Source organism: Bradyrhizobium sp. HKCCYLS3013, assembly GCF_051167615.1.
Taxonomy (GTDB): Bacteria; Pseudomonadota; Alphaproteobacteria; order Rhizobiales; family Xanthobacteraceae; genus Bradyrhizobium.
Genome location: NZ_JBNPTK010000006.1, coordinates 1 through 55,039, shown reverse-complemented (window position 1 = coordinate 55,039; position 55,039 = coordinate 1). Strand labels below are relative to the sequence as shown.

54 protein-coding genes (1 of these 54 cut by a window edge) are annotated in these 55,039 nt (G+C 66.1%); 18 read left to right on the top strand and 36 right to left on the bottom strand.

The window, feature by feature from the left end; all coding sequences use genetic code 11:
• A protein-coding gene (locus tag ACQR1F_RS13130) for a peptidoglycan-binding protein (protein ID WP_434913180.1) crosses the window boundary here: on the bottom strand, positions 1–219 show its beginning. The gene continues 1,134 nt to the left of window position 1, outside the view; only the first 219 of its 1,353 coding nucleotides appear in the window; the start codon lies at positions 217–219; its stop codon lies beyond the left edge, outside the window.
• A gap of 151 nt (positions 220–370) precedes the next feature.
• Between ACQR1F_RS13130 and ACQR1F_RS13125 the strand changes: the two genes are divergently transcribed.
• Positions 371–1,174 carry a HesA/MoeB/ThiF family protein gene (locus tag ACQR1F_RS13125; protein WP_315803981.1) on the top strand — a complete coding sequence of 268 codons (804 nt, stop codon included), beginning with the start codon at positions 371–373 and terminating at the stop codon, positions 1,172–1,174.
• Between the two features lie 252 nt (positions 1,175–1,426).
• Here ACQR1F_RS13125 and ACQR1F_RS13120 read toward each other — a convergent pair whose 3' ends face one another.
• On the bottom strand, positions 1,427–2,431 hold the full coding sequence (locus ACQR1F_RS13120) for an aldo/keto reductase (RefSeq protein ID WP_434913178.1): 1,005 nt from the start codon (positions 2,429–2,431) through the stop codon (positions 1,427–1,429).
• Between the two features lie 122 nt (positions 2,432–2,553).
• Between ACQR1F_RS13120 and ACQR1F_RS13115 the strand changes: the two genes are divergently transcribed.
• Positions 2,554–3,483, top strand: coding sequence for a LysR family transcriptional regulator (locus ACQR1F_RS13115; RefSeq protein ID WP_434913176.1), 930 nt, complete (start codon positions 2,554–2,556; stop codon positions 3,481–3,483).
• 127 nt (positions 3,484–3,610) lie between these two features.
• Here the strand turns inward: ACQR1F_RS13115 and ACQR1F_RS13110 are convergent, their stop codons facing one another.
• Positions 3,611–4,612, bottom strand: coding sequence for a 2-hydroxyacid dehydrogenase (locus tag ACQR1F_RS13110; RefSeq protein WP_315803944.1), 1,002 nt, complete (start codon positions 4,610–4,612; stop codon positions 3,611–3,613).
• A 413-nt stretch (positions 4,613–5,025) separates the two neighbouring features.
• Here ACQR1F_RS13110 and ACQR1F_RS13105 point away from each other — a divergent pair, with 413 nt between their 5' ends.
• Positions 5,026–5,511, top strand: a complete 486-nt coding sequence (locus tag ACQR1F_RS13105; RefSeq protein ID WP_315803980.1) for an SH3 domain-containing protein — start codon at positions 5,026–5,028, stop codon at positions 5,509–5,511.
• A 107-nt stretch (positions 5,512–5,618) separates the two neighbouring features.
• Here the strand turns inward: ACQR1F_RS13105 and irrA are convergent, their stop codons facing one another.
• On the bottom strand, positions 5,619–6,089 hold the full coding sequence (gene irrA, locus ACQR1F_RS13100; RefSeq protein WP_316215567.1) for an iron response transcriptional regulator IrrA: 471 nt from the start codon (positions 6,087–6,089) through the stop codon (positions 5,619–5,621).
• A 455-nt stretch (positions 6,090–6,544) separates the two neighbouring features.
• On the opposite strand from irrA, the gene fabA reads away from it, so the two are divergent.
• The 4 genes from fabA (at position 6,545) to ACQR1F_RS13080 (ending at position 11,525) form a co-directional block, all read left to right on the top strand.
• Complete coding sequence (gene fabA, locus ACQR1F_RS13095; protein WP_315735612.1) at positions 6,545–7,066, top strand: 3-hydroxyacyl-[acyl-carrier-protein] dehydratase FabA; 522 nt, start codon at positions 6,545–6,547, stop codon at positions 7,064–7,066.
• Positions 7,067–7,142: 76 nt separating this feature from the next.
• Complete coding sequence (gene fabB / locus ACQR1F_RS13090; protein WP_315803942.1) at positions 7,143–8,366, top strand: beta-ketoacyl-ACP synthase I; 1,224 nt, start codon at positions 7,143–7,145, stop codon at positions 8,364–8,366.
• A 146-nt stretch (positions 8,367–8,512) separates the two neighbouring features.
• Positions 8,513–9,313, top strand: a complete 801-nt coding sequence (gene fabI / locus ACQR1F_RS13085; protein WP_315803941.1) for an enoyl-ACP reductase FabI — start codon at positions 8,513–8,515, stop codon at positions 9,311–9,313.
• A gap of 226 nt (positions 9,314–9,539) precedes the next feature.
• Positions 9,540–11,525 (top strand): autotransporter outer membrane beta-barrel domain-containing protein, encoded by a 1,986-nt coding sequence (locus ACQR1F_RS13080; protein ID WP_434913175.1) that lies wholly within the window; start codon positions 9,540–9,542, stop codon positions 11,523–11,525.
• 18 nt (positions 11,526–11,543) lie between these two features.
• On the opposite strand, the gene ACQR1F_RS13075 is transcribed toward ACQR1F_RS13080, so the two are convergent.
• The 4 genes from ACQR1F_RS13075 to pnp form a co-directional block, all read right to left on the bottom strand.
• Entirely contained in the window at positions 11,544–12,359 is an 816-nt protein-coding gene (locus tag ACQR1F_RS13075; RefSeq protein ID WP_434913174.1) for a hypothetical protein, read from the bottom strand.
• 74 nt (positions 12,360–12,433) lie between these two features.
• Entirely contained in the window at positions 12,434–13,273 is an 840-nt protein-coding gene (locus tag ACQR1F_RS13070; protein ID WP_434882300.1) for a hypothetical protein, read from the bottom strand.
• 115 nt (positions 13,274–13,388) lie between these two features.
• The gene (locus tag ACQR1F_RS13065; RefSeq protein ID WP_434913172.1) at positions 13,389–13,859 is read right to left on the bottom strand and encodes a GNAT family N-acetyltransferase; all 471 of its coding nucleotides are present in this window, start codon (positions 13,857–13,859) and stop codon (positions 13,389–13,391) included.
• A gap of 146 nt (positions 13,860–14,005) precedes the next feature.
• Positions 14,006–16,162 carry a polyribonucleotide nucleotidyltransferase gene (pnp, locus tag ACQR1F_RS13060; RefSeq protein WP_434913171.1) on the bottom strand — a complete coding sequence of 719 codons (2,157 nt, stop codon included), beginning with the start codon at positions 16,160–16,162 and terminating at the stop codon, positions 14,006–14,008.
• Here pnp and ACQR1F_RS13055 point away from each other — a divergent pair.
• The gene (locus tag ACQR1F_RS13055; protein WP_315803935.1) at positions 16,161–16,313 is read left to right on the top strand and encodes a hypothetical protein; all 153 of its coding nucleotides are present in this window, start codon (positions 16,161–16,163) and stop codon (positions 16,311–16,313) included. The genes pnp and ACQR1F_RS13055 overlap by 2 nt on opposite strands.
• Before the next feature lie 208 nt (positions 16,314–16,521).
• Here ACQR1F_RS13055 and rpsO read toward each other — a convergent pair whose 3' ends face one another.
• From rpsO to rimP, 7 genes are all read right to left on the bottom strand, one after another.
• Positions 16,522–16,791 (bottom strand): 30S ribosomal protein S15, encoded by a 270-nt coding sequence (gene rpsO, locus ACQR1F_RS13050; protein WP_015663225.1) that lies wholly within the window; start codon positions 16,789–16,791, stop codon positions 16,522–16,524.
• A 2-nt stretch (positions 16,792–16,793) separates the two neighbouring features.
• Positions 16,794–17,900, bottom strand: coding sequence for a tRNA pseudouridine(55) synthase TruB (gene truB, locus ACQR1F_RS13045; RefSeq protein ID WP_434913170.1), 1,107 nt, complete (start codon positions 17,898–17,900; stop codon positions 16,794–16,796).
• Positions 17,900–18,316 carry a 30S ribosome-binding factor RbfA gene (rbfA, locus tag ACQR1F_RS13040; protein WP_315716923.1) on the bottom strand — a complete coding sequence of 139 codons (417 nt, stop codon included), beginning with the start codon at positions 18,314–18,316 and terminating at the stop codon, positions 17,900–17,902. Before rbfA ends, truB begins: the two co-directional genes overlap by 1 nt.
• A gap of 161 nt (positions 18,317–18,477) precedes the next feature.
• Positions 18,478–21,240 carry a translation initiation factor IF-2 gene (infB, locus tag ACQR1F_RS13035; RefSeq protein ID WP_315803933.1) on the bottom strand — a complete coding sequence of 921 codons (2,763 nt, stop codon included), beginning with the start codon at positions 21,238–21,240 and terminating at the stop codon, positions 18,478–18,480.
• Positions 21,241–21,317: 77 nt separating this feature from the next.
• Positions 21,318–22,031, bottom strand: coding sequence for an RNA-binding protein (locus ACQR1F_RS13030; protein WP_315803932.1), 714 nt, complete (start codon positions 22,029–22,031; stop codon positions 21,318–21,320).
• Positions 22,032–22,111: 80 nt separating this feature from the next.
• Entirely contained in the window at positions 22,112–23,734 is a 1,623-nt protein-coding gene (nusA, locus tag ACQR1F_RS13025; RefSeq protein WP_316179038.1) for a transcription termination factor NusA, read from the bottom strand.
• A gap of 14 nt (positions 23,735–23,748) precedes the next feature.
• On the bottom strand, positions 23,749–24,510 hold the full coding sequence (rimP, locus tag ACQR1F_RS13020) for a ribosome maturation factor RimP (protein WP_316179039.1): 762 nt from the start codon (positions 24,508–24,510) through the stop codon (positions 23,749–23,751).
• A 424-nt stretch (positions 24,511–24,934) separates the two neighbouring features.
• Between rimP and ACQR1F_RS13015 the strand changes: the two genes are divergently transcribed.
• Positions 24,935–26,011: a DUF2336 domain-containing protein gene (locus ACQR1F_RS13015; protein WP_434913168.1), complete on the top strand. Its 1,077-nt coding sequence runs from the start codon at positions 24,935–24,937 to the stop codon at positions 26,009–26,011.
• A gap of 18 nt (positions 26,012–26,029) precedes the next feature.
• Here ACQR1F_RS13015 and ACQR1F_RS13010 read toward each other — a convergent pair whose 3' ends face one another.
• The 12 genes from ACQR1F_RS13010 to tsaB all read right to left on the bottom strand — a co-directional run bounded on the left by ACQR1F_RS13010 (position 26,030) and on the right by tsaB (position 37,106).
• A complete protein-coding gene (locus tag ACQR1F_RS13010; protein ID WP_434884986.1) occupies positions 26,030–26,767 on the bottom strand; it encodes a tRNA (guanine(46)-N(7))-methyltransferase TrmB in 738 nt (245 codons plus the stop codon).
• The gene (locus ACQR1F_RS13005; protein ID WP_434884987.1) at positions 26,764–27,897 is read right to left on the bottom strand and encodes a M20 family metallopeptidase; all 1,134 of its coding nucleotides are present in this window, start codon (positions 27,895–27,897) and stop codon (positions 26,764–26,766) included. The genes ACQR1F_RS13010 and ACQR1F_RS13005 overlap by 4 nt, the downstream gene beginning before the upstream one ends.
• A gap of 322 nt (positions 27,898–28,219) precedes the next feature.
• Positions 28,220–28,636, bottom strand: coding sequence for a helix-turn-helix domain-containing protein (locus tag ACQR1F_RS13000; RefSeq protein ID WP_006615449.1), 417 nt, complete (start codon positions 28,634–28,636; stop codon positions 28,220–28,222).
• Positions 28,637–28,868: 232 nt separating this feature from the next.
• Entirely contained in the window at positions 28,869–30,479 is a 1,611-nt protein-coding gene (gene lnt, locus ACQR1F_RS12995) for an apolipoprotein N-acyltransferase (protein ID WP_434863681.1), read from the bottom strand.
• Positions 30,476–31,645, bottom strand: coding sequence for a hemolysin family protein (locus ACQR1F_RS12990; protein WP_315803926.1), 1,170 nt, complete (start codon positions 31,643–31,645; stop codon positions 30,476–30,478). Before ACQR1F_RS12990 ends, lnt begins: the two co-directional genes overlap by 4 nt.
• A 2-nt stretch (positions 31,646–31,647) precedes the next feature.
• Positions 31,648–32,157, bottom strand: coding sequence for an rRNA maturation RNase YbeY (ybeY, locus tag ACQR1F_RS12985; protein WP_315803925.1), 510 nt, complete (start codon positions 32,155–32,157; stop codon positions 31,648–31,650).
• A gap of 62 nt (positions 32,158–32,219) precedes the next feature.
• Positions 32,220–33,197, bottom strand: a complete 978-nt coding sequence (locus ACQR1F_RS12980; protein WP_316215359.1) for a PhoH family protein — start codon at positions 33,195–33,197, stop codon at positions 32,220–32,222.
• A 64-nt stretch (positions 33,198–33,261) separates the two neighbouring features.
• Positions 33,262–34,659 carry a tRNA (N6-isopentenyl adenosine(37)-C2)-methylthiotransferase MiaB gene (miaB, locus tag ACQR1F_RS12975; protein ID WP_434913166.1) on the bottom strand — a complete coding sequence of 466 codons (1,398 nt, stop codon included), beginning with the start codon at positions 34,657–34,659 and terminating at the stop codon, positions 33,262–33,264.
• Positions 34,660–34,714: 55 nt separating this feature from the next.
• Positions 34,715–35,434 (bottom strand): HAD family hydrolase, encoded by a 720-nt coding sequence (locus tag ACQR1F_RS12970; RefSeq protein ID WP_315803922.1) that lies wholly within the window; start codon positions 35,432–35,434, stop codon positions 34,715–34,717.
• Entirely contained in the window at positions 35,427–35,882 is a 456-nt protein-coding gene (locus ACQR1F_RS12965; protein WP_315803921.1) for a Fur family transcriptional regulator, read from the bottom strand. The genes ACQR1F_RS12970 and ACQR1F_RS12965 overlap by 8 nt, the downstream gene beginning before the upstream one ends.
• 43 nt (positions 35,883–35,925) lie before the next feature.
• Positions 35,926–36,408, bottom strand: a complete 483-nt coding sequence (rimI, locus tag ACQR1F_RS12960) for a ribosomal protein S18-alanine N-acetyltransferase (RefSeq protein ID WP_434913165.1) — start codon at positions 36,406–36,408, stop codon at positions 35,926–35,928.
• Entirely contained in the window at positions 36,405–37,106 is a 702-nt protein-coding gene (tsaB, locus tag ACQR1F_RS12955) for a tRNA (adenosine(37)-N6)-threonylcarbamoyltransferase complex dimerization subunit type 1 TsaB (RefSeq protein WP_315803919.1), read from the bottom strand. The genes rimI and tsaB overlap by 4 nt, the downstream gene beginning before the upstream one ends.
• Before the next feature lie 254 nt (positions 37,107–37,360).
• Between tsaB and ACQR1F_RS12950 the strand changes: the two genes are divergently transcribed.
• Positions 37,361–39,043, top strand: coding sequence for a methyl-accepting chemotaxis protein (locus ACQR1F_RS12950; RefSeq protein WP_434838679.1), 1,683 nt, complete (start codon positions 37,361–37,363; stop codon positions 39,041–39,043).
• Positions 39,044–39,124: 81 nt separating this feature from the next.
• Here ACQR1F_RS12950 and ACQR1F_RS12945 read toward each other — a convergent pair whose 3' ends face one another.
• The 4 genes from ACQR1F_RS12945 to murJ all read right to left on the bottom strand — a co-directional run bounded on the left by ACQR1F_RS12945 (position 39,125) and on the right by murJ (position 43,111).
• Entirely contained in the window at positions 39,125–39,694 is a 570-nt protein-coding gene (locus ACQR1F_RS12945; protein ID WP_316179056.1) for a NifU family protein, read from the bottom strand.
• Positions 39,695–39,802: 108 nt separating this feature from the next.
• Positions 39,803–40,297, bottom strand: a complete 495-nt coding sequence (locus ACQR1F_RS12940) for a universal stress protein (RefSeq protein ID WP_434913164.1) — start codon at positions 40,295–40,297, stop codon at positions 39,803–39,805.
• Between the two features lie 153 nt (positions 40,298–40,450).
• Positions 40,451–41,503, bottom strand: a complete 1,053-nt coding sequence (gene trpS, locus ACQR1F_RS12935; protein WP_315803916.1) for a tryptophan--tRNA ligase — start codon at positions 41,501–41,503, stop codon at positions 40,451–40,453.
• Between the two features lie 48 nt (positions 41,504–41,551).
• A complete protein-coding gene (murJ, locus tag ACQR1F_RS12930; protein WP_434913162.1) occupies positions 41,552–43,111 on the bottom strand; it encodes a murein biosynthesis integral membrane protein MurJ in 1,560 nt (519 codons plus the stop codon).
• A gap of 70 nt (positions 43,112–43,181) precedes the next feature.
• On the opposite strand from murJ, the gene ACQR1F_RS12925 reads away from it, so the two are divergent.
• Positions 43,182–44,183 (top strand): adenosine kinase, encoded by a 1,002-nt coding sequence (locus tag ACQR1F_RS12925; RefSeq protein ID WP_434913161.1) that lies wholly within the window; start codon positions 43,182–43,184, stop codon positions 44,181–44,183.
• Between the two features lie 191 nt (positions 44,184–44,374).
• Here ACQR1F_RS12925 and ACQR1F_RS12920 read toward each other — a convergent pair whose 3' ends face one another.
• A complete protein-coding gene (locus tag ACQR1F_RS12920; protein ID WP_434913160.1) occupies positions 44,375–45,565 on the bottom strand; it encodes a serine hydrolase domain-containing protein in 1,191 nt (396 codons plus the stop codon).
• 340 nt (positions 45,566–45,905) lie between these two features.
• Between ACQR1F_RS12920 and ACQR1F_RS12915 the strand changes: the two genes are divergently transcribed.
• Together ACQR1F_RS12915 and ACQR1F_RS12910 are read left to right on the top strand one after the other, a co-directional pair.
• On the top strand, positions 45,906–46,226 hold the full coding sequence (locus ACQR1F_RS12915; RefSeq protein ID WP_315803912.1) for a hypothetical protein: 321 nt from the start codon (positions 45,906–45,908) through the stop codon (positions 46,224–46,226).
• A gap of 153 nt (positions 46,227–46,379) precedes the next feature.
• Positions 46,380–47,873 (top strand): NAD-dependent succinate-semialdehyde dehydrogenase, encoded by a 1,494-nt coding sequence (locus ACQR1F_RS12910; protein WP_315803911.1) that lies wholly within the window; start codon positions 46,380–46,382, stop codon positions 47,871–47,873.
• Between the two features lie 39 nt (positions 47,874–47,912).
• Here ACQR1F_RS12910 and ACQR1F_RS12905 read toward each other — a convergent pair whose 3' ends face one another.
• Positions 47,913–48,515: a hypothetical protein gene (locus ACQR1F_RS12905; protein ID WP_315803910.1), complete on the bottom strand. Its 603-nt coding sequence runs from the start codon at positions 48,513–48,515 to the stop codon at positions 47,913–47,915.
• Between the two features lie 295 nt (positions 48,516–48,810).
• Here ACQR1F_RS12905 and ACQR1F_RS12900 point away from each other — a divergent pair, with 295 nt between their 5' ends.
• Both ACQR1F_RS12900 and ACQR1F_RS12895 read left to right on the top strand, forming a co-directional pair.
• Positions 48,811–49,500, top strand: coding sequence for a phytanoyl-CoA dioxygenase family protein (locus tag ACQR1F_RS12900; RefSeq protein WP_316215351.1), 690 nt, complete (start codon positions 48,811–48,813; stop codon positions 49,498–49,500).
• A 148-nt stretch (positions 49,501–49,648) separates the two neighbouring features.
• Positions 49,649–50,278: a glutathione S-transferase family protein gene (locus tag ACQR1F_RS12895; RefSeq protein WP_315803908.1), complete on the top strand. Its 630-nt coding sequence runs from the start codon at positions 49,649–49,651 to the stop codon at positions 50,276–50,278.
• A 25-nt stretch (positions 50,279–50,303) separates the two neighbouring features.
• On the opposite strand, the gene ACQR1F_RS12890 is transcribed toward ACQR1F_RS12895, so the two are convergent.
• Positions 50,304–50,702 carry a VOC family protein gene (locus ACQR1F_RS12890; RefSeq protein ID WP_434913159.1) on the bottom strand — a complete coding sequence of 133 codons (399 nt, stop codon included), beginning with the start codon at positions 50,700–50,702 and terminating at the stop codon, positions 50,304–50,306.
• A 95-nt stretch (positions 50,703–50,797) separates the two neighbouring features.
• Positions 50,798–51,886, bottom strand: a complete 1,089-nt coding sequence (locus ACQR1F_RS12885; RefSeq protein ID WP_434913158.1) for a mandelate racemase/muconate lactonizing enzyme family protein — start codon at positions 51,884–51,886, stop codon at positions 50,798–50,800.
• A gap of 171 nt (positions 51,887–52,057) precedes the next feature.
• Between ACQR1F_RS12885 and ACQR1F_RS12880 the strand changes: the two genes are divergently transcribed.
• Together ACQR1F_RS12880 and ACQR1F_RS12875 are read left to right on the top strand one after the other, a co-directional pair.
• Complete coding sequence (locus ACQR1F_RS12880) at positions 52,058–52,723, top strand: HAD hydrolase-like protein (RefSeq protein ID WP_315803905.1); 666 nt, start codon at positions 52,058–52,060, stop codon at positions 52,721–52,723.
• A gap of 113 nt (positions 52,724–52,836) precedes the next feature.
• Positions 52,837–53,514, top strand: coding sequence for a nitroreductase (locus ACQR1F_RS12875; RefSeq protein WP_434913156.1), 678 nt, complete (start codon positions 52,837–52,839; stop codon positions 53,512–53,514).
• Positions 53,515–53,654: 140 nt separating this feature from the next.
• On the opposite strand, the gene ACQR1F_RS12870 is transcribed toward ACQR1F_RS12875, so the two are convergent.
• Positions 53,655–54,134 carry an Lrp/AsnC family transcriptional regulator gene (locus ACQR1F_RS12870; RefSeq protein ID WP_315803903.1) on the bottom strand — a complete coding sequence of 160 codons (480 nt, stop codon included), beginning with the start codon at positions 54,132–54,134 and terminating at the stop codon, positions 53,655–53,657.
• Between the two features lie 134 nt (positions 54,135–54,268).
• On the opposite strand from ACQR1F_RS12870, the gene ACQR1F_RS12865 reads away from it, so the two are divergent.
• Complete coding sequence (locus ACQR1F_RS12865; protein WP_315803902.1) at positions 54,269–54,661, top strand: nuclear transport factor 2 family protein; 393 nt, start codon at positions 54,269–54,271, stop codon at positions 54,659–54,661.
• Positions 54,662–55,039: the final 378 nt, after the last annotated feature.

Here is a 55,039-nt window from a genome sequence, read left to right as displayed (position 1 = left end):
GCCATTGTATTGGCCAACCCAGGCAAGATCGGATTGCAGCGCAAGCCGCTCGGCCCGGCTCATCGCGTTGGCGGTGTCGGCGGGCGCCTGAACGCCCGGGCGCGCTGGCTGGGTCGCGACCGGCTTGGGCTTGGCGCCGGGCATCGTGGGCGTCTGTGCCTGCACCGACGCGCACGCGGCGATCCCGCAGATGAAGGTTGCCGTGGCCAGCCGTCTCATGACAAATCCCGATGCTCTTGCCGCGCCGCTAAATAAGCACATCTGCTTGGTCGGTCACAATCCGGCGAGGGTTCAGTGCGGAGATCCGCCGTCTTCGCCATGGGCCGGCAATGGGCTGACAGCGATGCGGCGGCGGAAGGACGGTGTAACGATGCTGAGCGACGAAGAAGTGGAGCGCTATGCCCGTCACATCGTGCTGCGCGATGTCGGTGGTCCCGGTCAGGCGGCGCTGAAGCGCGCCGCGGTGCTGGTGGTCGGCGCAGGCGGCCTCGGCGCGCCGGCACTGATGTATCTCGCCGCCGCCGGCGTCGGCACGATCGGCGTGGTCGACGACGACGTCGTATCGCTGTCGAACCTGCAGCGCCAGGTCATCCATGCGACCCCCGACATCGGCAGGCCCAAGGTCGAGAGCGCCGCCGAGCGCATCAATGCGCTCAATCCGCATGTGAGCGTCGTGGCGCATCGAAGCTGGCTCAATGCCGACAACGCGCTCGATCTGATCGGCGGCTATGATCTCGTGCTCGACGGCTCCGACAATTTCGACACGCGCTATCTCGTCTCCGACGCCTGCTTCCTGGCCGAGAAGCCGCTGATCACCGGCGCGCTCGGGACTTTCGATGCGTCGCTGACGACGATCCGCGCGCATGAGCGGAACGAGAAGGGCCAGTTCAATCCGACCTATCGCTGCCTGTTCCCCGAGCCGCCGCCGCCGGGCACGGTGCCGGCCTGCGCGGAAGCCGGCGTCATGGGCGCGCTCGCCGGCATGCTGGGATCGATGATGGCGCTGGAGGCGATCCGGGAGATCGTCGGTTTCGGCGAGGGTCTGGTCGGACGGCTCTTGATGCTGGACGCGCGCACGATGCGGTTCGAGACGCTGCGCTACGGGCGCGATCCGGCGAACCCGTTGAATGGCGACGGGCCTGTGATTGCGGATTTGAGTGCGCACCGAAAGTGAGGTGTGCGTGAGCCGAGAGGCCGCCACGCATCTAGTTGTCGGTCATGAGTTGAGAGACTCTCGCCTCACTCTCCGCTGTCGTCCCGGACAAGCCGGGGCGACGCGATAGCGTCGGTGCGGCGCCGATCCGGGATCCATACTCCGTGAGCGTGATGAGGCGCGCGGAATTGACGGCCTGCCCGTTTCAGACGTCACGCGATATGGGTCCCGGCGTTCGCCGGGACGACGCCGAGGGGCTTGCCCGGTCTCGGCTCACATTCGCTTCCCGCGCTCACTGTCCATGTGGACCAGCTGCGACTCCGGATAGCGTTCGCCTGCCGCGGCGCCAATCGGGAAGGCCTTGTCGAGCGCAGCGAGTTGCACTTCGGTGAGCTTGACGCAGAGCGCGCCGAGCGCCTCGTCGAGGCGGTCGCGGCGGCGGGCGCCGACCAGCGGGACGATGTCGTTGCCCTGCGCGGCCACCCAGGCGATCGCGACCTGCGCCGGCGTGGCGCCGACCTCGTCGGCGATGCTGCGCAGCGTGTCCACGAGGGTAAGATTCCGGTCGAGATTGTCGCCCTGGAAACGCGGCGAATGGCCACGGAAATCAGCGGCATTGGCGCGGTCCTTCGACCAGTGGCCGCTGATCAGTCCGCGCGACAGCACGCCGTAGGCGGTGATGCCGATGCCGAGCTCGCGGCAGGTTTGCAGGATGTCGCTCTCGATGCCGCGCGAGATCAGCGAATATTCGATTTGCAGATCCGCGATCGGGTGCACCTTGTGCGCCCGGCGGATCGTCTCGGAACCGACCTCCGACAACCCGATATGCCGGATGTAGCCGGCCTGTTTCAGCTCGGCCATCGTGCCGATGGTCTCCTCGATCGGCACCTTGGGATCGAGCCGCGCCGGGCGATAGATGTCGATGGCGTCGACGCCGAGCCGCTGCAGCGAATAGGACAGGAAGGTCCTGATGGCCTCGGGCCGGCTGTCATAGCCGAGCCAGCTCCTGTCGGGGCCGCGCAGCGCGCCGAACTTCACGGAGATCTGCACGTTGCGCGGACCGGCCGAGGCCAGCGCCTCGCGGATCAGCATTTCGTTGTGGCCCATCCCGTAGAAGTCGCCGGTGTCGAGCAGCGTGATGCCGGCGTCGAGCGCGGCGTGGATGGTGGCGATGCTCTCGGACCGGTCGGTGGGGCCGTAGAAGTCCGACATGCCCATGCAGCCTAGTCCGATGACCGAAACCTCGGGGCCGGTCGAGCCGAGTTGGCGGGTTTGCATGATCAATCTCCTCTTGCTGGCGCAGGCGGCCTGCTGGTCCGCCGGGACAACGCGGATATCGGCGGATTTCCGCGGTTCGAAAAGCTGGACAATTCCGAATGGACTGTTCAGCATGCCGAACAATGAGCGAGCCGGACCTCCGTGATCTTCAAGCCTTTGCTGCCGTGGCTCGCAGCGGCAATTTCCGCCGCGCCGCGCGCGAGCAGGGGCTCGCGGCATCCAGCCTGAGCCAGCGGCTCAAGGAGCTGGAGCAGCGGCTCGGCGTCCGGCTGCTCAACCGGACCACGCGAAGCGTCGGCCTGACGCAGGCCGGCGAGGCGCTGCTGGCACGGCTCGAGCCTGCGCTGTCCGAGATCGAAGCGGCGATCCATCAGGTGCGCGGCCAGCAGCAGGTCGCGGCGGGACGCCTGCGCATCAATGCGCCGCCGCCTGCGGTCGATCTGGTGCTGGCGCCGATGGTCGCGCCGTTCCTTCAGGCCTATCCGCTGATCGAGCTCGAGATCGTCGCCGACAGCGGCTTTATCGACATCGTGCAGGCCGGGTTCGATGCCGGCGTGCGCTATGGCGAGCACCTGGCGCAGGACATGATCGCCGTACCGCTCGGCGAAACGCAGCGCTACGCCATCGTCGCCTCACCGCAATATGTTGCGCAGCATGGCCGTCCCGCGCATCCGCGCGACCTGCTGCAGCATGGCTGCATTCGGACGCGCTTCTCGTCCGGTGCGATGCTGGAATGGGAGTTCGAGAAGGACGGGCAGGTGATCAGGATCGCACCGCCGGCTCGGCTGATCGCGGTCCAGCTCGGTCTGGCCTTCCGTGCCGCCTGTGACGGCGTTGGCTATTGGGCGACCTTCGAAGGACATGTGCGTGATGCGCTGGCGGATGGCCGCCTCGTCAGCGTGCTCAACGATTGGTGTCCGCCGTTCCCCGGGCCGTATCTGTATTATCCGAGCCGACGCCAACCACCGCCGGCGCTGGCAGCGTTCGTGTCTTTCGTCGGCGAGTGGCGGAAGCGGGCGGGCGGCCGGACCGAGCTGTCGTCCCGGCCTTGAGCCGGGATCCATAGCCACCGAACTGAATACGTTATGCGCGATCAGCCGCGTGCCCGTTTTCAGACATCGCGCGGTATGGGTCCTGCGTTCGCAGGGTCGACACCGATTGCTGAGATGGCTGGTCGGCCTACAGCATGCTCGGCAGCACGCGGTCCGGTGGGCGGTGGTTGTCGAGGAAGGTCTTGATGTTGATGATGACCTTCTCGCCCATCTCGACGCGGCCCTCGATCGTGGCCGAGCCCATGTGCGGCAACAGGGTCACCTTGCCGGCTTTGGCGAGCCGCACCAGGCGCGGGTTCACCGCCGGCTCGTGCTCGAACACGTCGAGGCCGGCGCCGGCGATGTCGCCGGCTTCGATCAGCCGCGTCAGCGTCTCCTCGTCGATCACCTCGCCGCGCGCGGTGTTGACGATGTAGGCGTCCTTGCGGATCAGCTTCAGCCGGCGCGCCGACAGGAGATGGAACGTCGCCGGCGTATGCGGGCAGTTGACCGAGATGATGTCCATCCGCGCCAGCATCTGGTCGAGGCTCTCCCAATAGGTGGCGCCGAGCTCGTCGGCGATCACCGGCGCGACCGGTCGGCGGTTGTGATAGTGGATCTGCAGGCCGAAGGCGCGGGCGCGCCGCGCCACCGCCTGGCCGATGCGGCCCATGCCGATGATGCCGAGCCGCTTGCCGCCGATGCGGTGGCCGAGCATCCAGGTCGGCGACCAGCCCGCCCAGTTCTTGCCCTCGGTGAGCACCGAGGCGCCCTCGATCAGCCGCCGCGGCACGGCGAGGATCAGCGCCATGGTCATGTCGGCGGTGTCCTCGGTGAGGACCTTCGGCGTGTTGGTGACGGTGATGCCGCGCGCCACCGCCGCGGCGACGTCGATGTTGTCGACGCCGTTGCCGAAGTTGGCGATCATGCGCAGCTTGCACTCGGGCTGATTGAGAATGTCGGCGCTGATGTGGTCGGTGACCGTCGGAACCAGCACCTCGGCGGTGCGCACGGCGTCGGCGAGCTGCTCCTGGCTCATCGGCTCGTCGTCGAGATTGAGCCTGGCGTCGAACAGCTCGCGCATGCGGGTCTCGACCGAGTCCGGCAGCTTGCGTGTCACCACGACGAGGGGCTTTTTCCTACCTGACATGTGCTGCTCTCATGAGATCCTTCAGACCTCATTAACCGGGTTCGCCGAAACTACCGTCGTCGCCTGAGAGCGGCGCTTCCCTGGACTGGTCGTGTCGGATCTCGCAGGTGGGCCGATCCGTCCCTGACAGGGCTTCGCGAGCGATTCTCAGGCGCTTCCTGGCCGCTTGTGTTCGGTCCTGTCTAGCAGAAGGCCGGGCCAAGACAAGAAGCCAACGGCGGGTCGGGACTGGCGCTTTCGGCAAGCCCTCTCCGAGCACGAAGGGGGGCAGCCGGGCGGTTCGATGGGGATCGGGCGAAGGATCGCAACGCAATCCGCTTTGATCGGAGCGCGGGTCGATCCTTTCGAGGGAGAGTAAGTTGAGTAAATCGACGTTGTGGCGTTTGGGTGCTGTCGTGGTGCTGCTGGTCTGTCTGTTCGACGTTGCCGTCGGCAGGGGCCGCGTTGCGGCGAAGGACTCCGTTCTCACCACCAGCGGCCTGCCGGTGCCGCGCTATGTCAGCCTGAAGTCGGATCATGTGAACGTTCGCGCCGGTCCGACCAAGGACAACGACGTGGCCTGGGTCTATACGCGCTCCGGCCTGCCGGTCGAGATCACCGCGGAATATGAGAACTGGCGCCGCGTGCGCGATTCCGAAGGCTCGGAGGGGTGGGTCTATCACTCCTTGCTGTCGGGGCGCCGCACGGCGGTGGTCACGATGAAGAACAAGGACGATCTCGCCCCGATCTATGAGAGCGCCGACGCCACGAGCGGGGTCACCGCGCGGCTGCAGGCCGGCGTCGTCGCGCAAGTGAAGAAATGCGGCAACGGCTGGTGCCACGTGCTCGGCAATGGTTTCGAAGGCTGGATCCAGCAGCAGCGGCTGTGGGGCGTCTACGCCGACGAGCAGGTCAATTGAAGGCCCAGGTCAGCGCCATCCGCTGACCTCTATCCTGACGCACGCCCGACACAAAAATGCCCGCAGCGGCTGCGGGCATGATGCTTCGATGATGATGTTCCGGAGGCTCAACGCTTCTTGCGCAGCCGGACGACCATGTCGATCCGGGCGATCTCGTAACCTTCGGGCGCCTCTGGCAGCTTCGACAACGCCAGATGCTGGTCAGGGATGTCGACCAGCTCGTGGTTGTTCTCGAGATAGAAGTGATGGTGGGCGGTGACGTTGGTATCGAAATAGGTCTTGGTGCCGTCAACGCTGACCTGGCGCAGCAGACCGGCGTCGGTCAGCTGGTTCAGCGTATTATAGACCGTGGCGAGCGAGACCGGAACCTTGGCCAGCGTCGCTTCCTCATAGAGCATTTCGGCGGTCAGATGCCGCGCACCTTTGCCGAACAACAGCCAGCCCAAGGCCATGCGCTGGCGAGTCGGGCGCAGCCCGGCCGCCTGCAGCATCTCGTTGACGTCGTGCCATGGGCAGCCATTGAGTGCCGGCTGCCGGCCGTTCCCGAGATCCGGGTTGCCGCGATCATGACCATTCATCGAGGCGTTGTTGCTGACATCCACTTCAAGCACCGCACAATTCGCTCTCATCCACAACTGATATAGGAAGAAACCCATTCAGATGCAAGCTTATCGCAACTAACGTATCTAGAACGCCCCTAAACTGCATTTGCCGCCCGGTTCGGGCGCGGGCCCCGGTGCTGCGTCGATTTACCTGGATACGCGCATTGACGCCGCAATCCTCTATGTTAGAGAGCGCCCGGACCCGATTTGCCCTGCCATGGTGAGCGCCGGCGGCCGTGATGGCCATGTGCGCGAATCCAGGCGTCGTTAAGCCCGCCGCCGACAGCGGTCATGTTCGCCAGGTGCGATGGCCCAGCCTTCGTCCCGACGCGATGACCGGCCAGCGCGGCGCGGAAGGGGGCGGCGCGCGGGAAGGGTCCATGTCGCGCGGCACAAATTCCACCGGGGATCGTTGAGAAAGGCCACCAAGCATGCTGGATCGGCGCAGCGCATATGAATACGAGGACCTGCTGGCCTGCGGCCGCGGGGAGCTGTTCGGCCCCGGCAATGCGCAACTGCCGCTGCCGCCGATGCTGATGTTCGATCGGATCGTCGAGATCTCCGAGACCGGCGGCGAGTTCGGCAAGGGTGTCGTCCGCGCCGAGCTCGACGTGAAGCCGGATCTCTGGTTCTTCGGCTGCCATTTCAAGAATGATCCGGTGATGCCAGGCTGTCTCGGCCTCGATGCGATGTGGCAGATGGTCGGCTTCTACCTCGGCTGGACGGGCGGAGCAGGGCGCGGCCGCGCGCTGGGCCTCGGCGATCTCAAGTTTTCCGGCCAGGTTCTGCCGACCGCCCGCAAGGTTGTGTACAACGTCGACATCAAGCGCGTGATGCGCTCAAAGCTGGTGCTCGGTATTGCCGACGGGTGGCTTTCGATGGATGGCGAGATTATCTATCGCGCCAAGGACCTGAAGGTCGGCCTGTTCAAGCAGGACGCCGCGCCGACTTGAACCGGCAGGCTGCGACCACAGACAGTGCAGCAGGCACGACTGCAACACAACACACGAGCAAGGTGAGGCGGACATCATGAGGCGGGTTGTCATCACGGGCATGGGCATCGTCTCATCGATCGGCAACAACACCCAGGAGGTGCTCGCCAGCCTGTACGAGGCGAAGTCCGGCATCTCCCGTGCTGAGAAATATGCCGAGCTTGGGTTTCGTTCGCAGGTGCAAGGCGCGCCGACGCTGAATCCCGCCGACGTGGTCGACCGCCGCGCCATGCGCTTCCTCGGCGAGGGCGCCGCGTGGAATCACGTCGCCATGGAGCAGGCCATCCTCGATTCCGGGTTGGAGCCGACCGACGTCTCCAACGTCAGAACCGGCATCATCATGGGCTCCGGCGGGCCCTCGACGCGCACACTGGTGGAAGCGGCCGACATCACCCGCACCAAGGGCCCGAAGCGCGTCGGTCCGTTCGCCGTGCCGAAGGCGATGTCGTCGACGGCCTCGGCGACGCTGGCGACCTGGTTCAAGATCAAGGGCGTCAACTACTCGATCTCCTCGGCCTGCGCGACGTCCAATCATTGCATCGGCAATTCCTACGAGATGATCCAGTACGGCAAGCAGGACGTGATGTTCGCCGGCGGCTGCGAGGAGCTCGACTGGACGCTGTCGGTGCTGTTCGACGCGATGGGCGCGATGTCGTCGAAGCACAACGACACGCCTGCGACTGCATCCCGGCCCTATGACGTCACGCGCGACGGCTTCGTGATCGCCGGCGGCGCCGGCGTCCTGGTGCTGGAAGAGCTTGAGCATGCCAAGGCGCGCGGCGCCAAGATCTACGGCGAGATCGCGGGCTACGGCGCGACCTCGGACGGCTACGACATGGTGGCGCCGTCGGGCGAAGGCGCCGAGCGCTGCATGAAGATGGCGCTGTCGACCGTGAAGACGAAGATCGACTACATCAATCCGCACGCGACCTCGACGCCGGCCGGCGATCCGCCGGAGATCGAGGCCATCCGCAAGGTGTTCGGATCGGGCGAGAAGTGCCCGCCGATCGCCGCCACCAAGGCGCTGACCGGCCACTCGCTCGGCGCCACCGGCGTCCAGGAGGCGATCTATTCGCTGCTGATGATGAAGAACGGCTTCATCTGCGAGAGCGCCAACATCACCGAGCTCGATCCCGCCTTCGCCGACATGCCGATCGTGCGCAAGCGCATCGACAACGCCAAGCTCGGCACCGTGCTGTCGAACTCGTTCGGCTTCGGCGGCACCAACGCGACGCTGGTGTTCAAGCAGCTCGACGCTTAAGATTTCAATAGCACTGGTTTCGTCGGCATCATGGCCGGGCAGCAGCGCGAAGCTCATTCTTCGCACCGATGTCCGGCCATTGGCGTCTCGAAGGCGGAACGATCATCCTGGCTGGGCCGATCCCGGCATGACGAAGGAGAGACATCATGCAGGGTCTGATGAAGGGCAAGCGCGGGCTTGTGATGGGCATCGCCAACGACCATTCGATCGCCTGGGGCATCGCCAAGACGCTGGCTGCGCATGGCGCCGAGATGGCCTTCACCTATCAGGGCGACGCGCTCGGCAAGCGCGTCCGCCCGTTGGCCGACGAGCTCGGCGTCAAGCACGTGCTGCCTTGCGACGTCGAGGACATCGCCAGCGTCGATGGCGTGTTCACTTCGCTGCGCGAAGCCTGGGGCGGGCTCGACTTCATCGTCCACGCCGTCGCTTTCTCGGACAAGAACGAGCTCAAGGGCCGCTATGCCGACACCTCGCGCGAGAATTTTGCGCGCACGATGCTGATCTCCTGCTTCTCCTTCACCGAGATCGCCAAGCGCGCCGCCGAGCTGATGCCGGAGAGCGGCGGCAGCATGATCACCTTGACCTTCGACGGCTCCAACCGCGTGATGCCGAACTACAACGTGATGGGTGTCGCCAAGGCCGCGTTGGAAGCCTCGGTGCGCTATCTTGCCGCCGATTACGGCCGCCGCAGCATCCGCGTCAACGCGATCTCGGCCGGCCCGGTGCGCACGCTGGCGGGCTCGGGCATCGGCGACGCCCGCTTCATGTTCGCGTTCCAGCAGAAGCACTCGCCGCTCGGCCGCGGCGTGACCCTGGAGGAGCTTGGCGGCTCCGCGCTGTATCTGTTGTCGGAGCTGTCCGGTGGCGTCACCGGCGAGATCCACTACGTCGACTCTGGATATAACGTGATCTCGATGCCGCGCCCCGAGGATCTCAAGGCGGACTGACCTCCGCGCGCATCGGCGGTATCGGGGGGCGCGAGACTCCGTCCTCCGATCGACCCAAATTTTCCCAGTTGAAGACAATGTTCCTGAACGGCTAATCAGGAGGCATTGGCGCAACTCTTGCGGTTGGCTGTTGCGATGACGCTGCGATGCATCATGACCGGTGCATCGGCCGCGGCCGTCAGCCAGACGCTCGCGCCGGCAGCAAGACAAGTCGTGGGGGCGATTGATGCTGCGTTCGAAAGTCCGTGTCATCGCTCTCTGCGCGATGACCGGCATCGTGCTTGCGGCAGGGGGCGCAGGGCCGGCGAAGGCGCAATCGAGCGTCTGGGACTCCACGATCTCCAACACCAACTGGTATGTGCCGACGGCGCAACTGCTCGCCTACCTGTCGCCGAAGACGGGCTTCTCCAATCCGGTCCCGATCGGTGACCAGACGTTGTGGACCCTGGGCACCGCGACCAACGGCGCCTTCACCGGCACCAGCGTCGCGCAGCTCAGGATCGGCCCGGCGCTGCTGACGGACACCTCGACCATCCAGGGCTTCGTCACCACCAGCGGCCAGATCACCATGCTGTTCACGCCGACCGGCGGCGGCACTGCGACCGTCGGGCTCGGCTATATGCGCAACGTCAACGGCGTGACCAGCATGGAAATGCAGATGATCACCGGCGACAGCCTGCTGGTGACGCATTGGGCCTACATGCTGCCCTATGATCCCGCGACCTTCACGCCGCCGCCGTCAGCACCGGTGCCGGCCAACTCCGTGCCGCAATGGGCATGGACCGCCGGCACGCCGTGGCGGATCGTCAGTCCGACATTGTTCGGCACGCAGGCGCCGGGCCGCTTCGTCATCACCAACTATCAGAACGGCTATTTCTGGGGCGCGGGCGTCGCGCCGACGGGCAGCACGGCCGGTGGCTTCACCCTGCTCGGCTCGGTCACCCCGGAGGGAAGCGTGCTGTTCAATACGCTGTCGCGTGGCAGCCTGACCAGCCTCTATGGCGCGATGAGCGGCAATGCGTCGAATGCGCAGATGGTCACCTCGACGTATGATCTCACGGGAAGCATGACCGGCGATCTGGCGACGATGTCGCTGATCCAGCCCTATGGCACTGCGCTTCGGTCGGCCGGCGGCCGCGTCGGCCTGGAAGCCGCCGACGTGCTGTACCGGCTGTCGATGACGTCGGCCGGCTGGAGCGGATCGATGGTCTCGGGATTTGCCGCGCTCGACAATCTCAGCGGTCCCTCGCTCAGTGCCGCCGTCAAGCAGACGCTGCCGGTGCTGACCGGGGCGGCGTCGCAGGCGACCTATGTCAGCCAGCAGGCGTTCCGGCAGACGATGACCAACAGGCTCAATGAGGTCAGCAGCATCGGCTGGGCTGCTGGGCGCAATGTCTGGATGCAGCCTCTCGGCGGCACCGCGCAGCAGACGGGACGTGATGGCGTTCCCGGGTATAGTGCCGCCGGCGCGGGTCTGGCGCTCGGCGCCGATGTCGCCGTCTCGTCCCGCGCCATCATCGGCGGCGTTCTTGGCTATTCTCATCACACGATCACCGGAAGCGACGATGCGGTGCCAAACCGTCTCGGTCTCGCCTCCTATCAGCTCGGGCTCTATGGGGCCTACGCCGTCACTTCTGATGTCACCTTCGACTATCAGCTCGACGGCGGATCGAGCGACAACAGCGAAAGCCGGTCGCTGAGCTTCATGGGCGCGTCCGCCGGCGGCAGCTATCGTTCCTACAACGGCCACGCCGGTGCGGGCATCAAGACCCGCATTCCGCTGCGAGACGACCTCGCGCTCGTTCCTGCACTGCGCCTGGACTACGGCACGGTTCGCAGCGGCTCCTATCGGGAAGGCGGTGCCGGCGGTTTCAGCCTCAACGTCGATCCTCAGGTCTATCAGGAACTCGTGACGACGGCGCAGCTGAAAGCGGTCTATGCGCCGACAACGCAGGTTCGTCTGATCAGCGATGTCGGCGTCGGTTACAACGCGCTGAACCAGGCATTGCAGATCGGCGCCGCCTTCTCCGGCGGCGGCGACGGCTTCGTCACCCGGGGCTTCAGCCTGTCGCCCTGGGTCTACTCGGCCGGGCTTGGTCTTGTCGCTGCGGGCAACGATCGCCTCGACCTCAGCGTTCGCTACGGCATCAACGCGACGCCGTCCGGCCTCGTCCAGCAGTCAGGCCATGCGGTGCTGAAGATCAGGCTATGACGCGCCGAGCTGATGGTTCTACTCGCCCCCGAAATAGGCCGGCAAGCGCTGGTCGAGCCGGAACTTGAGCATCGAGCGCGCCATGTCACGCAGCACGTTGTTGTTCGCGGCATCCGGCGGCGAGGCGGGAAATGCGGAGTTGTCGACGTCGCCGGCATGAGACGGCGGTCCGACGCCGGACGTCAGCCGCGAGAGCAGCGCCTTGGAACTCGTGGCGGGCTCGCGCGTCTCGAACGTCGCTCCATCGTAGAGCTGGATGTCGATCATGATGAAGACGTGGCTGTACCGGCCAAAACCCTCGCCCCGATTGATCACGCCGACGCCGGTGACCTCGTCGTTGGTCGAGGGTTCGCTGTCGGTCCGGCGGGTGATCACGAGATAGCGTGCGCACCCCGCCGAGCCGGCCACCCTCCTGACGATGGGCGTGAGCTTCCCGTTCTCGGCCTTGACCGGGGGCGACTGATAGAACGAATCGAATGCTCCTTTGGGGACGCTGATGCGGCGGATCCCGGCATCACCCTGGGCTGCCTTCACGCGCGCGTAGACGAGATCGTCGAAACCCCAGGAGACCGGCACTTCGGCGTACTCGTTGCCCAGACGGGTCATGCCGTTCTTCTGCACCGTGAAGACATCGCCGAGCGCTGAGATCACCCCGAGCTCGCACGGTCCGCCCTCGCGGACGGCCCTTGCCGGCTTGGCGGCCTTGGCAACGCCGGCCGCCGGCTTTGCCGCAGGCTTGGCGCTCAGCGGCGCAGGTGACGATTGCGCCAGGGCGTTGGTGCCCGACCAGAGCACGGCAATGAGCAGCGGCGCGAGCAGGCGTGAAATCGTCACTGGGAAAACTCGTGCTGGGAGAAACGAATGCGGACGGTGAAGCCCGTTCGAGGCGTATGACAGCGGGCGACGGCTCATTCGATCTTCAGGTAGCTCGGCAGGTCGCGATCTAGCTTCGCCGCGACCAGGCTGCGCAGGCGTTCGCGTAGCACGGTGCTGGTGGCTGCGGCGGCAAGAGGCTCGGGGAAGTCGGCATTGTCGAGCTTGTTGAGGGGATCCTCGGTGAGCCTCATGGTCTCGGCCAGCCGTGCGCCGGTATCCGCCGAGAATGAGCCGATCTTCTCGTAGGAATGGCCGTCGATCAGCGTGATGTTGACGTTCGCAAACAGGTGCGAGTGCCGGATGAGTGATCCGAGGCCCTGATTGTAAGCGCCAATGCCCCTGAGCCTCAGGGTGGTGTTGGGAATGGTCGCCTCGAACCTGGTGACCACGAGGTAGCGTTCGCAATTTGCATTCGTGGTGACGTTGCGCACGATCGAGGTCAGGCTCTCCTTCGGATCGGGCAGGAAGCGCGACGTCGGATGGTAGTAGGGCTCGAACGCGCCTTTGGGATAGCCGACCCTGCGCACGGTCGGATCGCCGGCGGTCGCCGCACGCACGCGCGCCACGGCGAGGTCGTCCAGTCCCCAACCCGGCAGGGTGACCTCGTCCTCTTCGGTTTCGAACACCGTGAGGCCGAACTTGCTGACGGCGAGCTGGTCGCCGAGCGCGGCAATGACGCCCAGCCGGCAGGGACCGCTTTCAACGGCGATCGGCTTCGCCGCCGGCTTCTTTCCTGAGGACTTCTTGGCGGCGGGCGCAGCCTTGGCCGGGACTGCCATCGTCGACGGAGCCTGGGCCCAAGCCGCAGTTGTGAAGGCAGCAGCGAGACCGACGAGCGCAAGACGGGGGATCAGCAGAAGCGGTGCGGACATGGCGGAGGTTCGAGATTGACGAAGCGAGCGGGAACCCGAATTTAGTTCGCCCGCGAAGGCGCGCGCAACGGTTTCTGGCCGACACGCGCAAGACTCGCGCTTGCACGCTCCGCGATCATGAGTCCGCCGCCCGGTCGCCACGCTTCCATCGATAATATTTCATGATGCGGCCGTGCAGCGGATCAGCCTGCTCCTTTTCCAGCACGAAGCCCTCGCGTTCGTACCAGCGCCACGCCTTCTCGTTGCCCTCGGCGCAACGCAGCCAGACCTCGTCGGGCAGCAGCTCGCGGGTGAAGGCGAGCAGGCGGCGGCCGAGCGAGCGGCCCTGATGCGACGGGGCGATCATCAGTTGGTCGAGATAGAGCAGGGGAACGTTGATCGCGAGCATCGCCGCGAGCTGGCCGCCGTCATCAGCGACATAGAGGCTCCAGCCACCCTCCATCTCGCGCGGCACGCGCTCCTTCAGCAGGCTCAGCAGCGTGTCGCTCGGGCGCTCCAGCCCGGTCGAGCACCAGCTCTCCATCCAGAGCCTCGCGATGGCGTCGTATTCGTCCGGGCTAGCGGGGCGGATGACAGGATGGTGCATGTGGGGTGACCTGAAGCGGGGTGACGGCCTGGCCTCTGCATCCGCAGCCATGACCTGGGACGCGCGAGGGTGTGCGACCGATAGGACAACAAAAAAGGGCGGCTCGAAAGCCGCCCTTTGTGTTTCACTCGAAGGGTGCCCCGGCTTTACTCGCCGGCGGCTTCGCGCGCCTCGGCGGGCGCGTCCTTCTGCTTGGCCTCTAGATCCTCGCCGGTGGTCTGGTCGACCGCCTTCATGGACAGCCGGGTCTTGCCGCGGTCGTCGAAGCCGAGCAGCTTGACCTTGACCTTGTCGCCTTCCTTGACGACGTCGGTGGTCTTCTGCACGCGCTTGTCGGCGAGCTGCGAGATGTGCACGAGGCCATCGCGGGTGCCGAAGAAGTTCACGAAGGCGCCGAACTCCATCACCTTGACGACGGTGCCGTCATAGATCTGGCCGACCTCCGGATCGGAGGCGATCGACTTGATCCACTTGATGGCGGCCTTCATCGCCTCGCCGTCGTTGGAGGCGACCTTCACGGTGCCGTCGTCCTCGATGTTGACCTTGGCGCCGGTCTTCTCGACGATCTCGCGGATCACCTTGCCGCCGGTGCCGATCACTTCGCGGATCTTGTCGGTCGGGATCTTGAAGGTCTCGATGCGCGGCGCGTATTCGCCGAGCTCGGCGCGCGCGGCGGTCAGCGCCTTGGACATCTCGCCCAGGATGTGGATGCGGCCTTCGCGGGCCTGACCCAGCGCAACCCGCATGATCTCCTCGGTGATGCCCTCGATCTTGATGTCCATCTGCAGCGAGGTGATGCCGCTCTCGGTGCCCGCGACCTTGAAGTCCATGTCGCCGAGATGGTCCTCGTCGCCGAGGATGTCGGACAGCACGGCGAAGCGGCTGCCTTCCAGGATCAGACCCATCGCGATGCCCGCGGTCGGCCGCTTCAGCGGCACGCCGGCATCCATCAGCGCCAGCGAGGAGCCGCACACGGTCGCCATCGACGACGAACCGTTGGACTCGGTCACCTCCGACACGACGCGAGTCGTGTAGGGGAACTCGTGGTGCGGCGGCAACACCGGGTGGATGGCGCGCCAGGCGAGCTTGCCGTGGCCGATCTCGCGGCGCTTGGTGCCGCCGAGACGGCCGGTCTCACCGACCGAGTAGGGAGGGAAGTTGTAGTGCAGCAGGAACGTCTCCTTGTACGTCCCCGACAGCGCGTCGATGTACTGCTCGTCCTCGCCGGTGCCGAGCGTGGTCACGACCAGCGCCTGGGTTTCGCCGCGGGTGAACAGCGCCGAACCGTGGGCGCGGGGCAGCACGCCGACCTCGCAGACGATGTTGCGCACCGTCTTGGCGTCACGGCCGTCGATCCGCTTGCCGGTGTCCAGGATGTTCCAGCGGACGATCTTGGCCTCGAGCTCCTTGAACACGGCGGCGATACGGAGCTTGTCGTATTTCGGCTCCTGCCCCTCGGGGAAGAAGTAGGCCATCACCTTTTCCTTGACGGCGCCGACGGCAGCATAGCGCTGCTGCTTGATCGGAATCGCGTAGGCGGTGCGCAGGTCCTGCTCGGCGATCCCGAGCATCTCCTTCTCGATCGCGGCGTTGTCGATGATCGCGACGTCGCGCGGCTCCTTGGCGGCCTTTTCGGCGAGCTCGATGATCGCGTTGATGACCGGCTGGAAGTGGCGGTGACCGAACATCACCGCGCCGAGCATGATGTCCTCGTTGAGCTCCTTGGCCTCCGATTCCACCATCAGCACGGCGTCCGAGGTGCCGGCGACGACTAGGTCGAGCTGGGTGTCGGCCATCTCGTCGAGGGTCGGATTGAGGATGTATTCGTCATTGGCGAAGCCGACGCGGGCCGCGCCGATCGGGCCCTTGAACGGCACGCCCGACAGCGTCAGCGCTGCCGACGCGCCGACCAGCGCCACGATGTCCGGATCGTTCTCCATGTCGTGCGACAGCACGGTCACGATCACCTGGGTCTCGTTGCGCCAGGAGTCCACGAACAGCGGGCGGATCGGGCGGTCGATCAGGCGGGAGACCAGCGTCTCCTTCTCGGTCGGACGGCCCTCGCGCTTGAAATAGCCGCCGGGAATGCGGCCCGCGGCGTAGGTCTTTTCCTGATAGTCGACGGTCAGGGGCAGGAAGTCGACGCCCTCCCGCGGCGCCTTGGCGGCGACGACGGTCGCGAGCACGACGGTCTCGCCATAGGTGGCGACGACGGCGCCGTCAGCCTGGCGGGCGATCTTGCCGGTTTCCAGCTTGAGCGGACGCCCACCCCAGTCGATCTCGACGGAATGCTTGGTAAACATGGGTATCTTCTTTCATGAGATGATCGAAGGCGGACTCCCCAGAAACAAAAAAACCATGCGCAAGATTGCGGGGCGCTGGAATGCGATCAGCGGCCTGCGATCCTGCCATGGTTTTCTTATTTCGGATGGCGTCCATCCTTCTCGTAAATAACGGGCACCTTGCCCGTCACGCCCAGCGGCCGGATTGCTGCTGAAGCGTACTGCATGGTCCTGGTCGGATCAGTCGAAGAGCGTATCCGCTTCTTTCCAGATCCGGCCAGACCGCATGATCCCGGATGAGCGAACGCCGCGCGTGCGGCGTCCTCAGGATCATGTCGTCAACGCGCGCAATGACGCGCGCGCTCATTCCATAGCGAAGCTCAACGACGGATGTTGTGCTTCTCGAGCAGCGCCTTGTAGCGCGCCTCGTCGTTCTTCTTCAGATAGTCCAGCAGCGAACGGCGGGTCGACACCAGCTTCAGGAGGCCGCGGCGGGAGTGATTGTCCTTGCCGTGGGTCTTGAAATGGCCGGTCAGGTTGTTGATGCGTTCCGACAGGATCGCAACCTGCACCTCGGGAGAACCGGTATCACCGGCCTTGGTGGCGTTCGCCTTGATGATTTCCGCCTTGCGCTCTGCGGTCACCGACATCGTCAGTCTCTTTCGTTGCGACCGGAGCTGGCAGTCAGTCCGGTCAGGTTGAACACGCGCTTGGGGATGAGTTCGCCATTGCCAATTTCGGCAAGCGCCAGAAGGCGGCCTGCGACCGTGACATAGACTGTGCCGCTACTATTGGGCGCATCCCGTCCGCGCAACAAAACGGCCTGGCCCCTGTGGAGCCTTGCCGCATCAGCCCGAGTGACGGCCAGTGCCGGGATGTCGTCCAGCGCGGTCTCAACGGGCAGGAGTGCGTCGGCGAGGCTTCCCTCACCGGACGCGGCTCTATTGCACAAAGCCTCCAACTGTTCCAGCGGAATCATGTCGTTCTCGGTAAACGGACCCACCAGGGTCCGCCGGAGCGCGCTGATATGGCCGTAACAGCCGAGGAGGCGGCCCATGTCGCGGGCCAGCGCCCGGACATAGGTTCCCTTGCCGCATTCCGCCTCGAATACCGAATGGTCGGCGTCAGGCTGGTCGACGAGGGTCAGTTCATGAATCTCGACCGGGCGCGGCTGCAGCTCGACGACCTCGCCGTCGCGGGCGAGATCATAGGCGCGCTCGCCCTGGACCTTGATCGCGGAATAGCGCGGCGGCGTCTGCTCGATCCGACCGGTAAATTGCGGCAGCAGCGCCCGGATCGCCGCGGTATCCGGCCGGCTGTCGCTGGTCTCGACGACCCGTCCTTCGGTGTCGTCGGTATCGCGCTCCTCGCCCCAGGTCACGGTGAAGCGGTAGCGCTTGCGGCCGTCCATCACGAAGGGGACCGTCTTGGTGGCTTCGCCCAGCGCGATCGGCAGGCCGCCGGAGGCGAGCGGATCGAGCGTGCCGGCATGGCCGGCGCGCTTGGCCTGGAACAGGCGCTTCACCACCGCCACGGCCTGGGTCGAGGTCATGCCGATCGGCTTGTCGAGCACGACCCAGCCATGGACGTCGCGACGATCGCGGCGCGGCTGGTTGCCCTGACCGTTTCCTTGGCGCTGCTTGTTGCGCGGATCATTGTTGTCGCGCAACGGGCGTCCGTCGGCAGAATGGATCGTCTTGGCCGTGGTCGGTTCGGCGCTCGGCGCGTCGACAGTGCCGGTTTCGGGGGGAATGGTCATCAGCTCTCTTCCGAATCCGAATTGAGGTCTCTCTGCACCGCGGGTGTTCGCAGTAATTTCTCGATCCGTTCCGCTTCGTCGAATCGCTCGTCGACGCGGAAGCGGATGTCAGGTGCAAATTTCAGGTTAACGCGCCGCGCGATGTCGCCGCGCAGGAACTTCTTGTTGCGCTCCAGCGCCGTGAGCACGACGTCCGTATCCTGTCCGCCGAGCGGCATGATGTAGATCGTGGCGAGCTTCAGGTCGGGCGACATGCGGACTTCGGGCACCGTGATGATGTGTCCCTCCAGGTCCGGATCGTGCACGTCACCGTGGCTGAGAATGTCGGCGACAGCGTGACGCACGGTCTCGGCCACGCGCAACTGACGCTGCGAGCCGCCGGAAGCGGCGCTTCCCCTCTGGTGATGGCGAGGCATTTTTCAAAAAATCCAATGGATCGTCGCCCGGCGCTGACGCGGGCGAGAGGATCATTCTGATTGAGTTCAACGACGCTTCGTTAAGTTCAAGAGGCGCAGCGATTCCGCATCTGCACGGAATCGCTGCTCACTCGAATTGCAGCGCTCTGTAGGATTCGGACTTACAGCGAGCGCTGGATGGTCTCCACGCGATAACATTCGATGACGTCGCCGACACGCATGTCGCCGTAGCTCTCGAAGGCCATGCCGCATTCCTGGCCGGCCTGCACTTCCTTCACTTCGTCCTTGAAGCGCTTCAGCGTCGACAGCTTGCCCTCGTGAACCACGACGTTGTCGCGGATCAGGCGGACATTGGCGCCGCGTTCGACAGTGCCGTCGGTGACGCGGCAGCCGGCGACCTTGCCGACCTTGGAGATGTTGAACACCTCGAGGATCTGCGCATTGCCGAGCATGGTCTCGCGCAGCGTCGGCGCAAGCAGACCGCTCATCGCCTTCTTCACGTCATCCACGAGGTCGTAGATGATGTTGTAGTAGCGGATCTCGATGCCGTTGCGCTTGGCGAGCGCGGCCGCTTCCTTGTTGGCTCGCACCGAGAAGCCGATGATCGCGGCGTTGAAGCCTTCGGCCAGCGTGACGTCGGACTCGCTGATGCCGCCGACGCCGGCATGCAGGATGCGGGCGGCGACCTCCTCGGTGCCGAGCTTCTCCAGCGAGCCGAGAATGGCTTCCAGCGAGCCCTGCACGTCGGCCTTGATGATCAGCGGGAATTCCTTGCGGCCCACGGTCTTCAATTGCGACATCATCTGTTCGAGCGAACCGCGCATGCCGGAGATCGAGGCTGCCGCGTTCTCGCGCTTCTGGTGCGCGCGGTAGCTGGTGACCTGGCGGGCACGGGCTTCGTTCTCGACGACGGCGAGACGATCGCCAGCTTCCGGCGGACCGTTGAAGCCGAGCACCTCGACCGGCACCGACGGGCCTGCCTCCTGCAACGTCTCGCCCTGGTCCGAGATCAGCGCGCGGACGCGGCCCATCTCGGCGCCGGCGACGATGATGTCGCCGACCCGCAAGGTGCCGCGCTGAACCAGCACGGTGGCAACCGGGCCGCGGCCGCGATCGAGCTTGGCTTCGATCACGGTGCCCTCGGCCGGGCGATCCGAATTGGTCTTGAGGTCGAGGATGTCGGCCTGCAACGCGATCATCTCGAGCAGACGATCGAGATTGGTCTTGTTCTTGGCGGACACCTCGACGTCGACGACCTCGCCGCCCAGCGATTCGACCTGCACCTCGTGCTGGAGCAGCTCGGTGCGGACGCGCTCGGGACGGGCGTCGGGCTTGTCGATCTTGTTGATCGCCACGATCATCGGCACCTTCGCCGCCTTGGCGTGGTTGATGGCCTCGATCGTCTGCGGCATGACGCCGTCATCGGCCGCGACCACCAGCACGACGATGTCGGTGACCTTGGCGCCGCGGGCGCGCATCGCGGTGAACGCGGCGTGGCCGGGCGTGTCGATGAAGGTGATCTTCTTGCCGGAATCCGGCGCGGTCACCTGATAGGCGCCGATGTGCTGGGTGATGCCGCCGGCTTCACCCGAGACCACGTTGGCGTGGCGCAGCGCGTCGAGCAGCGAGGTCTTGCCGTGGTCGACATGGCCCATGACGGTGACGACCGGCGAGCGCGGCTCGGTGTCGGTCGAATCGTCGACGACGTCGAACAGGCCCTCTTCCACGTCCGAGGCGGCGACGCGCTTGACCGTGTGGCCGAGTTCTTCCGCGATCAGCTGCGCGGTGTCGGCATCGATCACGTCGGTGATCTTGTGCATCGCGCCCTGGCGCATCAGCAGACGGATCACGTCGACCGCGCGCTCCGACATGCGGTTCGCCAGCTCCTGGATGGTGATGGCTTCCGGAATCGTCACCTCGCGGACGAGCTTCTCCTTCTGCTCGTTGGCGGCATGGCCCTTCAGGCGCTGCGTGCGGCGGCGGAACGATGCGATCGAGCGCTCGCGCACATCGTCGGCCGTGAGCGCCGTGACCACCGTCAGGCGGCCACGCTGCTTCTGCGGACCCGGCTTGTGCGTGGTCTTCGGCGGCGGCGCGGGACGTGCGGCTCCGCCGGGACCCCTGCGGATCTGGCGCGGACCCTCATCCTCGTCCGGACCGGCGGCAACCGCCGCCGGCGCGCGGCCGAGCGGGCCGCCTGCGGCAGGACGGGCGCCGGCCGGGCGGGCGCCCGCCGGCTGAGCGCCGCCGGGCCGCGAGCTCGGACCACCAATCTGCTGCGGCCGGCTGCCCGGTGCGCCGACGGGCCTGCCGGGGGCGGGCGTCGAGCGGGCCGGTGCGGTCGCGGCGGGCTGCGGCGCGGATGTCGCCGGACGGGGCGCCTCGCCTTCACCGAACCGCTTCTTGGCCTCGAGCTCGGCCTTGCGCTTGGCTTCCTCTTCGTGACGGTGCCGCTCTTCCTCGGCCTTGCGGCGCGCCTCGGCAGCCTCGCGCTCGGCGCGTTCGGCGGCTTCGCGCTCGGCGCGGCGGCGGGCTTCCTCTTCGGCCTGGCGGCGTTCCTCGATGTCGCGCACGCGGGCGTCGGCCAGCGCGCTGGCGCGCGCCGAGCGCTCGTCCTCTGTCAGGGTGCGGAGCACGACGCCGGAGCCGCTGCGCTGTGGACCGGACGACCGCGGCCCGGACGGGCGGTTGCTCGCCGGCGGCGGCGTCGGCGCCTTGGCGACGGTCGGCTCCGGCGCGTGCGGCGCATCGGGCGCCCCATCGCCGACACGGCGCTTGGTGCCGCGCTTCTCGACCACCACCTGCTTGCTCCGGCCATGTGGGAAGCTCTGGCGCACCGTGCCAGTCTCGACGCGCGGCTTCAGCGTCAAGGTCTTGGTCGGGACACTCAGTTTCTTGTCGCCCGGAGTGTTGTTGTCGGCCATTCAGTCGTCCTAATCTCGTTTACCTGCGTGCGGGTCTGCCGCACCGTCCCATTCGTGCAATCGTCGCGTATTCGTCGCTATGTCTTCGAAGTCGAAGCAGATTTCGTGGCCGCGGTTCCGGCAATCTTGTCAGCGTCGGCCGACCGGTATCGGACCAGTGTCTGGCTGCGCGACAGGAATGTCCTGCTCGCCGGGCCTGCGAGCACGGCAGCATGTATCACATTTGAGCGCCCAAGTGCCAAATCCAATTCTGCCGAAGTGAGACAGCAGATGATCGGAATTGTCGGGGCTTGGCCCTGACCCTCGGCGTTCGGCCGCACCAGCGCGTCGAGCTTGCGGATCCCGTCGGCTGCACCGTCCGCAGCATGGACGAGGGCTGCCAAGGTCGACCGTGACTGCCGCTGCGACAGCGCCGCTTCCACCTTGGAGAAACCGGAGACGACCTCGCCGGCCTTGGCGGCAATCCCCAGCGCTTCGATCGCGCTGCGGGCCAGCAAGGCTTCCAGGTCTTCGGGAAGGGTAGGCGGGACGCGGACGTTGGTCTTGAAGCCTCGGCTGAAATGGTGACGCCGCACCGCCTCCGCAACCGCCTGGCGCGAGGCGGTGATCCACAAGCCCCGCCCCGGCAGCTTGCGCTTGATGTCGGGCACGACCTCGCCCGACGGGCCGACGACGAAGCGGATCAGCTCGCCGATCGGCCGCACTTCGCGGCTGACCGCGCACATGCGCATGGTCGCGGACTTCTCGGTCCGCGGTCCATTGTCGAGCTCGGGGTCGGCCAAAGCGAGCATGCGGTGATGCGGCTCCTCATCTCAAGCGAGCTGGGTCAGGGTGGGGGTCATTGCGGTGTCCATGGGGCGAGCCAAACGGGTCAGGCGGGCTGTCCTTCGGTCGTTTCGTCCTCATTCTCGGGCTCGGCTTCGGCCTTGGCGAGGTCAGCCTCACTGATCCAGCCGGCCTTGACGCGGGCCTGCATGACCATGGCTTCGGCGTCATCGCGGGAGACATCGAGACCGTCGAGGAAACCGGGGAATTTGGTGGCTTCGCCCCCCTCCTTGCGCTCGGTCCAGCCGACCAGATCGTCGGTGGCGCAGCCCGCGAGGTCCTCGACCGTCTTGATGTCGTTCTCGCCGAACTTGACCAGCATCTTGGTGGTGACGCCGGGCACGTCCTTCACCGCGTCCTCGACGCCGAGCTCCTTGCGCCTGGCCTCGAGCTCGGCTTCCTGCTGCTCGAGGAATTCGCGGGCGCGGGTCTGCAGCTCGGTCGCGGTCTCCTCGTCGAAGCCCTCGATGCCGGCGAGATCCTTGAGGTCGACCAAAGCGAGCTCCTCGACCGAGGTGAAGCCTTCGGACGCCAGCAACTGGCCGACGACCTCGTCGACGTTCAGCGATTCCATGAACACGCGGGTGGAATTCTCGAAGTCGGCCTGGCGGCGCTCCGATTCCTCCTGCTCGGTCAGGATGTCGATGTCCCAGCCGGTCAGCTGCGAGGCGAGCCGGACGTTCTGGCCGCGGCGGCCGATCGCCAGCGAGAGCTGGTTGTTGGTGTCGGGGACGACCACCTCGATGCGCTCGCGGTCCTCGTCGATGACGACCTTGGCGACTTCGGCCGGCGCCAGCGCGTTGACCACGAAGGTCGCGATGTCAGGCGACCACGGGATGATGTCGATCTTCTCGCCCTGCAGCTCGTTCACCACGGCCTGCACGCGCGAGCCGCGCATGCCGACGCAGGCGCCGACGGGGTCGACCGAGGAGTCGCGGGAGACAACGCCGATCTTGGCGCGCGAGCCGGGGTCGCGAGCGACCGCCTTGATCTCGACGATGCCGTCATAGATCTCCGGCACCTCCTGCGCGAACAGCTTGGCCATGAACTGCGGATGGGTGCGCGACAGGAAGATCTGCGGTCCCCGGGTCTCGCGGCGGACGTCGAACACATAGGCGCGGACGCGGTCGCCGTTGCGGAAGACCTCGCGCGGCAGCATCTCGTCACGGCGGATGATGGCCTCGCCGCGGCCGAGGTCGAGGATCACGCTGCCATACTCGACGCGCTTGACGACGCCGTTGACGATGTCGCCGATGCGGTCCTTGAACTCCTGGTACTGCCGGTCGCGCTCCGCCTCGCGCACCTTCTGCACGATGACCTGCTTGGCCGATTGCGCGGCGATGCGGCCATATTCCAGCGGCGGCAGGGTGTCCGCGATGGTGTCGCCGATCTGGGCGCCCGGGTTGGCGCGGCGCGCATCATCCAGCGAGATCTGGTTGGAGGGGTTCTCGACCTTCTCGACCACCAGCATGTGGCGCGACAGCCGCAGCTCACCCTTCTTCGGATCGATCTCGGCATGAACGTCGGTCTCGCTGCCGTAGCGGGCGCGGGCGGCCTTGGCGATCGCGTCTTCCATCGCGGCGATCACGATGCCGCGGTCGATCGACTTCTCGCGCGCGACGGCGTCGGCGATCTGCAGCAGTTCCAACCGGTTGGCGCTGACGGCCATGGCTCAAGTCTCCTCTAATCAGGATCGATCTCGCCCCTGCGCGCGCGGTCGGCAGCGAGGCGATGTTTCTTGGTGTTGGTCGGCAGCGGCTTCTTGGCCGGCTGCTTGTCTTTCAACTTCGGCTTCGGCTTGGCCTGGGCCGCCGGCTTGGCGTGCGGCGCCAGCGGCGGTGCGATGCCAAGCTCGCGCTTCTTCTCACGCTCGGCGGCCTTGCCGCGGCGCATGGATTCGGCGATCAGCTCGTCGGTCAGCACCATCTTGGCGTCGCCGATGTCGGTCATCGGCAGCACGACATCGGCATCCTGGTCCTTGGCGACGTCGTCGCGGGTGATGCGGACGCCGTCACCTTCGACGCCCTTGATGATGCCGCGGAAGCGTTTGCGGTTCTGATGCGCCACCGCCATCTCGATCTTCACGAGATGCCCGACATGGCGCTCGAAATCGGAGCGGCGGACCAGCGGCCGGTCGATGCCCGGCGAGGAGATCTCGAGCCGGTAGGCACGGTCAATCGGGTCGGCGATATCCAGCACCGGCGACAGCGCCCGCGACACCGCCTCGCAATCCTCGATCTGCATCGTGCCGTCGGGGCGCTCGGCCATCACCTGGACGGTGCAGCCGGCCTCGCCGGAGATGCGGATCCGCACCAGACGGTACCCCATTCCCTGCAGCACGGGGTCAGCCACCGCCGCGACGCGCGCCGCGACGCCCGGCTCAACGACGAGACGGGGCTCGGTCAGGAGGTCGGTGTCAGCGGTTGCGAACGTAGGTTCCGTCATCGAGGCGTCGATCGCGTGTCTTGCTTGGTTGGGCCGTCGGGCCTGTTCGATCGCGCTCACCGGACCGATCCCGCCCGTGGCGGAGCGATCCAGGTAACAAAAAAGAGCGGGTCCGGAAGGGCCCACCCTCACTACGCGATCGTATATGAGATGATGTTTGATGGCGCTCATATAGCCGCTTTGCCGCCTGACGGCAAGGGTCGTGTCGGCTCAAACGGCGCCTGGAACTGGGAATCTGCTCCGCGCCAGGAGTGCGGATCGGATCGTTTTCCCCGACCGGGAACGGCCGAATGCCGCAGGGTCTAACCCTTCATTCACCAAGATCGCTTAAAAATGAGCTGAGTTCGCGCTTTTCGCCTCCGTAGTCGTGCCGCACGGAGCGGAGCGCACGGAAACGTGTCGTGTTGCGTATCGAGTAGACGTCATGACCCCGGCAACCGCGCTGATCCCCGGCCTCGGCGGGATCGTCAGGCAGGGCCATGCTGAACGCGGCCTCGAGGCCACGCGCCGCATCGCCGACCTGTTCTTCGAGGATGCGACGAAGCTGCGTCCCGAGCACATCAATCTGTTCGACGGTCTCCTGATCGATCTGGTCCCGTTGGCGGATCTGCCGACGCGGATCGATCTGGCGGAGCGGTTGTCGCGGCTCCTCAGGGCGCCCCGTGCCGTCGTCAGCCGGCTGGCGCGCGACGACGAGGTTGCGGTGGCAGGTCCGCTGTTGCGCCGTTCGCTCGTGCTCGACGATCCCGTGCTCATCGCTATTGCGCGCGACAAGAGTCAGGGACATCTGCTCGCGATGGCAGAGCGGACGCGCCTGTCGGCCGATATGACCGATGTGCTGGTGCGCCGTGGTGATCGCGACGTGGTGCGGCGGACTGCTGCCAATGACGGCGCCGCGTTTTCCCCGCGCGGCTATGCCGCGCTGATCCACCGCGCGAGTTCAGACGGCGTGTTGACGCTCACGGTCGGCCGGCGCGACGATGTTTCCGACGATCATCTGCGACAATTGCTGGCCGGTGCGCTCGATGTCGTCAGGCGGCGGCTGTTCGATGTGGTGCCGCCGGACAAGCAGGCGAGGATCAAGCAGGCCCTCGCCGAGCTCGCCGATGCGGCACAGGCAACAGACAGCACGCGCAATTTCGTGCCGGCGCAGCGGACCATCCTGTCGCTGTATGAAGCCGGTGCCTTGGACCAGTCGGCGCTGTTCGGCTTCGCATCCGAGCACAAATACGAGGAGGTCATCGCGGCGCTCGCCGCAATGACGGGATTGAAGATCGCGACGCTCGACCGGCTCATGTCGGGCGATCGTCACGATCCGCTTCTGATCCTGGGGCGCATGATCGGGCTCGATTGGCGCACCGTGCACACACTGATCCTGCTGCGCCTCGGACCGAAACGCGTGCCGGCGCAGCGCGACATCGATGCGATCAGGGTCAACTACGCGCGCCTGCTGCCATCGACCGCCGAGCGGGTCGTCGCGTTCTGGAAGACACGGCATTGAATGCCCACGGCGCAGTGGTCAGCGCCGGCGGAAGATCAGGTAGTTGGCGACGCGGCCTTCGCGCGTCGCCTTCCGTCCGTAGCGCGTCATGGTGTAGCCCGGCCAGGGCAGACGCCAGTCGTCGGCGCGCTCGGCCGTCCAGGCGAACTCGGGCGACCGGAGCAGATGCCACAGCGTCCAGGCGCAATAGTCGGCGATGTCGCTGACGAAGCGGAACTCGCCGCCGGGCCTCAGGACGCGCGCCATCGCGGCGATCGTCGCATCCTGCACGAAACGCCGCTTCCAGTGCCGCCGCTTCGGCCAGGGATCGGGATGGATCAGGTCGATCCGCTGCAGCGACTGCGGCGGCAGCCAGGCCAGCAGTTCGGCGGCGTCGCCGGCCAGCAGCCTGATATTGCCGATGTTGTCGGCCTCGATCGCCGACAGGATCTTGGCCATGCCGTTGACATAGGGCTCACAGCCGATGAAGCCGGTGGTCGGAAACGCCTTTGCTTCGGCGGCAAGATGCTCGCCGCCGCCAAACCCGATCTCCAGCCGCAGCGCCTCGACCGGCGGATCGTACAGCGAAGGCAGCACGGCTTCCGCGGGAGCGGCGAGATCGAGCGCGAGATGCGGCAGCAGGTTGCCGACCAGGTCGGCCTGATGCGCCCGCAGCTTGTGGCCCTTGCGCCGGCCGAAGAACGAGCCCTGACCATGCAGGGCCGCGGTGTCGGTGTGATTGTCGTCGTCGACGGGCATGTTGATCGCGGTGCTCATCGCAGCGTTTGATAGAGGCGGTAGAGCAGCCTTGTCCGCGGCTCGATCGAGGAGATGTACATCTGCTCGTAATGCGTATGCGCGCCCTTGCCATCGACGCCGAGCCCATCGAGCGTCGCCGTGAACGGTGCGGTGAAATTGCCGTCGGAACCGCCGCCGGTATAGGTGTCGATCAGCTCGAAGCCGATTTCGTCGGCGAGCGATTTCGCATGCTCGAACAGGGCGGCGCCGGCGTTGCCCTTGACGTAAGGCGGCCGGTTCACCTCGCCGCTCACTTCGACCGTGACGCCATCGCTGCGCGAGGTCAGCCCCAGGATCTTGGGCAGGATTTCCTCGGCATCGGCAGGCGTCGGCAGCCGTGCGTCGACCTCGGCATAAGCTTCCTCGGCGATCACGTTCGGACGTGTTCCGCCGCGCACGACGCCGACATTCACGGTGATGCCGCGGGCGGGGTCGTTGAGCGCTTCTAGGGCGTGAATGACGTTGGCGAGTTCGCGGATCGCACTGCGTCCATCCTGTGGACGCGCGCCGGCATGCGCGGGCACGCCGCGGATCGTCACGTCGAACCGCGCCACGCCCTTGCGTCCGGTCACGATCTTGCCGCCGTCACGCGCGGGCTCGGTGACGAGGACGTATTTGGCCTTGCGGCCTTCCTCCTCGATCAGCGCGCGCGAGGTCGGGCTGCCGATCTCTTCATCCGAGACGAACAAATGAGTAATGCCGAGCGGCGATTTTTGACCGCCTGCGCAGAGTTGACGAAAGGCGTGGAAGGCGAGATACGCGCCGCCCTTCATGTCGTAGATCCCCGGACCGTACGCGACGTCGCCGTCGACCGAGAACGGCAGCCGCGCGATGAACCCGATCGGATGCACCGTGTCGAGATGGCTCAGGACCAGGATGCCAGGCTCGTCCTGTCCCCACGACGACCGTGCGACGAGGTGGTCGCCGCAGCCGTCGCGTCCGGCGATCCGTTCGATCGTGGCATCGAGCCCCCGATAACCATCCGCGACAAGGGAAGCCAGCTTGTTGACCTGATCAGGCGCCTCGGTCGGGGTCTCGATCTCGACCCATTGGCGGATGCCTTCGAGAATTGTGCGACTATCGAACGGGCTGCTGCTGCTGGTTGTCATGAGCTTTGTAAATCGTTCTCGATGGTTACGAAGTGGTAGCAGGCGGTTGGGCGCGCTGGCGCGTCGCGGGGCGGGTTGGCGGCCGGGACGCCGAAGTTCCAGGCCACATGTGCATAAAAAGATTTAGAGCGCGATAGCCTTTCCCGAAGGGGAGCCATCGCGCTCTATTGGTCGTGATCCAACCTGTCTATCGGTTCATTCGTCTGCGGAATGAAGCGTGCCCAGCGCGTCGTCCGCAAACGTGCCCCGCTGATGGCCCCCCGAGGGCGCTGACATTCCTATGAGAGTGATCACGATAGGAATGTCAGCGCCGGCGCATCAGCTAGCCTTCTTCCGGAGCTTCGCGATCAGCGATCTGCTCGACCAGGTCGACGATGCTGCGACGAAGCTTCGAATCGTGGATCCGCGTGAATGCGCGGGTCAACGCCAGTCCTTCGGAGGTCGCCAGGAAATCAGACACATAGGCGGGCGAAGCGCCTTCGCCGAAAGCTTCACCGTTGGTCCCGCCACTCGGGACCCCTTCGAACAGGAAGGAGACCGGGACCTGCAGAACCTCCGATATCTGCTGAATCCGGCTGGCGCCGACTCGATTGGTGCCTTTTTCGTACTTCTGTATCTGCTGGAACGTGAGTCCGAGAGCCTCACCAAGTTTTTCCTGGCTCATGCCCAACATGATACGGCGCATCCGCACCCGGCTGCCGACATGCTTGTCAACAGGGTTGGGCGCTTTCGTCGACATCTCTCAACTCCTTAGAATGGGCCTCGGAACGAGGCGGTCGCAGTATGCCTCAGGCGCTCACACCGTCAATTTCTGTTCGCATGTCGTACTAACGAAGACGGCCGAGCAACGAACTGGACGGCTCATGCTGCCGCGCGAGAATGCGAATTGCAGCAGCTATCTGTCAACACTTGGGGTTTTGCTTGTCAAAAAAAATCTTACGGACCCGGAAAGAATCGAGATCTTGCTGTCGTCAGGGAAGCTTTTGAGCAACACGTCTGCGAACGACGGTGCTCAGGGCGATCACTAACAGGATCGCAACCGGAATGTCGCCGAGCCTTGCATAGACGGTCGGCTGCAACGCAACAGGCAGCGCGGAATCCAGCACGCCCTCTGCGCCGAGAGGCAATTGCTTAACGATACGGCCGACCGGATCGATCACTGCGGAGATGCCGGTGTTCGCAGATCGAACTAATGGAAGTCCTTGCTCGATCGCGCGCCACTGCGCCTGCTGCAGATGCTGATGAGGACCGGTCGATATGCCGAACCAGCCATCGTTCGTCAGGTTGACGATCCAGCCCGGTCGTTCTTCGCTCGGCACGCTGTCGCTCGGAAAGATCGCCTCGTAGCAGATCAAAGGAAGCACACGTGGGGCGTGTGGCACGTCCAGGTTGCGTCGCACCGTGCCGGGGATGAAGCCGCCCTGCACCCGCGTGAGCTGCTCGAGCCCGATCCGCTCCAGCAGAGTCTGGAACGGCAGGAACTCGCCGAATGGGACCAGATGGAGCTTGTCGTAGACCGACAGCACGGTGCCGTCGTGATCGATCACGTAGATCGAATTGTAGGCCCGGGTGATCGGGGTGTTGCGAGGCGCGTCGGGGGCGCGGACCGAACCGGTGATCAGCACCGTGCCCGGTGACAGCAGGTCGGCGATCTGGCCCATCGCGTCCGCCTCGCGGGTCAGGAAGAACGGGAACGCCGATTCCGGCCAGATCAGGACGTTGGCGTCCCGGACACCGGTGGCGTTCGGGCCGGAGGCGCGGTCCGACAGCGCCAGATAGCGGCGCATGACGTCGGCCTTGGCGCCATAGTTGAACTTCACGTCCTGTTGCAGGTTCGGCTGCATGATCCGCAGCTTGAGGTCGGCGACGAAGGCGGTCGGATGCAGCCCGAGCCGGATGACGCCGAACACGCCCATCATCACGAGCAGGGCGGCGGCCGCGGCCGGCGCCCGCCAGCGCTCGCGCCAGGTCTTGCCGTCGATCAGCACCGCTGGGCTGGCGAAGATCGCGATCGCCAGGAACGTCATGCCCCAGATCCCGATCAGCGAGCCCGCCTGCGCCAGCGCGAGCGGCTGCGACAGGGCATAGCCGAACGTGTCCCAGGGGAAGCCGGTCAGCGCGTGGCCGCGCAGCCATTCGCTCGCGGTCAGGCAGACGGCGAGCGCCAGGATGCGGGTTGCATCACGCGTCCAGATCAACCGGGCCAAGGCGAAGCCCAGCGCCGGAAACAGCGCGAGATAGGCCGGCAGGCCCAGCACGGCGAACGGCATCAGCCAGGCGAAGGTGTCGGCATCGACCAGGAACGCGTTGCCGATCCAGTACAGGCCCGGCACGAAATAGCCCATGCCGAAGCAGAAGCCGGTGAAGGCGGCAGCCGGGATGCCGCGCCGCCGTCCCGCCGCGGCGCCGTCGATCAGCCAGACCAGCACCGGGAAGGTGATCGCGAGTACCGGCCAGGCGTTGAACGGGGCCATCGCCAGCGAGGAGAGCGCGCCGGCAGCGAGCGCGATCGCCGCACGCTTCCAGCCCCAGGCCAGGACAACGCCGATGGCGAGGCCGCGAATCGTCGATGGGCGGATCACTGTGAGCTGGCTCCGTCGCCCCTTGGCGGGCTGCTATCGTCATGGACCGGCGCAGGGCCGGCCTCTGCCGGCGGCGGCTCGGCCGGGACGTCCGTGTCCGGCGGGGTCACTTCCGGCGCAACGTCTCGACGCCGGCTTTCGCGCGGCGGGCGGGGCGTGGGGCGTTCCTTGCGCGGCGCGATGCGCAGCCGCTTGACCCGGCGCGGATCGGCATCGAGCACCTCGACCTCGAAATTGCCGGGGCCGGAGATCAGTTCGCCGCGCACCGGCAGCCGGCCGACATGGTTGACGAGATAGCCGCCGAGGGTCTCGACGCCTTCGCCGGCCTCGCCCGTCACGAACTCCTCGCCGATCACCCGGCGGACGTCGTCGAGGCTGGCGCGGGCGTCGGCGATGAAGGCGTTGTCGGCCTGCCGCACGATCGCCGGCGGCTCGTCGCTGTCGTGCTCGTCGTCGATCTCGCCGACGATCTGCTCGACGATGTCCTCGATCGAGACCAGCCCGTCGGTGCCGCCATATTCGTCGACGACCAGGGCGAGATGGATGCGCGAGGCCTGCATCTGCGCCAGCAGATCGATCGCGCGCATCGATGGCGGTACATAGAGCAGCTTGCGGATGATGTTGGCCTCGAACAGCGGCATCGAGAGGTCGACTGCCTTCAGGTCGAGCCCGGCCGGCAGCGGCTTCTTGCGCCGCGCCTTGACCTCGTCCGAGACGCGCGCCTGTGCGGTGGTGAAGGCGAGCAGGTCGCGGATGTGGACCATGCCCTCGGGATCGTCGAGCGTGTCGTTGTAGACCACGAGCCGTGAATGCGAGGCACTCTCGAACAGGCTCATCAGCTCGCCGAGCGTGATGTCGCGCCTGACCGCGACGATGTCGGCGCGATGTACCATCACGTCGGCGATCCGCCGCTCGTGCAGATCGAGGATGTTGCGCAGGAGCGTGCGCTCGACCGCGGAGAAGCCGATGTCGTCGGGTGTCGAGGCGTCGAGCACGACCTGCAGGTCGTCGCGCACCGATCCGCCGCCCTTCCATCCGAACAGATTGCGCAGCGCGCGAAAAAGCCAGTTCTCGCTCGGCGAGCGGCCGAGCTCGGATGCCGGCACCACGGCCGGAAGATTGCGCGTGTTGCGCGGATTGTCGTGAATGGGTTCGGAGTCGGCCATGATCAATTCGTCCGCTCCCGGTCGGCATAGGGATCGGGGATGCCGAGATGGGCCAGGATCTCGCGCTCGAGCGCCTCCATCTCCTCGGCCTCGTCGTCGGTCTCGTGATCGTAGCCGATCAGGTGCAGGAAGCCGTGCACCGCGAGATGGCTGAGGTGCTGGTCGAACGGCTTCTGCTCCTCGTCGGCTTCGCGCCGCAGCGTCTCGTAGGCGATGGCAATGTCGCCCAGCATGCGCGGCGCGTCGTCGTCGCCACGCGGGCCGGTCGGCTGCAGCGCCGGAAACGACAGCACGTTGGTCGGCTTGTCGATGCCGCGCCAATTGCTGTTCAGGGTGCGGATGCCGTCGTCGTCCGTCAGCATCACCGCGATCTCGGCGTCGCCGACGTCCGCGTCGACCGTCTCGGCGGCGGCGACGATGGCGCGATGTATGACGTCCTCGGCGTCGGGCTGGTCCTGCCAGCAGTCGGCGGCGACGATCACCTCGGTGGTTGGAATGGGACTTTGTGGCATCCTGGTCGTTCTGTGCGGATGGCGCTTGGATCACGCGCCGATCGGCGAGCTTGCTCTCGGGGTCAGCGCGCCTTTGGGCTCTCATAGGCGGCGACGATACGCGCCACCAATTCGTGGCGAATGACGTCCTCGCCGGTGAACCTGACCTGCGCGATCCCGTCGACGCCGTCGAGCAGCCGCGCGGCCTCGGCGAGGCCCGACGTCTGGCCGTTCGGCAGATCGACCTGCGAGGGATCGCCGGTGATGATCATGCGGCTGTTCTCGCCCAGGCGCGTGAGAAACATCTTCATCTGCATCGATGTCGTGTTCTGCGCCTCGTCGAGAATGATCGCGGCATTGGTCAAGGTGCGCCCGCGCATGAAGGCGAGCGGCGCGATCTCGATCTCGCCGGCCTGCAGCGCACGCTCGACGATGCGCGCATCCATCAGATCGTACAGCGCGTCGTAGATCGGGCGCAGATAGGGATCGACCTTCTCGCGGAGGTCACCAGGCAGGAAGCCGAGCCGCTCGCCGGCTTCGACAGCCGGGCGTGAGAGGATGATGCGGTCGACTTCCTTCCGCTCGAACAGCTGCGCTGCATGCGCGACCGCGAGCCAGGTCTTGCCGGTGCCGGCCGGACCGATGCCGAACACCAGCTCGTGGCGCTTCAGCGCGCGGATATAGGAATCCTGCGCGGCGGTGCGGGCGCGCACCGGACGCTTGCGCAGGTTGATGCTCTCGAACGCGTTCTTGGCGTTCTTGGCGTCGAACTCGAACAGCGAGCCCTGCGCGACCACGGCGCGGATCGCGCCCTCGACGTCGCCCTGCGCCAGATCCTGGCCCTTGACGGCCTGCGCATAGAGCGATTCCAGCACGCGCCGCGCGGCATCGCAGCCGTCGCGGGTGCCGCCGATGGTGATGTGGTTGCCGCGGGAATCGACGACGACGCCGAGGCGTCGTTCGACCAGCGCCAGGTTCTGGCCGTAGGGGCCGACCAGGGCGGATGCGGCGCGGTTGTCGTCGAAATCGATGACGACCTGGGTCTCGGGGGGCATGGACATGTCGCGGTCGTACTTGCGGCTGGGAGCGAGGGAAGACGAATCCGATGCGCTCTTGGGCAAGTGCTCAGCCTCCGATGGACACGAGGGGCGTGGGGGAGATCACTGCCGGCGCGGCCGTGACGAGCTCGCCGAGCAGGCTGTAGCGTTCGAGACTGTCGATCCGCACCGGCAGAACCTGGCCGATGATGTCGTCGGACGCCATGACGTGAGCCGGCTGCAGATACGCGGTCCGTCCGACGAGCTGCCCGGGCCTGCGCGCTGGCCGCTCGAACAACACGTCGACGACCTGGCCGATCGCGGCCTTGTTGAAGGCTGCTTGCTGGCTGTCGATCAAGCTCTGGAGGCGCTCCAATCGCTCGTCCATCTCGGTCGCTGACACCATCTCCGGCATGTCCGCTGCCGGAGTTCCCGGACGCGGCGAATACTTGAACGAATAGGCCGCAGCGTAGCCGATTTGGTCGATCAGGGCGAGGGTGGCGCGAAAATCTTCCTCGGTCTCGCCCGGGAACCCGACGATGAAATCCGAAGAGAATGCAATGTCGTCACGGACGGCGCGGAAACGGTCGACGACTTTGCGATAATCGGTCGCCGTGTGTTTGCGGTTCATGGCGCTCAGGATGCGGTCGGATCCCGACTGAACCGGCAGATGCACGAACGGCATCACCGCTGCGAGATCGCGATGCGCCGCGATCAGGCTGTCGTCGACGTCGTTAGGATGGCTGGTCGAGTAGCGGATCCGCGCCACCCCCGGAATCTCTGCAATCCTGTAGAGCAGCCGACCCAGCGTCCAGGGCCGGCCGTCGGGGCCTTCGCCGTGATAGGCGTTGACGTTCTGGCCGATCAAAGTGATCTCGCGAACGCCGTTGTCGGCGAGCTGCGCCACGTCGTCGACGATGCGCGCCACCGTGCGCGACATCTCGCTGCCGCGTGTATATGGCACCACGCAGAAGGTGCAGAACTTGTCGCAGCCTTCCTGCACGGTGACGAAAGCCGAGACGCCGCGGGCGCGGATGGCCTCGCGGCTGGGCTTCGCCAGGAATCCGAACTTGTCGTCGGCCGGGAATTCGGTCTCGATCGCCCGCTCGCCGCGGCGGGCCTGGGCCAGGAGCTGCGGCAGATGGTGGTAGCTCTGCGGCCCGACCACGACGTCGACGGTGGGCGCGCGGGTGATGATCTCCTGGCCTTCCGCCTGCGCCACGCAGCCGGCCACGGCGATCTGCATCGTCCGGCCGGCCCGCGCGGCGTCCTCCTTGGCGACCCGCAGCCGCCCGAGCTCCGAATAGACCTTCTCGGAGGCCTTCTCGCGGATGTGACAGGTGTTGAGGATCACGAGATCGGCGTCGCTGGCCTCGGCGGTCTCGACGAAGCCCTCAGGCCCCAGCGTGTCCACCATGCGCTGGGCATCGTAGACATTCATCTGGCAGCCATAGGACTTGATGTGCAGCTTGCGCGGCGGCGTCATGAACCCTTGCATGCAGTCGGAGGCGCGCCCAATTGGCGCCGCGCTCAGATATAGGCTAGGGGGCCGGAAATCCAGCGATCGCGGGCTTTTTCTCGGCCAGCCGGCTCAGAATCGCCGGCAACTGCCGCATGTCGTCGAAAACCAGGGTGGCGCCGGCGGCGCGCAGGTCGTCGGCGTGCCCGGGCCGGCAGTGGCTGCCGCCGTGAAACCCAAGCACCGTCATGCCGGCGGCGACACCGCCCCGGATACCGGCCGTGCTGTCCTCGACCACCACGCAGGCCGCGGGACGCGCCTTCATCTGCGCTGCCGCGAACAGGAACAGATCGGGCGCGGGCTTGCCGTTCTCGACCTGGGAGGATGAGAAGATGTGCGGGGCGAGGCGATCGTAGAGCCGGGTGGCGCCGAGGCTGACGCGCATGCGCTGGTGCGATCCGGAGGAGGCGACGCACACCGGCACGTCGATGGTGTCGAGCGCCTCCATGATCCCGTCGATGGCCGCGAGGTCCTGCTCGAAGGCGCGGAACAGGCGATCCTGCAGTTTCGGGTTGAAATCGTCGGGCAGGCTGCGGCCGAGTTCGGCCTCGACCTCGAGCTTCGCCTGTTTCAGCGACCGGCCCAGGAACCGCGCGAACACCTGCTCGGTCGTGATCGGATAGCCGCACAGGCTGAGCACGTCGGCGTGCGTCTGACAGGAGATCACCTCACTGTCGACCAGCACGCCATCGCAATCGAAAATGACGAGATCGAAGTTCGAAGCCGGCGCTACGTCAGCCATTCGTCTCTTCGTCGAGCGGCACGCAATACAGCTCCAGCCGGTGGTCGACCAGCTTGTAGCCGAGCTTGCGGGCGATCTCGGCCTGCAGCTTCTCGATCTCCTCGGAGGTGAACTCGATCACCTTGCCGTCGCGCAGATTGATCAGATGATCATGATGGCTGTCGCGCATCTGCTCGTAGCGGGCGCGGCCCTCGCGGAAATCGTGGCGCTCGATGATGCCGGCATCCTCGAACAGCTTCACGGTGCGATAGACCGTGGAGATCGAGATCTTGTCGTCGACGGCGACGCAGCGCCGGTACAACTCCTCGACGTCGGGATGGTCGCAGGCTTCCGCGAGCACGCGGGCAATGACCCGGCGCTGCTCGGTCATGCGCATGCCGGTGGCGGCACAGCGGGCCTCGATTCCGGTGGAATTGAGCGCTGGCGTAGTTTTCAAGGAGGAGGTCATCGTGTCTCGCCTCAAGGATGCGCTTTCTGCCACCAAGCGCAGGTTACGACAAGTCCCGGCGCATCAGAAGCGCATTCAACTGTTCCCCGCCGGGCTGAAGGTAATAGCGTTCCCGACGGCCCACGGTCGCAAATCCGGCGCGTTCATAGAGTCGGCGGGCCGGCTGGTTGTTTTCCTCCACTTCGAGAAAGACCGTCCGGACCCCGCGCCCCGCAAGGTGCCCGAGATGCTGCAGCAACAGATCACGAGAAAATCCACGGCCGCGCTGATTTGGGTCAAGTGCAACTGACAATATTTCCGCTTCGTCCGCGCCGATCCGCGAGACGATGAAGCCTATGAGCTTCCGCCCGAGCCGCAGCCGATGGATCATGGTGTTGCGCTCGGCCAGCATCGCCTCGAACTCGCCTTCGCCCCAGCCGCGGTGAAACGAGGCGGCGTGGATCTGGGCGAGTCTGGCGGCGTCGCGCAGCGAGGTCGCTTCGATCAACGGTTTGGGGCTGCCGAGCCAGCGGAAGAACATGTTCATGACGAGATGGCCGTCTGCACCGGTTGACGCGTCGCGCCGGCGGGCGGCTTGACGTCGGGTGCGCGCAGATAGAATGGCCGCGCCGGCGCGTGCACTGGGTCGGCGGCCGCGCCGAGCCAGGCGACCCAGCCGATGTCGGGTCCGTCTTGCGAGTCGACCGCAACTGGCGCGGCTGATTCCTTCGGCCACCGCTCGGCCAGCAGCGCCGCGGCGTTGCCGACGAGGTGTGGGGCGCCGAGCCGCGCGACCGCCAGAACGTCGTCCAGCGCAGCCACCTGGGGCGCGACCAGCTCCTCGCCGTTGCCGCTCACGACTTGGTAGTAGACATGGTCGTGCCGGGCATCGATCGCCGAGATCACCGGGTTGGCGCGGTCCTCGCTGACGATCGGCGCCGCGTAGGCGGACAGCGTGGTCACGCCGACGACCGGCTTGTGGGCGGCCAATCCGATGCCGCGGGCGGCGGAGAGCCCGACCCTCAACCCCGTGAAGCTCCCGGGGCCGGTCGTCACCGCGATGCGGTCGAGATCGGCGAAACCGACGCCGGATTGCTGCATCACGCGCGCGAGCAGCGGCATCAGGGCCTCCGCGTGGCCGCGCTTCATCGGGAGTGTCTCCTGCGCCCGCATCAAGGCCGAATCAGTATCCAGCACGGCAGCGGCGCAATGGTCGAGGGCAGTATCGATGGCGAGGATCAACATCCGGTCGGGTTCGCATTGAAGAGAGCGCAAATACCTATTGTGGTACCGTGATAAAGTTAGTTGACGCCTTCTTACATCCTCATCGGGAAAAACGCATCAAGGCGCAACTACTGATACGCTAAGTTACTGAACTATATGCCATTTAAGCAAATCTTTCCGCGCCCGTGGGAATTATCCGCTCGGCACGTTCGGGGGAGAGATGACGCGCCGCCCGTTGGCGGATGGCCGCCCCCGTCCCGAGAAGAGGAATTTCCATGTCATTCTGGTCAGGCAGTTCGGCATCGCGCGATGCGATGGCGCAGGTCGCGGCGATCAACCGCTCGCAAGCGGTGATCGAGTTCGACACCGACGGCACGATCATCACCGCCAACCAGAATTTCCTCGACGCGATGGGCTACTCGCTGAGCGAGATCCAGGGCCGGCACCACGCGATGTTTGTGGCGCCCGAGATGCGCGACAGTGCCGAGTACCGCGCCTTCTGGGCCGATCTGCGGGCCGGGAAGTTTCGTTCGGGGGAGTACAAGCGGTTCGGCAAGGGCCACCGCGCCGTCTGGATCCAGGCGAGCTACAATCCGGTGATCGACGGCGGCAAGCCGGTCAAGATCATCAAGTTCGCAACCGACATCACCGAGCAGAAGATGCGCAGCATCGAGGACGCCGGCAACATCGCGGCGATCGGGCGCGCCCAGGCGGTGATCGAGTTCAATCTCGACGGCACCATCATCGATGCCAACGATCAGTTCCTGAGCGCGATGGGCTACACGCTGGCCGAGATCAAGGGCCGGCATCACAGCATGTTCGTGCTGCCCGACGAACGCGACAGCGCCGCCTACAAGGAATTCTGGACCAGCCTCAGTCGCGGCGAATTTCGCTCGGGCGAGTTCAAGCGTTGCGGCAAGGGCGGCCGGGAGATCTGGATTCTCGCGTCCTATAACCCGATTCTCGATGACGAGGGGCGGCCGTTCAAGGTCGTCAAATACGCCTCCGACGTGACGCAGCAGAAGCTGGCTGCGGCCGATTTCGCCGGCCAGATCGCCGCGATCCGCAAGTCCCAGGCGGTGATCGAATTCGACCTGAACGGCATCGTGCTCGACGCCAACGAGAACTTCCTCGCCACGCTCGGCTACACGCTGGCGGAGATCAAGGGTCAGCACCATCGCATGTTCATGCCGGCGGGCATGGGCGACAGCGCCGCGTATCGCGAGTTCTGGGCCGCGCTCGGCCGTGGCGAATTCCAGATGGGCGAGTTCGAGCGCGCCGGGAAGGGCGGACGACAGGTCTGGATTCAAGCGAGCTACAATCCGATCAAGGATCTCAACGGCAAGCCGTTCAAGATCGTGAAATTCGCGAGCGACGTCACTGCGCAGGTGATCAGCCGCATGAAGGGCGACAAGGTGCGCGGCATGATGGAGCACGTCGCCGCCGGCGCCGAGCAGCTCAATTCCTCGGTGCAGCAGATCGCCGATGCCATGGCGAAGTCGAAGGAGACGGCGACGGCGGCGGTATCGCGCGTCGAAGACGCGGACCAGCAGGCCAAGCGCCTGTCCTCGGCAGCCGGCGCCATGAGCAGCATCGTCGAGCTGATCGGCAGCATCACCGGCCAGATCAATCTCCTGGCGCTCAATGCGACGATCGAATCGGCCCGTGCTGGCGAGGCGGGGCGCGGCTTTGCCGTCGTCGCCGGCGAGGTGAAGAACCTGGCCACGCAGGCCAAGCAGGCCACCGATCGCATCGGCAGCGAGATCGGTAATCTCAACGGCATCTCGTCCGACGTCGTCGGCGCGCTCGGCGCCATCAAGAACGCGATCGAGAGCGTGAATGACTACGTTTCATCGACGGCGCACGCCGTCGGCGAGCAGAGCGCCGTCACCAGCGAGATGTCGGAGAACATGCGCCAGGCAGCCGCGGAGGCAGCGTCCATCGGCAAGGCGGCGTAGAGAGCGAATGGCGAACAGGGAGCAGCGAATAGGGAATGCAACTACTCGCTACTCACTATTCCCTACTCGCTCGCCCCCTTGTCACATCGGCCGGACTTCGACCACCTCGGGCACGAAATGCTTCAGCAGGTTCTGGATGCCGTGCTGCAGGGTCGCGGTCGATGACGGGCAGCCGGAGCAGGCGCCCTTCATGTTGAGATAGACGATGCCGTCCTTGAAGCCGCGGAAGGTGATGTCGCCGCCGTCATTGGCCACGGCCGGGCGGACGCGGCTCTCGATCAGGTCCTTGATCATGCCGACCGTCTCGGTGTCGGCCTCGTCGTAGAACTCGTCGTCCTCGTCGGCGGATTCGTCATTGGCGGCGCTGCCGTCGGCGAGCAGCGTCGCGCCCGACATGTAGTGCTCCATGATCGCGCCGAGGATCGCCGGCTTGAGGTGCTGCCATTCACCGTCGCTCTTGGTGACGGTGATGAAATCGGCGCCGTAGAAAACGCCGGTGACGCCGTCGACGGCGAACAGGCGCTCGGCCAGCGGCGAGCGCGCGGCGGCGTCGCGGCTGTTGAATTCCATCGTGCCAGCGGGCAGCACGACGCGGCCCGGGATGAACTTCAAGGTGGCGGGATTGGGGGTGGCTTCGGTCTGGATGAACATGGTTTTCTCCGGCAGCGCCGGTTCAAGGCCGGCCTGTGGTGTCCTCATAGCAGATGGCGCGAGCGCGCGCACGATCAAGGGGGCTCGGCCGGCGTTTCCGCTCTAAGCCTATGAAAGAGCGTCGAGATCGGCGTCACCGAGATCGCCCGGCACGATCACCAGCGGGATCGGGAAGGCGCCGCTCGTCTTGGTGACATGGGTGACCAGGGGTCCCGGCCCCTCGGGGCCCGAATGGGCGGCGAGCACCAGCAGCGCGATGTCGCTGTCATGCTCGATCGTCTCCAGGATCTGCGCTGTCGGCTCACCCTCGCGGATGACCCGTTCCGGCGCGGTCACGCCGATCGCGGACAGCAGCGCCGTGGCCTGGTCGAGCTCGGCATGCGCTTGCTCCTGCGCCTCCGCCCGCATCAGGTCGGCGACCCCCAGCCATTGCTGGTTCTGATCCTCCGTTTCGATGACGTGGAGCATGACGATGCGGCCACCGGAACGGACCGCCCAGCGGCCGGCATAGCGGACCGCGCGGTCCCATTCCTCGCTGTCGTCGACCACGACCAGGCATTTCGGCGCATGGCCGGTCTGGTAGCTCTGCCGCTGCGCCGCCATCGCGTTCCCGCCTGCTGCTGCGAGTCGATCCGGCCGCGATGCTGCCACAGCCCATCTCCGTTGGGGAGAGGGCTGCGGGTTCCATGGCGCCTGCAATGACACCGGTGGTGCGGCAGCAAGGCCGACTTCGGAGCTCGCGCCGTGCTGCTCTGGTCAGGGCTTGCGGATGAAGCCGACGATGTCCTTGGCCGTCTTCATGGTCTCCGCGGCGATGGCCTGGGCGCGGTCGGCGCCGTCGACCAGCACGGACTCGACATAGCCGGGATCAGCGGTCAGGCGCTTCATCTCGGCGGCGATCGGCCCGAGCTTGGTGACGCACAGCTCGACCAGCGCATTCTTGAAGCTGGAGAACTGGCCGCCGCCGAAATCCCTGAGCACATCGGCCTTGCTGCGGTCCGACAGCGCGGCGTAGATGCCGACGAGGTTATCGGCCTCGGGACGTGCGTCCAGCCCCTTTTCCTCGGTCGGCAGCGGCTCCGGATCGGTCTTGGCCTTGCGGACCTTCTGCGCGATCGTATCGGCATCGTCGGTGAGGTTGATGCGCGAATAGTCCGAGGCATCGGACTTCGACATCTTCTTGGTGCCGTCGCGCAGCGACATCACGCGCGTCGCGGGACCGGTGATGAAGGGTTCCGGCAGCGGGAAGAACAGGCCGTCGCCGAAGCCGTGGCTGCGGATCGAGTCGCCAAAATCATTGTTGAACTTTTGCGCGATGTCGCGCGAGAGCTCGAGATGCTGCTTCTGGTCCTCGCCGACCGGAACATGGGTGGCGCGGTACAGCAGGATGTCGGCGGCCATCAGCACCGGATAGTCGTACAGGCCGACCGATGCGTTCTCGCGATCCTTGCCGGCCTTCTCCTTGAACTGCGTCATGCGGTTCAGCCAGCCGATGCGCGCCACGCAGTTGAAGATCCAGGCCAGCTCGGCGTGTCCCGAGACCTGGCTCTGGTTGAACACGATGTGCTTCTTCGGATCGATGCCGGCGGCGATGAAGGCGGCCGTGACCTCGCGGGTGTTGCGCGCGAGCTCGGCGGGGCCGCCCCAGACGTCGATCGGCATGGTGATCGCGTGCATGTCGACGACGCAATAGATGCAGTTGTGGGTCTGCTGCATCTTCACGAAGTTGACGATCGCGCCGAGATAGTTGCCGAGATGCAGGTTGCCGGTCGGCTGGACGCCCGAGAAAACCCGTTCCACGAAGGCCATGATCACTGTTCCGGATGATGGATTTGGGCGTCGTTTGGCACGTGCGCCTCAAAGGTGCAAGTCGGCGGCGGGCTTTTGCCGGATCGCCCGGACTGTTTCGCGCCAGCTCACGGCGCCGAGGGACACGAGAAGCCCTCCGTAGAGGATGACGGCGCCGCCGATCAGGGCGCCGAGCAGCGCGGCCGCGCCGAGATGGCTGCTGCTCCAGGTGCCGGCAAAGCGTCCGGCGGCGATCCAGAGGACCGCGCCCATGACCATGGCGGCCAGCGTGATGCGCGGCAGCCGGCGTCGCGAGGCCGGGGAAAGCGCGAAGCCGAAGCGCGTGGCGCCGCGCCGGATCAGGACCGCGGCATTGGCCCAGGCACCGAGCGCGAGCCCCGCCGCGATGCCGCTTGCCGCGAAGACGTGTGCGAGCAGGAACGCCAGCGCGATCGCGACAGAGCATCCGATCAACGTCGCGCGCAGCGGCGTCTGCGTGTCCTCGCGCGCGAAGAAGGCGGGCTGCAGCGCCTTGGTCAGCACCTGCGCCGGCAACGCTGCCGCGAGCCATGTCAGCACCTGCGCCGTCGCGGCGGCATCGTCCGAACTGAATGCGCCATGTTCGAACAGCAAACGAATGATCGGCTCGTTCAGGATCATGAGTCCGAGCGTCGCAGGCAGCGCGAGCCCGATCGTCAGCTCGAGGCCGCGCGATTGCACCTCCGCGAGAGCCGCCTTGTTGCCCTCGTGCAGCGCGCGCGTCAGCTCCGGCACCAGCACCGTGCCCATGGCAACGCCGACGAGCCCGAGCGGCAGCTCGATCAGGCGGTTGGCGAAATACAGCCACGACACCGCGGACGGCGAGGTGGAGGCGATGACCGCGCCGCCGACCGCGAGCAGTTGCGGGCCGGCGCTGGCGACCATGCCGGGCAGCGCCTTGGCGAAGAAGCCGCGCATTTCCGCATGGAAGGTGATGCGCACCGGCGAGGCGAGGGGGCCATCGCGGCCTCGCCGCGCGAGCATCGCGAGCTGCAGCAGCCCGGCGACGCCGATCGTGGCGGCGAGCAGCAGCGCGGCGCTTCCAGGGTCCGGATGTTGCATCAGCAACACGATGGTCACGCTGATCAATGCCACGTTGAACAGCAGCGGGGCGAAGGCCGCGAGCGCGAAGCGTCGTTGCGCGCTGGACAGTGCGAGCAGCACCGTCGAGGGGCCGGCGAAGGCGAGATAGGGTAGCATCAGCCTGGCATCGTTGACGGCCAAGGTGAGCGTCTCTTCACCGGCGAAGCCCGGCGCGAGCAGGGTCATCACGAACGGCATCAGCAGCGCCAGCACCAGGGTGGCGGCGAGCAGGCCGGCGCTGACGGTGCCGAGCACACGGCCGGCAAAAGCTGCCGCATGTGTCGTACCAGCCTGCTGGTATATTCGCAGCCAGGCCGGCACCAGGGCCGCATTGAGGGCGCCCTCCGTCAGCAATCGCCTGATGACGTTGACGAGTTGAAACGCTGCGAGAAATGCGTCCGCAACCGGACCGGCGCCGAGCAGCGCGGCCATCAGCGCATCCCGGATGAAGCCGAGCAGGCGCGAAGCCAGTGTTCCTGACAACACAGTCACGAATGAGCGGATCATCAGGCTTCTATAGCAGCGCCGCTTGTGATAGGCCGCAGCGTTTGCAAAACGCCGTAAACGGGGCCAGTGGATGACTGACGCGAAATACGATGTTCTCGGGATCGGCAACGCGATCTTCGACGTGCTGGTGCATGCCGATGAAGCCTTTCTCGCCCGGCACGGCATGACCAAGGGCAGCATGGCGCTGATCGACGAGGCCCGCGCGGCCGCGATCTATGCCGATATGGGCCCGGCCACCGAGATGTCCGGCGGTTCGGGGGCCAACACCATCGCCGGCCTCGCCAGCCTGGGCGCGCGTGCCGCCTACGTGGGCAAGGTCAAGGACGACCAGATCGGCCGGATGTACCGGCACGATATCCGTGCCGCCGGCGTGACCTTCGATACCGCGCCCGCTGCCGACGGCCCGGCGACCGGCTGCTGCTACATCCTGGTGACGCCGGACGGCGAGCGCACCATGAACACCTATCTCGGCGCCGCGCAAAATCTCACCGCCGCGGACATCGATCCCGCGCAGATTGCGGCGGCGCGCATCATCTATCTCGAAGGTTATCTGTGGGACCCGAAGGACGCCAAGGATGCGTTCGTGAAGGCGGCGGCGATCGCGCATGACGCCGGACGCGAGGTCGCGCTGACCCTGTCGGATTCGTTCTGCGTCGACCGCTATCGCGAGGAGTTTCTCGACCTGATGCGCGGCGGCACCGTCGATCTCGTGTTCGCCAACGAGGCCGAGCTGCATTCGCTGTACCAGACCTCGGATTTCGACGGCGCGCTGAAGCAGCTGCGCGAGGACGCCACGCTCGGCATCGTCACCCGCAGCGAAAAGGGCTGCGTCGTGGTGTCGAATGACGGCGTGATCTCGGTGCCGGCGCATCCGATCGAGAGCCTGGTCGATACCACCGGCGCCGGCGATCTGTTCGCCGCCGGCTTCCTGTTCGGGCTGGTGCGCAAGACCGGCTACGAGATGGCCGGCCGCCTCGGCGGCCTGGCTGCGGCCGAAGTGATCCAGCACATCGGCGCAAGGCCGCAGGTGTCGCTGAAGGACCTCGCGGTGCAGAGCGGGCTGAAGGTTTAGGCCTGGGCTGAGGCGGCTCGGCCATTCTCTGTCGCGTGTGACACATCTCTCTCCATCGTCATGGCCGGGCTTGACCCGGCCATCCACGATCTTCGGTTTGCAGGATCAAAGACGTGGATGCCCGGGACAAGCCCGGGCATGACGCGCAACTAACAACGATCTTGCCTGCGTGGATCGAGCGTTGGGTTCTCTCACGCCGCCTTCTTGCCCGCCGCATCCAGCCCGGCATACACGCCGCGCTCGAAGCCGGCAAAGGTCTCCAGGCACAGCCGGTCGGCGAACGGCAGCAGCTGCATCAGGATCACGCCGGTGACGTCACGCGCCGGATCGATCCAGTAGTAGGTGTTGGCAAGGCCGGCCCAGGCGAGGCTGCCGGCGCTGCGGCCTTCCGGAGTCTGCGCGGTCGTGATCATGAAGCTGAGGCCCCATTTCTTGACGATGTCGGGATAGAGATCGACGTCGTTGGTCACGCCGGGCACGGCCGCGGCCATCTTCGTCATCTCGAGCTCGCCGATGTGGTTGTCGCGCATCGCCGCGACCGTCTCGGGCTTGAGCACCTGGTTGCCGTTGCCGCGGCCATTGTTGAGGATCATCCGGGTGAAGCGGATGTAGTCGCCGGCCGTGCCGTAGAGCCCGCCGCCACCCATGTGGAATTCCGGCTCCTGCTCGAGTTCGAACGGAATCGGCGCGAGACTGCCGTCCTCGCCGCGCGCATGCATGCCGACCAGGCGGGCGCGCTGCGACGGACCGAGCTTGAAGCCGGTGTCGTCCATGCCGAGCGGCGCGAACAGATGGTCGCGCAGGTAGGCGTCGAGCTTCTGGCCGCTGGCGGCCTCGACCGCCTTGCCGACGAAGTCGATGTTGATGCCGTATTCCCAGCGCGTGCCGGGATCGGACGCGAGCGGCAATTTCAGCGCGTCGTTTTTGCAGGTGATGATGCCGGGCGTGCCGGCCTTCTGCACATAAGTGGCCATGTCGCCGTTCCACATGTCGTAGCAGAAGCCGGCGGTGTGAGTCATCAGATGGCGCAGCGTGATCGCGGTCTTCGCCGGCCGCAGGATCGGGTCGCCATTGGCGTCGAAGCCGTCGAGCACCTTGGGCGCCGCGAGGTCGGGCAGCACCGTGCCGATCGGCGCATCCAGCGACAGCCGGCCCTGCTCGACCAGCTGCATCCCGGCCGCGCAGGTGATGGCCTTGGTCATCGAGGCGATCCAGAACACGCTGTCGGCGGTCATCGGATCGTCGCGGCCGAGGTCTCGCCTGCCGAAGGCGCCTTCGTAGATGATGCCGTTGCTGTCGGCGGCGACGGCGACGACGCCGGGGATCGCTCCCGCCTCCGCCTTCTGCCGCAGCACGCCGTCGATGTCGGTCTTGTTCTGCATGGTCTCCTCCGTTCCGTTCTTGATGACGGTAGGCGATTGTTCCTCGCGCCGGCCCGGCCAGCAAGGACCGCCGGTCCCACGGCCGGTCGCGATCTCGTGATGATGCGGCGCGAACGAAGCAGCCGGGGACAACAGCGCTGCGGAGGCCACAGCGCTTCAATTTCCCGCCAGAATCATGATTAGTTCCATGTAGCCGCGAGACCGACACATGGGGGCCATGTTCCCACCACGGGCTTGCGCCTGTTGTGAGTTGCAACCATTTTTGCATTAAAGAGTTCGAGAACCGGCTTTTTCGAGCCGATGACGTGTTTTGGCGGCAATGTCCGCCGTTGGGGGCGATATGATTTCGACATGGAGCGAGTGGAAGCGGTATCCCCGCCCGGGGCGCGGTGACAATATCGAGGCGCCCATCACGCCCGGCATCTACGAAGTGCGCATTGCGGCGACCGGAGCGCTGTACGCGTTCGGCGCGGTCGACAATGTGGCGCAGGCGCTGGCGCTGCTGCCCGTGGGGCAGAAATCATGGTTCGGCCGCCGTGATCCCGCCACCTTGCCGGACCTGGAATACCGCACCTGCGCCACCTCGACCAAGGCCGACGCCAAGGCGGCGGCGGAGCGCATGATCGGCCGCCGCGAGACCTATATGAGCGGCGCGGCCTGATCCCGCGCCGGCGCGGCGGCATTCAGCATCCGGTGCCGTACAGGCACGGATCGCCGGATCGAATGTACCGTTGAGGAGGCGCACGAGTCGTGCGCTGCCGCCGGGGCTTGGCTATAGTCGGGAGAAAGATCGCTCGCTCCGAGGAGTAGCCCGATGACACCGCCCGCCGCCGCCCGTGCCTCCACTGCCGCTCCGAGCCTGCGTGACCGCCTGAAGGATCCGTCGCTGCTGCGTGAGCAGTGCTACATCGATGGTGCGTGGGTCGGTACGCCGGTGCTCCCGGTCAACAATCCCGCCACCGGCGCCGAGCTCGCCAAGGTCGCGCAACTCGGTGCTGCGGAGACCACGCGAGCCGTCGAGGCCGCCGCGCGCGCGTTCCCGGCCTGGGCCAGGCTGACCGCCAAGCAGCGCTCCAACATCTTGCGCAAATGGTTCGAGCTCATCACGGCCAACCGCGAGGACCTCGCGCTGATCCTGACCTCCGAGCAGGGCAAGCCGCTGACGGAGGCGCTCGGCGAGGTCGATATCGGCGCCGCCTATATCGAGTTCTTCGCCGAGGAGGCGCGCCGCGTCTATGGCGAGACCATCCCGACGCAGAAGCCGGATGCACGTCTCCTGGCGCTGAAGCAGCCGATCGGCGTCTGCGGCGCCATCACGCCGTGGAATTTCCCGAACTCGATGATCACCCGCAAGGTGTCGCCCGCGCTGGCGGCCGGCTGCACCGTGGTGCTGAAGCCGGCCAACGAGACGCCGCTGTCGGCGCTGGCGCTCGCCGTGCTGGCCGAGCGCGCCGGGATTCCTGCGGGCGCGCTCAACATCATCACCGGCGATGCGCCTCCGATCGGCAAGGTGCTGTGCGAGCATCCGTCGGTGCGCTTCGTCGGCTTCACCGGCTCGACCGAGGTCGGCAAGATTCTCTATCGCCAGTCGGCCGGCACTGTGAAGAAGCTCGGCCTCGAGCTCGGCGGCAACGCGCCGTTCGTGGTGTTCGACGATGCCGACGTCGATGCCGCCGTCGAGGGCGCGATGGTCTCGAAATATCGCAACATGGGCCAGACCTGCGTCTGCGCCAACCGCCTCTACGCGCAGGACGGCATCTACGACCAGTTCGTGCACAAGCTCGCCGCCAGGGTCGCGGCGATGAAGATCGGCGACGGCACCGAGGCCGGTGTGGTGCAGGGACCGCTGATCAACGAGGAAGCGGTCGAGAAGGTCGAGCGCCACATCGCCGATGCGGTCAAGGGCGGCGCCAGGATCGTCACCGGCGGCAAGCGCCATGCGCTCGGCCGCACCTTCTTCGAGCCGACCGTGCTGTCGGACGTGAAGGCCGATGCGCTGGTCGCGCATGAAGAGACGTTCGGCCCGCTCGCGCCGGTCATTCGTTTCCATAGCGAGGCCGATGTGATCGCGATGTGCAACGCCTCGCCGTTCGGTCTCGCGTCCTACTTCTTCGCCCGCGATCTCGGCCGGGTCTGGCGCGTCGCGGAGGCGCTGGAGTCGGGCATGGTCGGCGTCAACACCGGCCTGATCACCACCGAGGTCGCGCCGTTCGGCGGCGTCAAGGAAAGCGGCCTCGGACGCGAGGGCTCGCATCACGGCATCGAGGAATATCTCGAGATCAAATACGTGATGATGGCGGGCGTCTGAACCTCGGACGCCTGAGTTCAGGCGAGGCGATATTGGGAATCAGGCCGTCTTGGGCAGCTTGTCGACCGGTACCAGGTAGGACTTGTTGCCGACCTGGAAGATGACCTTGCCGCTCTTGCCGTCGGTCGTCGAGATCTGCGACTGGCCGAACATGATGACGTTGTTGTAGACGATCCCCGTGCCCTCGCGCGTGACGCCGTTGGTCGTCACGCTGACCTGCGCCTCCTTGCCGCTGACGGACAGCACGCGAAAGCTCGCGCTCTGGCCGTTCTCGCCGGAGTAGCCGGCCCAGCTGCCGACCAGATTGCTCTCGTCGGCGGGAGGCGCCTGCTTTTCGAGCATCGCGGTGGCCTTGCCGCCGCCGGCCGAGAACAGCAGCACCGCGTTCTTGCCGTTCTTGGTGCCGAGCGTGACCGCGCCGAAGTCGATGGTCGAGCCATTGACCTGGCCGATGCCGCGCTCGGTGCGGCCGTTGTGGGTGTATTCCACCGTGGCCGCGGCGCCTCTGATGTTGACGACCTTGAAGCTCACGGCCTGGCCGTTGGCCGTCCAACTGCCCTTCCACTCGCCGAGCAGGTTGCTCTGGCGATAGACCCGCTCATTGGCGGGCGAGATCTGGTTGGTGCTTTGGATGGCGACCATGCGTGCTTCCAAGGAGCTCGATTGCTCGTTTACCCCGTATGTCGGATCGTTGCAGAGTGTTGCTAACGAGACGTAGGTCGAGGGGGTTAATGAAACGTAAACTGGCCCCGGCGAGCCGCCCGGGTCGCGGTGCGGCCCATCGTCTCAGCGTCCTCCGGAGCGATGGCGGTCATGGCCGGATGAATGCAGCAGCGAGGGGCACCTGGCGACCTGGGAGCGAGCGGACGCTTGCCGCGGAGCGCCGGATCGCCGACCATGATGCAGCGAACCACGCCCTCTCTTGTGCGAGCCCACTATGACCGCAGCCCTCACGCGCAGCAGCGTCGGCCAGCTTCAGGACGCGGAGGCGCGCCGCCTCGATGGGGATGGCTATCTGCTGCTGCGCGGTGCGATTCCGGCGGACTGGCTTGTCGCATTACGCGACGCCTTCGAGCTGGGCACGCGGCCGTCCGAGCAATGGCCGGTGCCGCGCGGCCGCGACTGGCGCCACGCCATGGTCGATCTCGATGCGACGGTGCAGCAGGTTTGCCGCCTGCCGGTGATGCTCGCCGCCGTGCATCATGTCCTGAAGGCGCCGTTCTTCCTCGGCCAGGTCGAAGGGCGCGAGCCGTGTGCCGATCGCGGCCAGCAGCCGCTGCATCGCGACGGCGTCGATCGCCGGCGCACCGACGCCGTGTCGGCGCTGGCCTTTCTCGATTCCTTCGGCCCCGACAATGGCGCCACGCAAGTGGTGCCGGGCTCGCATCGCCTCGACACGGACGATGCGCGGGCCGCGTCGTCTGCGTTCGTCACGGCAGGCGAGGCCGGCGACATCCTGCTGTTCGACGTCAACCTGCTGCACGGCGCGACGCGTAACCGCAGCGGCGCGCGCCGTCGCTCGCTGCTGATCACTTACGCCGTCTTCTCGCAGCAAGAGGACTGGCGCAGGACGCGCAAGTTGCGCGCGGTGCGGATGGATCAGGACGAGATTTTCGGGGCTGACTGATCCGGCTGCGTCATGATCACCGTCATCCCGCGGCGAGGCCGCGGGCCTGGGAACATGCCACGACGTCGATCGTGACAGCGCAGAACGACCCGCGCCGACTCGTTCCGACGTCACGCGCCCGTGGTTTGGTCGGACAGAGAGAACGCTCATGAAGCTGTACGATGCCGCAGTCGCCCCAAGCCCGCGCCGCGTGCGGATCTTTCTCGCCGAGAAAGGTCTCGCCATTCCCATGGTTCGGCTTGATCTGCGTGCCGGCGAGCAGTTCGAGCCGGAGTTTCGCGCGCTGAATCCGCAATGCACCGTTCCGGTGCTGGAGCTCGACAGCGGGGCTGCCATCACCGACGTCATCGCGATCTGCCGCTATCTCGAGGAGCTGCATCCCGCACCGCCTCTGATGGGCCGCGACGCCGAAGAACGGGCGCTCATCGAATGCTGGATCCGGCGGATCGAATGGGACGGTCTCTACGCTCTCCAGGAGGCCTTTCGCAACGGCACCCCTGGGCTGGAGCGCCGGGCATTGCCGGGTCCGCTGCCGCTCGAGCAGATCCCGGCGCTCGCGGAGCGCGGACGCCTGCGCGTCGCGCACTACTTCGCATGGCTCGACGCGCGGCTGGCCGAGCACGCCTTCGTCTGCGGGCCCGATTTCAGCATCGCCGACATCACCGCCATGGTGTCGGTCGACTTTGCAGCCCGCGCCAAGCTCGATCCGCCGAATCATCTCCATCATCTCAGGCGATGGTACGGCGAGGTTTCGAGCCGTCCGAGCGCAAAGGCTTAGGGCGGATGCGCGCCCGCGAGTCTCTTCAGCGTGATCCGAAGCGCTGTTTGGCGGTGTCGGTGACCGGCGTATAAAGACTGACGATCGTGCCCTCCGGGTCGCGGAACTGAGCGGCGCGGTTGCCCCACGGCATCGTCTTCGGCGCGTGCACCACCTCGACTTCGTCCTTCAACCGCGCGAAATCACCATCCACGTCATCGACCTCGAACTCCAGAATGGCGCTGCGATTGGCGCCGGGCTCGGCGCTGCCCTGCTTGAACAGCGCCACGGTCTCGGCGCTGCCGATCGCGAGCGTTGCGCGCGACGTGACGATCTCGGCGAACACCGGCGCCAGCCAATCCGCCGTCTGCTCGGTGACCTTTTCGTAGAAGCTGACCACGGCCTTGATGTCGGCCGCCACCAGACGGGTCGATGCGAACTTCATGACTTTTACCTTGCGTTCGAGGATCGGTCCCCGACCCGCTATCGCAGGGCTGCTGACAGCCTTGTGTCAGCAGTGGTGTCCCAGCATCGGCCGCATTACGCCGCGAGCTTCGCCAGCCCCTCCCAGTCGAACGCGATGCCATGGCCCGGCCGCGCCGGCGCCTGGGCCAGGCCATCCCTGAGCACGAGCGGATGCTCGATGTAGCGGTCGAGGCCAAAACCGTGCGCTTCGAGGAACGAGCGGTTCGGGCAGGCCGCCAGCAGGTGCACGGTGATGTCGTGCGCGCCATGGCTGGTCACCGGCAGGTTGAACGCCTCGGCGAGCCGCGCGATCTTCATGAACGCGGTGACGCCGCCGCAATTGGTCACGTCGGGTTCGGGATAGGACACCGCACCGGCGGCGATGTAGTTCTTGAATTCCCACAGCGAGCGCAGATTTTCACCGGCCGCGATCGGCACGCCGCCGGCGCTCAGGATGCGCGCGTGGCCGGCGATGTCGTCGGGAATGGTCGGCTCCTCCAGCCAAGTGAGATCGAACGGCTGCAACGCGCGGGCGGCGCGGATCGCCTCCTCGACCGTCCACTTCATGTTGGCATCGCCCATCAGCGGAAAGCCGTCGCCGAGATGTTGCCGCATCGCCTGCACGCGCGCGACGTCGGCGGAGAGACCCGGCCGGCCGACCTTCATCTTGATGGCACGAAAGCCCTTGGCGAGATTGTCGTCGGTCTGCTTCAGCAGAGCGTCGACCGACAGATCGAGGTCGATGCCGCCGGCATAGCAGGGCACCCGGGCATCGAAGCCGCCGAGCAGCCGGAACAGCGGCAGCTTCGCGCGCCGCGCCTTCAGATCCCACAGCGCGATGTCGAGCGCCGACAGCGCCAGCACGACTGGACCGCCGCGCCCGCCATAATGCAGGCCCCACCACACCCGATGCCAGATCGCCTCGGTGTCGTCGGCCTCGTGCCGCGCAACCAGATCGGGGATCTCGCGCCTGACGATGTCGGCGACCGCGGGGCCGTTGCGGCCGACCGTGTAGGTGTAGCCGACACCCTCCGCGCCGTCGGCATCGCGCACCCTGCACGTGATCAACTCGAAGGCTGTCATCTCGCCATGCGTGCTGTCGGACAGCGTGACGGAAAGTGGGATGCGATAAAGACCGGTCTCGATCGATGCGATCACTGCCATCGGCTCGGTTCCTTCCCTGGAGTTTCTTATCAGCGTAGGCCTGCGGCGGACCGCGGGCAATTGCTCAAGCCATCGGCCTGATGCATTCATTGTCGCGGCGGAACTGATGCCCGCGTCTGCGCGGCACGGAGCGGGCGTTTACGCGTCTCACACCGGCCGCTATGCTCGGACATGTCTCCGGTTCACTCAGTGCTGCTCGACCTCGACGGCACGCTGATCGACTCGCGCCCCGGCATTGCCGCGAGCGCGCTCGCGGCCCTGCGGTCGCTCGGTCATGCGCCTGACGACACGCTCGACGTCACCGCCGTGATCGGTCCGCCGCTGCAGGACATGCTGCGTGTGCTGCTGCAGGCCCACGGCGACGGTCGCGTCGACGAGGCCGTCGTGGCCTACCGCGAGCACTATGGCGAGATCGGTCTGTTCGGCAGCACGCTCTATCCCGGCATCCGGGAGGCGCTGCAGGCGATGCGCGATGCGGGCTTGCGCATCTATCTCGCAACGTCGAAGCGCGAGCTGTTCGCGCGGCGCATCCTGGAGCATCTCGATCTCATATCGTATTTCCAGGCCATTCATGGCTCGGTGCCGTCGGGCGCGCTGGATCACAAGCCCGAGTTGCTCGCGCATATCCTCACCGAACGGAATATCGCCGCGCGCGACAGCCTCATGGTCGGCGACCGCCGCCACGACATCGCAGGCGCCCATGCCGTGAAGATGCGGAGTCTCGGCGCGCTCTGGGGCTATGGCAGCCGCGACGAGCTCGAAACCGCGGGTGCAGACCGTCTCGTGGAAAATCCAGATGATCTGGCGCGCGCGGTGCTGACGATGCTGAGGCGTTAGTCCGGTTCGAGGCGGTGACGCAGATGATCGCCCGCGCGTCGCAACCTTGCACTGGAACCGGAAAGTCGCGAAGATCGCGGCCAGCTCAGTGATCATTCCGGGAATACCAGCACATGCAGTTTGACGACGTCATCCTCGGCCGCCGCAGCATCCGTGGCTACAAGCCGGATCCGGTGCCGCGGGCGCTGATCGAGGAAATCCTCACGCTGGCGATGCGCGCGCCGTCGTCGATGAACAGCCAGCCCTGGAATTTCTACGTCATCACCGGCGAGCCGCTGAACCGCATCCGTGCCGGCAATACCGAGCGGATGGTTGCCGGCGTTCCGCAGTCGCGCGAATTCCGCATCGGCCAGCCGTTCGACGGCGCGCATCGCGAGCGCCAGGTGCAGGTCGCCAAGCAGTTGTTCTCCGCGATGGGCATCGCACGCGACGACAAGGACAAGCGCCAGGACTGGGTGCTGCGCGGCTTCCGTCAGTTCGACGCGCCGGTCTGCATCATCGTGACCTATGATCGCGCGCTGGACGGCAGCGACGACACGCCGTTCGATTGCGGCGCCGTCACCAATGCGCTGGTCAACGCCGCCTGGTCGCGCGGCCTCGGCGCCGTCATCAACAGCCAGGGCATCATGCAGTCGCCCGTCGTTCGCGAGCACGCCGGCATCGCCGACGACCAGGTCATCATGAAGAGCATCGCGCTCGGCTGGCCGGATCACGATTTCCCCGCCAATGCCGTGGTGTCGGAGCGGAAGCCGGTGAAGGACGCGACGGTATTCGTGGGTTTCGGGGATTAGTGGCGGGCCGGGAGATGAGGTCCGTAGACCGATGAGGCCAATGACGTGCGTTGTCGGATCCAAGCTGTAGCGTGGGCAAAGCCGCCGCCGAAGGCGGCAGCGTGACCACCGTCGACCGGCGCATTCGTCTGCCGATAGCGTCACTGCACGTGCTGCAGCGGCAACGGTGCCGCGGCCTTGCGGGTCTGGATCGCGATGTTGCTTTTGACCTCGCGGACGATGGGCAGGTTCAGCAGCCGCTCGACCAGGAACTGCCGGTAGTGCTCCAGGTCGGCCGTGACGACCTCGAGCAGATAGTCCGACTCGCCGGAGACCAGATGGCAGGCCAGGACTTCCGGCATCGCGCAGACGGCCTCTTCGAAGGCCAGAGCGTGCTCGTTCGCATGTCCCGCGATCTTGATCGCGAGGAATGCCGAGAATCCGAGGCCGACGCCGTCGCGATTCAGGACCGCGCGATAGCCCTGGATGACGCCGTCCTGCTCCAGCCGCTTGACGCGACGAAGACAGGGAGACGGTGACAGGCCGACCCGGTCGGCCAACTCGACATTGCTGAGCCGGGCGTCGGCCTGCAATTCCCCGATGATGCGCTGGTCGATCGCATCGAGCTTGGCTTTTGGCATATCTCTGACATCAGTCGCGGAAAACAGCGGGTTTATTGCGTAACGAGCCCGTACGTTAGCACAGTTCGCAAGGACATGCGCGCCGGTTCGGGGCGAGGATGACGTGCTTCCCACGAGCCTCCGGAGACCTGGATATGACCGACACCGCTGTGCCCCAGACGTTGCTCGATGCCGTCGAGCGATACTTCGACACCATGTTCGACTCTGATGTCGAACGATTTGACCGGGTGTTTGCGCCGACCGCGCAACTGCACGGCCTGCGTGACGAGGCTCTGCGCGTCCTGACCGCGGCCGAGTATCGTCAGCTGTTGACGACCACCCCCTCGCCGCAGTCGAAGAGCGCGCCCCGCCAGCAGGAAATTCTGCTCATCGACTTCGCATCATCCACGCAGGCGGTCGTGAAGGTTCGCGTCAGGATCGATCTGATTCTCTATCTCGACTATCTCTGCTTTCACCTGATTGGCGGCGAGTGGCTGGTGACGGCCAAGTCGTTTCATGTGGAGCGGCGTTTTGCGGACGGGAAGTAATTGTTCAGCCGACCTGCGCCAAATGCGCGCCGTACGCAACTGCCCGTCGGGCTATTCTGCCGCACCAGTTTGTGCTTGCTAATTTTCCGAAATCATGTTCTTATCCCTGCATCCCGTCCTCATGCAGAGGGGCGTACGCGTCGTCACGATACGTAGAGGCGGGGAGCGGTGGCCGCGGGTCTGTCAGGTGCTGATGCGCTGGACGATGGACAGCTCGCGGACGTTCAAGCTGTGTGGTCCTGGCGCCCCGAAGCTGGCGCCAAGTCCGCGGTGACGCGATCCTGACAGGACGTGTCATCAGGGCGACGGGGGCAAACAAGCCGGTCCCCGGGGAGCAACTGTCTTTTTTGTAGACCGGTGATCGGCCGGCCTCAAGGC

Excerpts from the sequence above, each read along its gene's own strand:
- ACQR1F_RS13125 (WP_315803981.1), top strand. The coding sequence starts at position 371 with ATGCTGAGCGACGAAGAAGTGGAGCGCTATGCCCGTCACATCGTGCTG.
- ACQR1F_RS13120 (WP_434913178.1), bottom strand. The coding sequence starts at position 2,431 with ATGCAAACCCGCCAACTCGGCTCGACCGGCCCCGAGGTTTCGGTCATC.
- ACQR1F_RS13115 (WP_434913176.1), top strand. The coding sequence starts at position 2,554 with ATGAGCGAGCCGGACCTCCGTGATCTTCAAGCCTTTGCTGCCGTGGCT.
- ACQR1F_RS13110 (WP_315803944.1), bottom strand. The coding sequence starts at position 4,612 with ATGTCAGGTAGGAAAAAGCCCCTCGTCGTGGTGACACGCAAGCTGCCG.
- irrA (WP_316215567.1), bottom strand. The coding sequence starts at position 6,089 with ATGAATGGTCATGATCGCGGCAACCCGGATCTCGGGAACGGCCGGCAG.
- fabA (WP_315735612.1), top strand. The coding sequence starts at position 6,545 with ATGCTGGATCGGCGCAGCGCATATGAATACGAGGACCTGCTGGCCTGC.
- fabB (WP_315803942.1), top strand. The coding sequence starts at position 7,143 with ATGAGGCGGGTTGTCATCACGGGCATGGGCATCGTCTCATCGATCGGC.
- fabI (WP_315803941.1), top strand. The coding sequence starts at position 8,513 with ATGCAGGGTCTGATGAAGGGCAAGCGCGGGCTTGTGATGGGCATCGCC.
- ACQR1F_RS13080 (WP_434913175.1), top strand. The coding sequence starts at position 9,540 with ATGCTGCGTTCGAAAGTCCGTGTCATCGCTCTCTGCGCGATGACCGGC.
- ACQR1F_RS13070 (WP_434882300.1), bottom strand. The coding sequence starts at position 13,273 with ATGTCCGCACCGCTTCTGCTGATCCCCCGTCTTGCGCTCGTCGGTCTC.
- ACQR1F_RS13065 (WP_434913172.1), bottom strand. The coding sequence starts at position 13,859 with ATGCACCATCCTGTCATCCGCCCCGCTAGCCCGGACGAATACGACGCC.
- ACQR1F_RS13055 (WP_315803935.1), top strand. The coding sequence starts at position 16,161 with ATGGGTATCTTCTTTCATGAGATGATCGAAGGCGGACTCCCCAGAAAC.
- pnp (WP_434913171.1), bottom strand. The coding sequence starts at position 16,162 with ATGTTTACCAAGCATTCCGTCGAGATCGACTGGGGTGGGCGTCCGCTC.
- rpsO (WP_015663225.1), bottom strand. The coding sequence starts at position 16,791 with ATGTCGGTGACCGCAGAGCGCAAGGCGGAAATCATCAAGGCGAACGCC.
- truB (WP_434913170.1), bottom strand. The coding sequence starts at position 17,900 with ATGACCATTCCCCCCGAAACCGGCACTGTCGACGCGCCGAGCGCCGAA.
- rbfA (WP_315716923.1), bottom strand. The coding sequence starts at position 18,316 with ATGCCTCGCCATCACCAGAGGGGAAGCGCCGCTTCCGGCGGCTCGCAG.
- infB (WP_315803933.1), bottom strand. The coding sequence starts at position 21,240 with ATGGCCGACAACAACACTCCGGGCGACAAGAAACTGAGTGTCCCGACC.
- ACQR1F_RS13030 (WP_315803932.1), bottom strand. The coding sequence starts at position 22,031 with ATGCTCGCTTTGGCCGACCCCGAGCTCGACAATGGACCGCGGACCGAG.
- nusA (WP_316179038.1), bottom strand. The coding sequence starts at position 23,734 with ATGGCCGTCAGCGCCAACCGGTTGGAACTGCTGCAGATCGCCGACGCC.
- rimP (WP_316179039.1), bottom strand. The coding sequence starts at position 24,510 with ATGACGGAACCTACGTTCGCAACCGCTGACACCGACCTCCTGACCGAG.
- ACQR1F_RS13015 (WP_434913168.1), top strand. The coding sequence starts at position 24,935 with ATGACCCCGGCAACCGCGCTGATCCCCGGCCTCGGCGGGATCGTCAGG.
- ACQR1F_RS13010 (WP_434884986.1), bottom strand. The coding sequence starts at position 26,767 with ATGAGCACCGCGATCAACATGCCCGTCGACGACGACAATCACACCGAC.
- ACQR1F_RS13005 (WP_434884987.1), bottom strand. The coding sequence starts at position 27,897 with ATGACAACCAGCAGCAGCAGCCCGTTCGATAGTCGCACAATTCTCGAA.
- ACQR1F_RS13000 (WP_006615449.1), bottom strand. The coding sequence starts at position 28,636 with ATGTCGACGAAAGCGCCCAACCCTGTTGACAAGCATGTCGGCAGCCGG.
- ACQR1F_RS12990 (WP_315803926.1), bottom strand. The coding sequence starts at position 31,645 with ATGGCCGACTCCGAACCCATTCACGACAATCCGCGCAACACGCGCAAT.
- ybeY (WP_315803925.1), bottom strand. The coding sequence starts at position 32,157 with ATGCCACAAAGTCCCATTCCAACCACCGAGGTGATCGTCGCCGCCGAC.
- ACQR1F_RS12980 (WP_316215359.1), bottom strand. The coding sequence starts at position 33,197 with ATGTCCATGCCCCCCGAGACCCAGGTCGTCATCGATTTCGACGACAAC.
- miaB (WP_434913166.1), bottom strand. The coding sequence starts at position 34,659 with ATGACGCCGCCGCGCAAGCTGCACATCAAGTCCTATGGCTGCCAGATG.
- ACQR1F_RS12970 (WP_315803922.1), bottom strand. The coding sequence starts at position 35,434 with ATGGCTGACGTAGCGCCGGCTTCGAACTTCGATCTCGTCATTTTCGAT.
- ACQR1F_RS12965 (WP_315803921.1), bottom strand. The coding sequence starts at position 35,882 with ATGACCTCCTCCTTGAAAACTACGCCAGCGCTCAATTCCACCGGAATC.
- rimI (WP_434913165.1), bottom strand. The coding sequence starts at position 36,408 with ATGAACATGTTCTTCCGCTGGCTCGGCAGCCCCAAACCGTTGATCGAA.
- tsaB (WP_315803919.1), bottom strand. The coding sequence starts at position 37,106 with ATGTTGATCCTCGCCATCGATACTGCCCTCGACCATTGCGCCGCTGCC.
- ACQR1F_RS12950 (WP_434838679.1), top strand. The coding sequence starts at position 37,361 with ATGTCATTCTGGTCAGGCAGTTCGGCATCGCGCGATGCGATGGCGCAG.
- ACQR1F_RS12945 (WP_316179056.1), bottom strand. The coding sequence starts at position 39,694 with ATGTTCATCCAGACCGAAGCCACCCCCAATCCCGCCACCTTGAAGTTC.
- ACQR1F_RS12940 (WP_434913164.1), bottom strand. The coding sequence starts at position 40,297 with ATGGCGGCGCAGCGGCAGAGCTACCAGACCGGCCATGCGCCGAAATGC.
- trpS (WP_315803916.1), bottom strand. The coding sequence starts at position 41,503 with ATGGCCTTCGTGGAACGGGTTTTCTCGGGCGTCCAGCCGACCGGCAAC.
- murJ (WP_434913162.1), bottom strand. The coding sequence starts at position 43,111 with ATGATCCGCTCATTCGTGACTGTGTTGTCAGGAACACTGGCTTCGCGC.
- ACQR1F_RS12925 (WP_434913161.1), top strand. The coding sequence starts at position 43,182 with ATGACTGACGCGAAATACGATGTTCTCGGGATCGGCAACGCGATCTTC.
- ACQR1F_RS12920 (WP_434913160.1), bottom strand. The coding sequence starts at position 45,565 with ATGCAGAACAAGACCGACATCGACGGCGTGCTGCGGCAGAAGGCGGAG.
- ACQR1F_RS12915 (WP_315803912.1), top strand. The coding sequence starts at position 45,906 with ATGATTTCGACATGGAGCGAGTGGAAGCGGTATCCCCGCCCGGGGCGC.
- ACQR1F_RS12910 (WP_315803911.1), top strand. The coding sequence starts at position 46,380 with ATGACACCGCCCGCCGCCGCCCGTGCCTCCACTGCCGCTCCGAGCCTG.
- ACQR1F_RS12905 (WP_315803910.1), bottom strand. The coding sequence starts at position 48,515 with ATGGTCGCCATCCAAAGCACCAACCAGATCTCGCCCGCCAATGAGCGG.
- ACQR1F_RS12900 (WP_316215351.1), top strand. The coding sequence starts at position 48,811 with ATGACCGCAGCCCTCACGCGCAGCAGCGTCGGCCAGCTTCAGGACGCG.
- ACQR1F_RS12895 (WP_315803908.1), top strand. The coding sequence starts at position 49,649 with ATGAAGCTGTACGATGCCGCAGTCGCCCCAAGCCCGCGCCGCGTGCGG.
- ACQR1F_RS12890 (WP_434913159.1), bottom strand. The coding sequence starts at position 50,702 with ATGAAGTTCGCATCGACCCGTCTGGTGGCGGCCGACATCAAGGCCGTG.
- ACQR1F_RS12885 (WP_434913158.1), bottom strand. The coding sequence starts at position 51,886 with ATGGCAGTGATCGCATCGATCGAGACCGGTCTTTATCGCATCCCACTT.
- ACQR1F_RS12880 (WP_315803905.1), top strand. The coding sequence starts at position 52,058 with ATGTCTCCGGTTCACTCAGTGCTGCTCGACCTCGACGGCACGCTGATC.
- ACQR1F_RS12875 (WP_434913156.1), top strand. The coding sequence starts at position 52,837 with ATGCAGTTTGACGACGTCATCCTCGGCCGCCGCAGCATCCGTGGCTAC.
- ACQR1F_RS12870 (WP_315803903.1), bottom strand. The coding sequence starts at position 54,134 with ATGCCAAAAGCCAAGCTCGATGCGATCGACCAGCGCATCATCGGGGAA.
- ACQR1F_RS12865 (WP_315803902.1), top strand. The coding sequence starts at position 54,269 with ATGACCGACACCGCTGTGCCCCAGACGTTGCTCGATGCCGTCGAGCGA.